This window comes from Nonomuraea sp. NPDC048892, from assembly GCF_040649735.1.
GTDB classification, from domain to species: domain Bacteria; phylum Actinomycetota; class Actinomycetes; order Streptosporangiales; family Streptosporangiaceae; genus Nonomuraea; species Nonomuraea maheshkhaliensis.
The window spans coordinates 1,039,909-1,094,425 of sequence record NZ_JBEZFZ010000001.1 but is presented as its reverse complement, the minus strand read 5'-3'; the positions used below and the strand labels follow the sequence as shown (position 1 = coordinate 1,094,425).

The 54,517-nt window shown below is 70.4% G+C and carries 59 protein-coding genes (2 of these 59 running past the window's edge); 33 read left to right on the top strand and 26 right to left on the bottom strand.

The window, feature by feature from the left end; genetic code table 11:
- Both AB0C28_RS05395 and AB0C28_RS05390 read right to left on the bottom strand, forming a co-directional pair.
- Window positions 1-1,131 carry the 5' portion of an FAD-dependent oxidoreductase gene (locus AB0C28_RS05395; protein WP_358073153.1) on the bottom strand. It extends 267 nt beyond the left edge of the window, so only the first 1,131 of its 1,398 coding nucleotides appear in the window; it begins with the start codon at window positions 1,129-1,131; its stop codon lies off the left edge, out of view.
- A 132-nt stretch (window positions 1,132-1,263) separates the two neighbouring features.
- Complete coding sequence (locus tag AB0C28_RS05390; protein ID WP_358073185.1) at window positions 1,264-1,974, bottom strand: NAD(P)-binding domain-containing protein; 711 nt, start codon at window positions 1,972-1,974, stop codon at window positions 1,264-1,266.
- Between the two features lie 194 nt (window positions 1,975-2,168).
- On the opposite strand from AB0C28_RS05390, the gene AB0C28_RS05385 reads away from it, so the two are divergent.
- Together AB0C28_RS05385 and AB0C28_RS05380 are read left to right on the top strand one after the other, a co-directional pair.
- Window positions 2,169-2,375, top strand: coding sequence for a hypothetical protein (locus AB0C28_RS05385; protein WP_358073152.1), 207 nt, complete (start codon window positions 2,169-2,171; stop codon window positions 2,373-2,375).
- Window positions 2,350-3,009: a hypothetical protein gene (locus AB0C28_RS05380; RefSeq protein ID WP_358073151.1), complete on the top strand. Its 660-nt coding sequence runs from the start codon at window positions 2,350-2,352 to the stop codon at window positions 3,007-3,009. Before AB0C28_RS05385 ends, AB0C28_RS05380 begins: the two co-directional genes overlap by 26 nt.
- Window positions 3,010-3,029: 20 nt before the next feature.
- On the opposite strand, the gene AB0C28_RS05375 is transcribed toward AB0C28_RS05380, so the two are convergent.
- Window positions 3,030-3,905 carry an alpha/beta hydrolase gene (locus AB0C28_RS05375; RefSeq protein WP_358073150.1) on the bottom strand — a complete coding sequence of 292 codons (876 nt, stop codon included), beginning with the start codon at window positions 3,903-3,905 and terminating at the stop codon, window positions 3,030-3,032.
- Between the two features lie 85 nt (window positions 3,906-3,990).
- Here AB0C28_RS05375 and AB0C28_RS05370 point away from each other — a divergent pair, with 85 nt between their 5' ends.
- Window positions 3,991-4,482, top strand: a complete 492-nt coding sequence (locus AB0C28_RS05370) for a MarR family transcriptional regulator (RefSeq protein ID WP_357838094.1) — start codon at window positions 3,991-3,993, stop codon at window positions 4,480-4,482.
- A 29-nt stretch (window positions 4,483-4,511) separates the two neighbouring features.
- On the opposite strand, the gene AB0C28_RS05365 is transcribed toward AB0C28_RS05370, so the two are convergent.
- Together AB0C28_RS05365 and AB0C28_RS05360 are read right to left on the bottom strand one after the other, a co-directional pair.
- On the bottom strand, window positions 4,512-5,135 hold the full coding sequence (locus AB0C28_RS05365) for an NAD(P)-binding domain-containing protein (protein WP_357838097.1): 624 nt from the start codon (window positions 5,133-5,135) through the stop codon (window positions 4,512-4,514).
- Window positions 5,136-5,151: 16 nt separating this feature from the next.
- Window positions 5,152-5,859, bottom strand: a complete 708-nt coding sequence (locus AB0C28_RS05360; RefSeq protein ID WP_358073149.1) for an SDR family oxidoreductase — start codon at window positions 5,857-5,859, stop codon at window positions 5,152-5,154.
- Between the two features lie 237 nt (window positions 5,860-6,096).
- Between AB0C28_RS05360 and AB0C28_RS05355 the strand changes: the two genes are divergently transcribed.
- Window positions 6,097-6,996, top strand: coding sequence for a LysR substrate-binding domain-containing protein (locus AB0C28_RS05355; RefSeq protein WP_358073148.1), 900 nt, complete (start codon window positions 6,097-6,099; stop codon window positions 6,994-6,996).
- A gap of 15 nt (window positions 6,997-7,011) precedes the next feature.
- Here the strand turns inward: AB0C28_RS05355 and AB0C28_RS05350 are convergent, their stop codons facing one another.
- Genes AB0C28_RS05350 through AB0C28_RS05340 form a run of 3 tightly spaced genes read right to left on the bottom strand, consistent with a single transcriptional unit; the run spans window position 7,012 to window position 9,433 of the window.
- Window positions 7,012-7,203 carry a ferredoxin gene (locus AB0C28_RS05350; protein ID WP_357838106.1) on the bottom strand — a complete coding sequence of 64 codons (192 nt, stop codon included), beginning with the start codon at window positions 7,201-7,203 and terminating at the stop codon, window positions 7,012-7,014.
- Between the two features lie 23 nt (window positions 7,204-7,226).
- Window positions 7,227-8,429: a cytochrome P450 gene (locus tag AB0C28_RS05345; RefSeq protein WP_358073147.1), complete on the bottom strand. Its 1,203-nt coding sequence runs from the start codon at window positions 8,427-8,429 to the stop codon at window positions 7,227-7,229.
- 38 nt (window positions 8,430-8,467) lie between these two features.
- Window positions 8,468-9,433, bottom strand: coding sequence for a 2-dehydropantoate 2-reductase N-terminal domain-containing protein (locus tag AB0C28_RS05340; protein WP_357838112.1), 966 nt, complete (start codon window positions 9,431-9,433; stop codon window positions 8,468-8,470).
- A 90-nt stretch (window positions 9,434-9,523) separates the two neighbouring features.
- Between AB0C28_RS05340 and AB0C28_RS05335 the strand changes: the two genes are divergently transcribed.
- The 5 genes from AB0C28_RS05335 (at window position 9,524) to AB0C28_RS05315 (ending at window position 13,146) form a co-directional block, all read left to right on the top strand.
- The gene (locus AB0C28_RS05335; RefSeq protein ID WP_357838115.1) at window positions 9,524-10,123 is read left to right on the top strand and encodes a TetR/AcrR family transcriptional regulator; all 600 of its coding nucleotides are present in this window, start codon (window positions 9,524-9,526) and stop codon (window positions 10,121-10,123) included.
- Window positions 10,124-10,340: 217 nt separating this feature from the next.
- Window positions 10,341-10,853, top strand: coding sequence for a hypothetical protein (locus AB0C28_RS05330; RefSeq protein ID WP_358073146.1), 513 nt, complete (start codon window positions 10,341-10,343; stop codon window positions 10,851-10,853).
- A 197-nt stretch (window positions 10,854-11,050) separates the two neighbouring features.
- Window positions 11,051-11,695, top strand: a complete 645-nt coding sequence (locus AB0C28_RS05325) for a hypothetical protein (RefSeq protein ID WP_358073145.1) — start codon at window positions 11,051-11,053, stop codon at window positions 11,693-11,695.
- Between the two features lie 42 nt (window positions 11,696-11,737).
- The gene (locus tag AB0C28_RS05320; RefSeq protein WP_358073144.1) at window positions 11,738-12,238 is read left to right on the top strand and encodes a hypothetical protein; all 501 of its coding nucleotides are present in this window, start codon (window positions 11,738-11,740) and stop codon (window positions 12,236-12,238) included.
- A complete protein-coding gene (locus tag AB0C28_RS05315) occupies window positions 12,235-13,146 on the top strand; it encodes a hypothetical protein (RefSeq protein ID WP_357838127.1) in 912 nt (303 codons plus the stop codon). Before AB0C28_RS05320 ends, AB0C28_RS05315 begins: the two co-directional genes overlap by 4 nt.
- Before the next feature lie 27 nt (window positions 13,147-13,173).
- Here the strand turns inward: AB0C28_RS05315 and AB0C28_RS05310 are convergent, their stop codons facing one another.
- The 6 genes from AB0C28_RS05310 to AB0C28_RS05285 all read right to left on the bottom strand — a co-directional run bounded on the left by AB0C28_RS05310 (window position 13,174) and on the right by AB0C28_RS05285 (window position 18,896).
- On the bottom strand, window positions 13,174-14,328 hold the full coding sequence (locus AB0C28_RS05310; protein WP_358073143.1) for an alpha/beta hydrolase: 1,155 nt from the start codon (window positions 14,326-14,328) through the stop codon (window positions 13,174-13,176).
- A gap of 11 nt (window positions 14,329-14,339) precedes the next feature.
- Window positions 14,340-15,743 (bottom strand): S41 family peptidase, encoded by a 1,404-nt coding sequence (locus tag AB0C28_RS05305; RefSeq protein WP_358073142.1) that lies wholly within the window; start codon window positions 15,741-15,743, stop codon window positions 14,340-14,342.
- Entirely contained in the window at window positions 15,740-16,792 is a 1,053-nt protein-coding gene (locus tag AB0C28_RS05300; protein ID WP_357838136.1) for an ABC transporter permease, read from the bottom strand. Before AB0C28_RS05300 ends, AB0C28_RS05305 begins: the two co-directional genes overlap by 4 nt.
- Window positions 16,792-17,679: an ABC transporter ATP-binding protein gene (locus AB0C28_RS05295; RefSeq protein WP_357838139.1), complete on the bottom strand. Its 888-nt coding sequence runs from the start codon at window positions 17,677-17,679 to the stop codon at window positions 16,792-16,794. The genes AB0C28_RS05300 and AB0C28_RS05295 overlap by 1 nt, the downstream gene beginning before the upstream one ends.
- A complete protein-coding gene (locus AB0C28_RS05290) occupies window positions 17,676-18,068 on the bottom strand; it encodes a GntR family transcriptional regulator (RefSeq protein ID WP_357838142.1) in 393 nt (130 codons plus the stop codon). The genes AB0C28_RS05295 and AB0C28_RS05290 overlap by 4 nt, the downstream gene beginning before the upstream one ends.
- A 180-nt stretch (window positions 18,069-18,248) precedes the next feature.
- The gene (locus AB0C28_RS05285) at window positions 18,249-18,896 is read right to left on the bottom strand and encodes a transcriptional regulator (RefSeq protein ID WP_358073141.1); all 648 of its coding nucleotides are present in this window, start codon (window positions 18,894-18,896) and stop codon (window positions 18,249-18,251) included.
- A 70-nt stretch (window positions 18,897-18,966) separates the two neighbouring features.
- Between AB0C28_RS05285 and AB0C28_RS05280 the strand changes: the two genes are divergently transcribed.
- Both AB0C28_RS05280 and AB0C28_RS05275 read left to right on the top strand, forming a co-directional pair.
- Window positions 18,967-19,197 (top strand): hypothetical protein, encoded by a 231-nt coding sequence (locus AB0C28_RS05280; protein WP_358073140.1) that lies wholly within the window; start codon window positions 18,967-18,969, stop codon window positions 19,195-19,197.
- 111 nt (window positions 19,198-19,308) lie between these two features.
- Window positions 19,309-20,043: a hypothetical protein gene (locus AB0C28_RS05275; RefSeq protein ID WP_357838151.1), complete on the top strand. Its 735-nt coding sequence runs from the start codon at window positions 19,309-19,311 to the stop codon at window positions 20,041-20,043.
- Window positions 20,044-20,130: 87 nt separating this feature from the next.
- Here AB0C28_RS05275 and AB0C28_RS05270 read toward each other — a convergent pair whose 3' ends face one another.
- Window positions 20,131-20,472, bottom strand: a complete 342-nt coding sequence (locus AB0C28_RS05270; protein ID WP_358073139.1) for a hypothetical protein — start codon at window positions 20,470-20,472, stop codon at window positions 20,131-20,133.
- Window positions 20,473-20,626: 154 nt separating this feature from the next.
- Here AB0C28_RS05270 and AB0C28_RS05265 point away from each other — a divergent pair, with 154 nt between their 5' ends.
- The 4 genes from AB0C28_RS05265 (at window position 20,627) to AB0C28_RS05250 (ending at window position 24,784) form a co-directional block, all read left to right on the top strand.
- Window positions 20,627-21,376 (top strand): class I SAM-dependent methyltransferase, encoded by a 750-nt coding sequence (locus AB0C28_RS05265; protein WP_358073138.1) that lies wholly within the window; start codon window positions 20,627-20,629, stop codon window positions 21,374-21,376.
- Between the two features lie 79 nt (window positions 21,377-21,455).
- Complete coding sequence (locus AB0C28_RS05260) at window positions 21,456-22,490, top strand: hypothetical protein (RefSeq protein ID WP_357838159.1); 1,035 nt, start codon at window positions 21,456-21,458, stop codon at window positions 22,488-22,490.
- A 130-nt stretch (window positions 22,491-22,620) separates the two neighbouring features.
- Window positions 22,621-23,787 (top strand): hypothetical protein, encoded by a 1,167-nt coding sequence (locus AB0C28_RS05255; RefSeq protein ID WP_358073137.1) that lies wholly within the window; start codon window positions 22,621-22,623, stop codon window positions 23,785-23,787.
- Window positions 23,788-23,854: 67 nt separating this feature from the next.
- The gene (locus AB0C28_RS05250) at window positions 23,855-24,784 is read left to right on the top strand and encodes a LysR substrate-binding domain-containing protein (RefSeq protein ID WP_358073136.1); all 930 of its coding nucleotides are present in this window, start codon (window positions 23,855-23,857) and stop codon (window positions 24,782-24,784) included.
- Between the two features lie 24 nt (window positions 24,785-24,808).
- On the opposite strand, the gene fdhD is transcribed toward AB0C28_RS05250, so the two are convergent.
- Complete coding sequence (gene fdhD, locus AB0C28_RS05245; protein ID WP_357838168.1) at window positions 24,809-25,648, bottom strand: formate dehydrogenase accessory sulfurtransferase FdhD; 840 nt, start codon at window positions 25,646-25,648, stop codon at window positions 24,809-24,811.
- A gap of 307 nt (window positions 25,649-25,955) precedes the next feature.
- Between fdhD and AB0C28_RS05240 the strand changes: the two genes are divergently transcribed.
- The 4 genes from AB0C28_RS05240 to AB0C28_RS05225 are packed head-to-tail and all read left to right on the top strand — an operon-like array spanning window position 25,956 to window position 30,998.
- A complete protein-coding gene (locus AB0C28_RS05240; protein WP_357838170.1) occupies window positions 25,956-26,450 on the top strand; it encodes a formate dehydrogenase subunit gamma in 495 nt (164 codons plus the stop codon).
- The gene (locus AB0C28_RS05235; RefSeq protein WP_358073135.1) at window positions 26,447-27,997 is read left to right on the top strand and encodes an NADH-quinone oxidoreductase subunit NuoF; all 1,551 of its coding nucleotides are present in this window, start codon (window positions 26,447-26,449) and stop codon (window positions 27,995-27,997) included. Before AB0C28_RS05240 ends, AB0C28_RS05235 begins: the two co-directional genes overlap by 4 nt.
- Entirely contained in the window at window positions 27,994-30,774 is a 2,781-nt protein-coding gene (gene fdhF / locus AB0C28_RS05230; RefSeq protein ID WP_358073134.1) for a formate dehydrogenase subunit alpha, read from the top strand. Before AB0C28_RS05235 ends, fdhF begins: the two co-directional genes overlap by 4 nt.
- Window positions 30,775-30,785: 11 nt before the next feature.
- Complete coding sequence (locus AB0C28_RS05225; protein ID WP_358073133.1) at window positions 30,786-30,998, top strand: formate dehydrogenase subunit delta; 213 nt, start codon at window positions 30,786-30,788, stop codon at window positions 30,996-30,998.
- Between the two features lie 21 nt (window positions 30,999-31,019).
- On the opposite strand, the gene AB0C28_RS05220 is transcribed toward AB0C28_RS05225, so the two are convergent.
- The 3 genes from AB0C28_RS05220 to AB0C28_RS05210 form a co-directional block, all read right to left on the bottom strand.
- Window positions 31,020-31,616, bottom strand: a complete 597-nt coding sequence (locus AB0C28_RS05220; protein WP_357838182.1) for a maleylpyruvate isomerase family mycothiol-dependent enzyme — start codon at window positions 31,614-31,616, stop codon at window positions 31,020-31,022.
- 79 nt (window positions 31,617-31,695) lie between these two features.
- Complete coding sequence (locus AB0C28_RS05215; protein WP_358073132.1) at window positions 31,696-32,661, bottom strand: RNA polymerase subunit sigma-70; 966 nt, start codon at window positions 32,659-32,661, stop codon at window positions 31,696-31,698.
- Window positions 32,662-32,704: 43 nt separating this feature from the next.
- Window positions 32,705-33,127 (bottom strand): MerR family transcriptional regulator, encoded by a 423-nt coding sequence (locus AB0C28_RS05210; RefSeq protein WP_358073131.1) that lies wholly within the window; start codon window positions 33,125-33,127, stop codon window positions 32,705-32,707.
- Here AB0C28_RS05210 and AB0C28_RS05205 point away from each other — a divergent pair.
- Entirely contained in the window at window positions 33,026-33,559 is a 534-nt protein-coding gene (locus tag AB0C28_RS05205; protein WP_358073184.1) for a serine hydrolase, read from the top strand. The genes AB0C28_RS05210 and AB0C28_RS05205 overlap by 102 nt on opposite strands.
- Window positions 33,560-33,724: 165 nt before the next feature.
- Here AB0C28_RS05205 and rmuC read toward each other — a convergent pair whose 3' ends face one another.
- From rmuC to AB0C28_RS05190, 3 genes are all read right to left on the bottom strand, one after another.
- Window positions 33,725-35,305: a DNA recombination protein RmuC gene (gene rmuC, locus AB0C28_RS05200; RefSeq protein WP_358073130.1), complete on the bottom strand. Its 1,581-nt coding sequence runs from the start codon at window positions 35,303-35,305 to the stop codon at window positions 33,725-33,727.
- A gap of 253 nt (window positions 35,306-35,558) precedes the next feature.
- Window positions 35,559-37,679, bottom strand: coding sequence for a tetratricopeptide repeat protein (locus AB0C28_RS05195; protein ID WP_358073129.1), 2,121 nt, complete (start codon window positions 37,677-37,679; stop codon window positions 35,559-35,561).
- Between the two features lie 116 nt (window positions 37,680-37,795).
- Window positions 37,796-39,196 carry a hypothetical protein gene (locus AB0C28_RS05190; RefSeq protein WP_358073128.1) on the bottom strand — a complete coding sequence of 467 codons (1,401 nt, stop codon included), beginning with the start codon at window positions 39,194-39,196 and terminating at the stop codon, window positions 37,796-37,798.
- Between the two features lie 156 nt (window positions 39,197-39,352).
- On the opposite strand from AB0C28_RS05190, the gene AB0C28_RS05185 reads away from it, so the two are divergent.
- Together AB0C28_RS05185 and AB0C28_RS05180 are read left to right on the top strand one after the other, a co-directional pair.
- Window positions 39,353-39,979, top strand: coding sequence for a TetR family transcriptional regulator (locus AB0C28_RS05185; protein WP_358073127.1), 627 nt, complete (start codon window positions 39,353-39,355; stop codon window positions 39,977-39,979).
- 82 nt (window positions 39,980-40,061) lie between these two features.
- Window positions 40,062-40,526 carry a DUF3592 domain-containing protein gene (locus tag AB0C28_RS05180; RefSeq protein WP_357838205.1) on the top strand — a complete coding sequence of 155 codons (465 nt, stop codon included), beginning with the start codon at window positions 40,062-40,064 and terminating at the stop codon, window positions 40,524-40,526.
- 48 nt (window positions 40,527-40,574) lie between these two features.
- On the opposite strand, the gene AB0C28_RS05175 is transcribed toward AB0C28_RS05180, so the two are convergent.
- Window positions 40,575-41,210 carry a TetR/AcrR family transcriptional regulator gene (locus AB0C28_RS05175; protein ID WP_357838207.1) on the bottom strand — a complete coding sequence of 212 codons (636 nt, stop codon included), beginning with the start codon at window positions 41,208-41,210 and terminating at the stop codon, window positions 40,575-40,577.
- Window positions 41,211-41,300: 90 nt separating this feature from the next.
- Between AB0C28_RS05175 and AB0C28_RS05170 the strand changes: the two genes are divergently transcribed.
- Window positions 41,301-42,005 carry an alpha/beta hydrolase gene (locus AB0C28_RS05170; RefSeq protein ID WP_358073126.1) on the top strand — a complete coding sequence of 235 codons (705 nt, stop codon included), beginning with the start codon at window positions 41,301-41,303 and terminating at the stop codon, window positions 42,003-42,005.
- Here AB0C28_RS05170 and AB0C28_RS05165 read toward each other — a convergent pair.
- Genes AB0C28_RS05165 through AB0C28_RS05155 form a run of 3 tightly spaced genes read right to left on the bottom strand, consistent with a single transcriptional unit; the run spans window position 41,992 to window position 44,434 of the window.
- On the bottom strand, window positions 41,992-43,089 hold the full coding sequence (locus tag AB0C28_RS05165; protein WP_358073125.1) for a LacI family DNA-binding transcriptional regulator: 1,098 nt from the start codon (window positions 43,087-43,089) through the stop codon (window positions 41,992-41,994). The genes AB0C28_RS05170 and AB0C28_RS05165 overlap by 14 nt on opposite strands.
- Before the next feature lie 41 nt (window positions 43,090-43,130).
- Complete coding sequence (locus AB0C28_RS05160; protein WP_357838215.1) at window positions 43,131-43,466, bottom strand: hypothetical protein; 336 nt, start codon at window positions 43,464-43,466, stop codon at window positions 43,131-43,133.
- Between the two features lie 5 nt (window positions 43,467-43,471).
- Window positions 43,472-44,434: a DUF6772 family protein gene (locus tag AB0C28_RS05155; protein WP_357838218.1), complete on the bottom strand. Its 963-nt coding sequence runs from the start codon at window positions 44,432-44,434 to the stop codon at window positions 43,472-43,474.
- Between the two features lie 515 nt (window positions 44,435-44,949).
- Here AB0C28_RS05155 and nikB point away from each other — a divergent pair.
- From nikB to AB0C28_RS05105, 10 genes are all read left to right on the top strand, one after another.
- Window positions 44,950-45,873, top strand: coding sequence for a nickel ABC transporter permease (gene nikB / locus AB0C28_RS05150; RefSeq protein WP_357838221.1), 924 nt, complete (start codon window positions 44,950-44,952; stop codon window positions 45,871-45,873).
- A 2-nt stretch (window positions 45,874-45,875) separates the two neighbouring features.
- On the top strand, window positions 45,876-46,805 hold the full coding sequence (locus tag AB0C28_RS05145; RefSeq protein ID WP_357838224.1) for an ABC transporter permease: 930 nt from the start codon (window positions 45,876-45,878) through the stop codon (window positions 46,803-46,805).
- Window positions 46,805-47,809 (top strand): ABC transporter ATP-binding protein, encoded by a 1,005-nt coding sequence (locus tag AB0C28_RS05140; RefSeq protein WP_357838227.1) that lies wholly within the window; start codon window positions 46,805-46,807, stop codon window positions 47,807-47,809. The genes AB0C28_RS05145 and AB0C28_RS05140 overlap by 1 nt, the downstream gene beginning before the upstream one ends.
- On the top strand, window positions 47,793-48,806 hold the full coding sequence (locus AB0C28_RS05135) for a dipeptide ABC transporter ATP-binding protein (RefSeq protein ID WP_358073124.1): 1,014 nt from the start codon (window positions 47,793-47,795) through the stop codon (window positions 48,804-48,806). The genes AB0C28_RS05140 and AB0C28_RS05135 overlap by 17 nt, the downstream gene beginning before the upstream one ends.
- An 8-nt stretch (window positions 48,807-48,814) precedes the next feature.
- A complete protein-coding gene (locus tag AB0C28_RS05130; RefSeq protein WP_357838233.1) occupies window positions 48,815-49,453 on the top strand; it encodes a histidine phosphatase family protein in 639 nt (212 codons plus the stop codon).
- Between the two features lie 16 nt (window positions 49,454-49,469).
- A complete protein-coding gene (locus AB0C28_RS05125; RefSeq protein WP_358073123.1) occupies window positions 49,470-50,264 on the top strand; it encodes an endonuclease/exonuclease/phosphatase family protein in 795 nt (264 codons plus the stop codon).
- A gap of 21 nt (window positions 50,265-50,285) precedes the next feature.
- Window positions 50,286-51,797, top strand: coding sequence for an ABC transporter substrate-binding protein (locus tag AB0C28_RS05120; protein WP_357838239.1), 1,512 nt, complete (start codon window positions 50,286-50,288; stop codon window positions 51,795-51,797).
- A gap of 59 nt (window positions 51,798-51,856) precedes the next feature.
- Window positions 51,857-53,062, top strand: a complete 1,206-nt coding sequence (locus tag AB0C28_RS05115) for a phospholipase D-like domain-containing protein (protein WP_358073122.1) — start codon at window positions 51,857-51,859, stop codon at window positions 53,060-53,062.
- Window positions 53,063-53,246: 184 nt separating this feature from the next.
- Complete coding sequence (locus AB0C28_RS05110; RefSeq protein ID WP_358073121.1) at window positions 53,247-54,092, top strand: MBL fold metallo-hydrolase; 846 nt, start codon at window positions 53,247-53,249, stop codon at window positions 54,090-54,092.
- 10 nt (window positions 54,093-54,102) lie between these two features.
- Window positions 54,103-54,517 carry the 5' end (the start) of an alpha/beta hydrolase gene (locus tag AB0C28_RS05105; protein ID WP_358073120.1) on the top strand. 422 nt of this gene lie beyond the right edge of the window, so 415 of the gene's 837 nt are visible here — the first part of the coding sequence; the start codon lies at window positions 54,103-54,105; its stop codon lies off the right edge, out of view.

Sequence of the window (54,517 nt, the reverse complement as noted above, 5' to 3'; positions counted from 1 at the left end):
GCCGATGGCGTAGTAGCCGGGCTCGGGGTGGGCGAGTTCGTCGGCGCCATGCGGCGGGACGGTGCCGCAGGAGTGTGCGTTCGGGTCGATCAGCGGGGCGAGGGCTCGGGTGGAGCCGAGGATGGGGTCGAGGTCGAGGCGCAGCTCGCTCGCGATGGCGTGGTCGGGGCGGTAGCCGGTGGCGGCCACGATGCGTTCGGCGGTGATGGTCTGCTCGTGGCCGGACGGGTCGCGGCTGATCACCCGTGCCTGTTCGCCGTCGCGTTCGATGTTGTGGGTGAAGAAGCCGGTCACCAGGCGGATGCGGCCGCTCGCGACGTGGGCGTGCAGGCGGGTGCCGAGCGCGCCGCGGGCGGGCAGTGCGTCCGCTTCGCCGCCGCCGTAGGCGCGGGCGGCGTCGCCGGCGCGGATCGCCCAGGTGATCGGAGTGTCCTCCAGTTGGGCGAGGGCGAGCAGGGTGGTGGCGGCCGAGTGGCCGGCGCCGACGACCAGGACGTGCTTGCCGGCGTAGCGGTCGCGGTCGGCGCCGAGGACGTCGGGCAGCGCGTGGTCGACCAGCTCCGCCACGTCCGTCTCGCCGTGGGCGGGCAGGCCGGAGGCACCGAGCACGTTCGGGGTGGCGTAGGTGCCGGAGGCGTCGATGACGGCGCGGGCGTGCAGCTCGCCGCCGTCGGCCAGGCGGATCAGGAACGGCGCCTGCTCACGGCCCGCGGTGCGCACCCGGTCGTAGCCGAGCCTGCTGATCGCGCTCACCTTCACTCCGGTACGGACCCGGTCGCCGAACAGCTTGGCCAGCGGAGCCAGGTAGTCGTCGATCAGTTCGGCGCCGGTGGGCAGCCACTCGGGGTCCGGCGCGCTCCAGCCGCCGGCTTCCAGCAGGCGGCGGGCGGCGGAGTCGATGTCGTACTTCCACGGGCTGAACACCCGCACATGCCCCCACTGGGCCACCGACGCGCCTGCCTGCTCGCCTGCCTCCAGCACCACGAAGCCGAGGCCCCGTTCGGACAGGTGAGCCGCCGTGGCCAGGCCGACCGGGCCGGCGCCGATGACCACGACGGGCAGGTCGCCGGGGTGTGCGGCTTGGTGGCTGGGCTCCAGTTCGACGGCGGTGGGACCGCAGCATCCGCTCATGGTGCTTCTCCTCATCGTTGCGCGAGCTAGCGCGTTGTTTTGATGGCTGTCTAAACAGCTTCGATCGAAGAATGCCCGACAATTTAGAGGAATGTCAAATTAGAAGTACATCTAATCAGGAAGGTGAACTGCTTACGCGCAGGTGGCGGACGAGTGCGGCGACGACGTGGCGGGCGGCGGCGCCGACCCCGCGCAGGGTGTTGGAGGAGGGCGTACGCTGCCACTCCAGGCCCAGGTAGCCGAGGCCGGGATGGGTGAGCGACAGGCCACGGCGCTGGCGCGGGCGCCCGTCCGCGCCAGCGCACCCGTCTCGGCGAGATAGGGCAGATCCGGCCGGTACCCGGTGGCCAGCAGCACCGCGTCGACGCGCTCGCGCCGACCGTCGGACCAGACGACCTGATCGCCGTCCAGCCGGGTGAACATCGCCCGCCGCACGTAGCGCCGCTCGCGCAACGCCCGGCGGTAGCGGCCGTCGTCGAGCACCGGCGCGGCGGGCGGAGCGTCGGCACGGGCCAGCGGGAGCCGGTCGAAGCCGGTCACCCGGAACCAGAAATGCAGGTCCCGGCCCAGCGGACGCTGCTCGACGAACCGGATCGGCGCCCGGCCGGCCAAGGTCACCCGGCGCTCGGCGGCCAGCTCGTACGCGACCTGGACCGCCGAGTTGCCCGCCCCGACCACGACGACGTGCTCACCGGGCAGCGAGGCCGGCGAGCGGTAGTCGGCGACGTGCAGCACCGGGCGCGCGAAGGCGTCCAGGCCGGGCAGGGCGGGCCGGTGCGGGCGGCCGAAGGAGCCGCTGGCCGCGACCACGGCGAAGGCGGTCAGCTCCTGTCCGCCGGCCAGTCGTACGAGGAAGCCGCTCGCGCCGGGCTGGACGACTTCGACGCGAGCGCCGGTGCCCCCGCATCGATCCCGGCCCCGATCCCGACCCCGTCCGCGGAACGCGCCGCTGATGGCGTGCTGGGGGTGCGTACGCTGCCGGAGGGGCAGGGCGTCGTGGTCGAGCTGACGGCGCTGGACCGCGTCTCCCCCAGCTGGTGGTCGCGCGCTGGCGGGTGCGCAACGACACCGACCAGGAGTACGAGTTCGGCGCGAAGCTGGCCGTGCCGTGGCACAGCTCCCGGCTGCACAGCAACTCCATCGACGGCCATGCCGACAACTCCGGCACCGACGCCATCAACGACCCACTGTCCGCCAAGCGGGCGCGCCGTCGAGGCGATGCTGCGCGAGCTGGTCACCCGTGACGGCCTGACGTACAGGGCGCGTGGGTATGGCTCCCGCCGCCCCATCGCCAAGAACGACCGCGAGTCGGGACGTCGCCTCAACCGTCGTGTCACCGTCAGCTTCGACCGTCCCGCCGCCGAGCCCGGTCCCTCCGCCTCCGCCTCCGAGACCGTTGGGACGGCCGCGCCGCGGCCCGCCACGACGAGCACGGAGCTGCCGGTCGTCGCGACGGCGCGGGCAGGCACCCCGCCGGACATCGAGCGGACGCAGTGGCCCCGGCAGGCCGAGATGGACATCAACGAGCTGCGGCGCGACGCGGGCGGCAACGTCCTGCTCACCTGGACCGTGCATAACCAGGACGAGACCCCGCTCAACGTCTGGAGCTCCTCGCACGACTACGGCAGCGTCTACGAGGAGGCCAGCACCAGCGCGATCACGCTGGTCTCCGGCGAGCAGCGGTGCCGGGTGTTGCGCGACGTGGAGACCCGCGTCGCCATCGGCCCCGACCTGATTCGCACCGGGCTGGACGAGTACACGGTGGAGAAGGGCGAGCGGTACACGCTGTGGGCGATGTTCAAGCCGCCCGCCGATCTTGCCCGCGTCACCGTGCGGATTCCCGGGTTCGAGCCCGTCCCTGACGTGCCGATCTCCTGAGGCCGTACCGACCTCCGCCCTCAGGCAGCCCCGACGCTCGCGATGAACTCGAGGAGCGCCTGGGACAACTCCTTCGGGGCCTCCATCGCCGCGTAGTGGCCCACGCCGTCGAGCTGCACGGACCGGATCTCCGTCGACGCGGCTCGCGACATGGTGCCGGCCGTGAAGGGGCCGCCGCCGGCGCCGACCGCGAGCACCGGCGCCTTCAGCCCGGGTTGTCGCGCGAGGGCCTGGATCTCGGCGCCCTCGCGCAGCATCGACCGGTAGAGGCCGATCGCGCCGCGCCAGCCGTCGGGGCGTGCGTAGGTGCGGGCGAACTCCTCGATGTCGGGCTCGGTGAACGCGTCCGGGGTCGCGGTCATGGACGGGAACGCGTGCCGTCCGAGGAACTCGCGTTCGCGGCCGGTGAGCAACAGCTCCGGGATGCCGGGCGCGGCGAGGACTCCGATGTGCCAGGCGCCGCCACGGGTGACGTCGGCCAGCGCTTCCAGGCCGAACCCGGGCAGGCCCATCTCGATGGCGGTGAGGCTGAGCACGTCCTCGGGATGGGCGGTGGCCAGGCGGAACACGGTCGCGCCGCTGATGTCCTGCCCGGTGAGGTGGACGGGGCCGGCGCCGAAGTGGGCGATCAGCTGGTGGAGGTCCTCGGCCGCGGTCGCGCTGTCGTACGCGCCCGGTCCGTTGCCGGAGTCGCCGAATCCGCGCAGATCGACGGCGAAGACGCGATGGTGGACGGCGAGCAGCGGGATGAGTCTGTGGAACGTCCACCAGGTCTCCGGGAATCCGTGCACCAGCAGGATCGGGGGCCCGCCTGTGCCCGCGGCGACGTAGTGCAGGGTCGTGCCGTTGACCTCGGCTCGGTGGTGGGTGACCCCCGGAAGTGTGGCTCCGGCCATGGGCTCTCCTCAATTCGACAGTCAGGGTGTCGAAATATAGACACCCAGACTGTCTTTTGTCCAGGCGGTGCCGTAGTCTTCGTCCATGTCTCGTTCTGGCGCCGATCTCGCCCTGCTGCTGCTCGGAGGCTTCCGTACGCTCGTGGACGCCGCGATCGAGGAGCTGGAGCGGCGGGGTTTCGAGGATGTGCGTCCCGTTCACGATTTCGCGATGCGGGCCATCGCCGCGGGCGCCGACAACGCCTCAGAGCTGGGACGCCGCCTGTCGATCTCCAAACAGTCGGCCGCCAGGACCATCGCGGTGCTGCAGGAGCGCGGCTACGTGGCCCGCGACACCGACCCCGAGGACGCCCGCCGCAAGCGCCTCCAGGTCACCCCGCTCGGCTTCGAGGTGATGCGCCAGGGCGAGGCCATCTTCGACGAACTGCGCGAGCAATGGGGCAGGAAGATCGGCGCCACCGAGCTCAAAACCCTGGAAGCCCATCTGTCAGCGCTGGTGGGCACCCTGCCCGTGCGCTTCGACACCCCCGGCTGGATCACCCGCGACCTCGGCGAACCGGCATCAGCGAGCGGGTGATCCATCAACCATCGTCCCGCCTCGGGGGCTCAGCCGGTGAATTCGTTGACACCGAGGGCGAAGTCCCAGTGGCCGATCCCGTTGCCGGCGAGGCTCACCGTGACCAGGCCCATTCCTTCCAGCCAGTGCGCCATTTTCAGGCCGCCGACGTCCACCGGGCGTAGCCCGAGGCTCTCGATGAATGCCGCCACGCCCGCCTTGGCCTGCGCATCGTCGCCGGCGATGAAGACGTCGGGCCGGCCGTTCTCCAGGACATTACGGAATATGGTGTTGAACGCCTTCACCACGCCGGCGCCGGCCGGGGCCACCTTGGCGACCTCCTGCGCGATCGAGGTCTCCTCGCCGTGAATCAGTCCGTCGAACGTGGCGTTGAAGGGGTTGCTGATATCGACGATGACCTTGCCCGCGAGGGCGTCTCCGTACTCGGTGACGACCGGAACGACTCCGTCGTGCAGCAGGGCCGTGATGACGATGTCCCCGGCCGGGACGGCGCCCCACTTGCCCGCCGTCGCGCCGCCGCCCAGAGCCCTGGCCAGGTCATCGGCCTTGGACTGATCGCGTCCCATGACCTCGACGAGGTTGCCGCCCGCCACCGCGAGCGTGCCGATGGTACGGGCCATGTTCCCCGTGCCGATGAGGGTGATGCTGCTCATAGATGTGCTCTTTTCTTCAGATGGCGGTGGTGCCGCCGTCTGCGATCAGTTCCAGGCCGTTGACGTAACTGGAGTCGTCGGAGGCGAGGAACAGGGCGACAGTGGCGATTTCTTCGGGACGGCCCATCGTTCCCCGGGGGATGAGGGATTCGAATGCGGCCTTGGTCGCCTCGTCGAACAGTTCTTCCTGTTTGGCGGTGGCGACCTGGCCGGGGGTCAGGACGTTGACCCGGATCTTGCGGTCACGCAGTTCGTTGAGCCAGACGCGGGCCCAGGCCTGCTGGACGGCTTTGCTGCCCGCGTAAAGGCTCCAGCCGGGGAAGGCGCCGAGGGAGGCGTTGGATCCGGTCATGAAGATCGAGCCGTTGTCGTTGATCAGCGGCAGCGCCTTCTGCACGGTGAACAGGGTGCCGCGCGCGTTGAGTGAGAAGGCGCGGTGGAACTGTTCCTCGGTGATCTCGCCGAGAACGGCGGGTTCGCCCATCCCGGCGCTGGCCCACAGCACGTCGATCGAACCCTTTTCCCGCTTGACGGTGTCGTACAAGCGGTCCAGGTCGTCCAGTTCGGCGGCGTCACCCTGGACGGCGGTGACGTTGCGGCCGATCTGCTTGACGGCGTCGTCCAATGCTTCCTGACGCCGGGCCTGGATGAAGACGTACGCTCCTTCCTCGACGAACAGTTTGGCGCCGGCCAGTGCCATGCCGGTGGATCCACCGGTGATCACCGCTACTTTTCCATCAAGTTTTCCCACAATAACTCCGTTGAAATAATGGGTATCTTCACGAGATCAGGGAATCACGCCGTGCGACAAACCCGAATCGCCGACGTGCTCATCCTGATTCCGAATTCTCGAACCGAAATCGCCCGGACCCGATTAACGATGCCATCGGCCGCATTGGGTGTCCAAGACCTCTTTCAGCTGTGGCGATACCCTGGAGACATCGCCGGACCGGGAGGCTCCATGGATCTGGACCTGCGCAAGTTGCGCTATTTCGTCGCCGTCGCCGACAGGCTGCATTTCGGCCGCGCCGCCGATGAGCTGCACATCGCGCAGCCGGTGCTCAGCCGGCAGATCCGCGCACTGGAAAAGGATCTCGGCGCCTCACTGTTCACCAGGGACAGCCACGGCGTGGCGCTGACCGACGCGGGCCGGCAACTGCTGGACGACGCCGGTCCGCTGCTCGCCTCCGCGCACGCGGTCCGGCGCCGGGTGTCCGTGGCCGCCCGCGGCAGCCGGCGGCTGGTGGTCGGCTTTCGAGCCGGCATCCCGGTCATCCCGGCAGCGCGGGTGTTCGAGGCCCGGCAGCCGGACGTGGTCGTGGACGTGCAGCGGATGGAGTGGGACGACCAAGCCCTGATGCTGCTGGACGGTCGCGTCGACGTCGGCTACGTACGGCTGCCCATCGACGAGACCGGCCTGCGCCTGACTCCGCTCTACACCGAGCCGCTCATGGTGGCGCTGCCCGCCGGTCACCGGCTGGCCGGCAAGGAGCAGGTCACCGAGGCCGACCTGGCCGGTGAGCGGCTGGTCTGGCATGCCGACCCGAGCACGCAGCCCACCAGGCGCCCGCTCCCCGACTCCGGGCTCCGGGTGCGCGGAGTGGAGGAGAAGCTCGAACACGTCGCGGCCGGCCGGGGCATCTCGTTCGTGGGGCGTTCTGAGACCGTGTTCTACTCACGTCCGGACATCAGCTACGTGCCCATCCCGGAGCTGGCGCCCGAACAGGTGTGTCTCGCGGTGGCGGCATCGCGCACGTCGCCGGTGGTCGACGACTTCTTCGCCGCGGCTCAGACGACGGCCGAGATCACCGCGGAATGTGGGAACTACGACATGTGGCCGCTTGGAAGCGGTGCCGTTTGAGGCCCACGGCATGCCCTACCGCAGGGAGAGTGCCTGGCCAGGGCACACGTGCACCGCTTCGCGGGCCTTCTCGGCCAGCTCGCCCTCCGGTTTCTCGTTCAGCACGATGACCGTGCCGTCGTCCTCGCTCTGGTCGAACAGCTCAGGCTCTGTGAGCACGCACTGTCCGGCACCGACGCACCTGCCGGTGTCCGCGATGATCTTCATGTGCCCTCCAGATGGCAGTTCGTCTACCAGGTCACCGGGAGCCGGTGCAGGCCGTAGATGTTCGCGTCGTCCTTGAACGGCAGCTCGTCGACCTCCATGGCCGGCCGCAGTGTGGGGACGCGGCGAAACAGCGTGTCGAACACGATCTGCAGCTCCATCCGCGCCAGGTTCTGGCCCAGACACTGGTGCGGCCCGAACCCGAACGCGACGTGGTGGCGCGCGCCGCGCTCGATGTCGAGCTCGTCCGGGTTCTGGAACGCCCGCGGGTCCCGGTTGGCCGAGTAGCCGAGCGCCAGCACGCCTTCGCCGGCCTTGATGAGCTGCCCGCCGACCTCGATGTCCTCGACGCACAGCCGGGCCGTCGCCGCGTCGATGATGGTGAAGTACCGCAGCATCTCCTCGACCGCGTTGAGCGTTCTGCCCGGGTCGGCCGTGATCATCGCGAGTTGCTCCGGGTTGCGCAGGAACGCCAGGGTCGACAGCGAGATCATGTTCGCCGTCGTCTCGTGGCCGGCCACGAGCAGCAGGAAGCCCATGCCGGCCAGCGCCGTCCGGCGGTAGGAGCCGTTCGCGCGCAGCTTGACGATCTGCCGCCCGAGCAGGTCGTCCGGCGGGTTCTGCTCCTTCTCCGCGACGAGGTCGGTCATGTAGCCCTGGACGGCCCCCATGGCCGCCAACCGGTCCTCTGGCGGTGTCGACTGGCTGATCATCTTCACCGTGTGCTGCTGAAAGAACTCGTGGTCGGCGTAGGGCACACCCAGCAGCTCGCAGATCACCAGGGACGGGACCGGCAGCGACAGCGACTCCACCAGGTCGCCGGGGCGCGGCCCGGCCAGCAGCTCGTCGATCTGCCCGTCGACGATCTCCTGGATCCGCGGCCGCAGCGCCTCCAACCGGCGCACCGTGAACTCGCCGAGCACGGCCCTGCGCGCCGGCCCGTGCTCGGGCGCGTCCATCTCGATCAGGAAGCGCTCCGCGTCCGGCCGCCGGGACGCCGCCTCGCCCTTGACCAGCTGCGGGAAGTCCGGATGTTGCCGGTGGGCGCTGAAGCGCCGGTCGTTCAGCACGGTTCGTACGTCTTCGTGGCGGGTGACCGCCCAGGCCCACCCGCCGTCGGGCAGGCGTACCCGCGAGACCGGATCTTCTTCGCGGATCTCCTCGTAGGCAGGCGGCGGCGCGAACGGGCACGTACGGGCCATGGGGAACTCGTACTTCTCGGTGGTCATGACTTTTCCTTCCGATAGAGGGAGCCTGGACAGCGCATTCACCTGCGGCCCGTCGCCTCCCGGGCGAAGTGCGGTTCCGCCGCTTCCAGTCGCGGTGCCGAGATGCCCAGCCGTCGTGCTTCCGCCAGGGTGTCCCGGCAGACCTCGCGCGGCTCCGCGGCCTCGGGGTCGGAGTGCGCCCCGAAGCTCATGCGTACGGGCGCGAAATGAGCGGTCAGCCAGGCCAACACGGGGGCCGTCAGCCAGGTGGGCGCCCGGAACAGCAGCACACCGCCCCGGTGACGGCGCAGGTCGACGCCGCGTGCCTCAAGGAGCGGCAGCAGCTCGCGGCCGGCCAGCAGCGCCTCGCGCAGGTCGCCCGTCGCCCCGGCCAGCTTGGACAGGGACCCCAGCCGCACGCCCTGCGAGAACAGGCCGGCATCCGACACGAAATGGACCCACAGCCAGCCGCGGAAGTCGGGCCGCTCCTTGATCCTGAGCCCGGCCTGGCGAAACGCCTGGCGGACGGCACGCTCCCGGTCGGTCGGGGGCCGGCCGAGGGTGCCGAAGACGACCGACGGCAGCAGCATCGCGCGGAGCACGCCGTCCGCGCCGAACCCGCCACCGGCCTGGGGAAAGCCCCAGGCGATCCGGTCGACGGGGAGTGCGCCGATCGCGGCCGACGGTTCGGTCCAGAGGTTGCCGAAGACCAGCACCGTGGCCTGGCCGACACGCGGAGACAGGAAGGCCGTCGCCTCCGGGAGGCGGTGGTGCGGCACGCTGAGCACGATCAGGTCGAAGTCGTGCTCCGGTTCCAGCTCCTCGCGGTAGCGCACCGGCCACTTCTCGACGACGCGCCGTCCCCACACCCGGCGCCGCATGTCGGTCAGGTCGAGGTCCACCGCGTCTCCGTACGTCGCCGCGCGGCCAGGCCGGACGTAGAACTCGACCTCATGTCCCGCCTGCTGCAAGACCCAGCCGTAGACGGTGGCGATCACGCCTCGGCCGAACATCAGGATCTTCACGCTGCACCTCGTGAGGTACGATCGATCTGGAGACTATCTCCACTTTCGAAAATATGGAGACCATCTCCATTTGTCAACGCGAGGGAGCGCATGACCGCCGACAAACCGCTGCGGGCCGACACCCGCGCCGACAAACCGCTGCGGGCCGACGCCCGGCGCAACCGCGATCTCCTGATCGCCAAGGCACGGGAGCTCTTCGACGCCGGCGACTTCTTCGACATCCGCTTCGACGACGTCGCCCGCCTGGCCGGGGTGGGCACCGGCACGCTGTACCGCCACTTCCCCACCCGGGAGTCACTGGCCGAAGCGGTCTACCACGGGGAGGTCACCGCGCTGTGCGACCGCGCCCGCCGGCTCCAGGCCACGCTGCCCGCGGCGGAGGCGCTGGCGACCTTCCTGCGCGACATGGTCGACCACATCGATGCCCACCAGGGCCTGGCCAGGACGCTGGCCACGCTCATGGCCGATCACTCGGGCGCCCTCGCCGAGGGCAGCCGGGTGCTGGAGCAGGCCGTCACCGACCTGGTGGCCGCCGCCGTACGGGACGGCGCCGTTCGCGACGACGTGGGCGCCGGCGCCGTGATGATGGCGCTGCACGGCATCGGCGCGGCCCACGACCGGCCCGGCTGGCGGGCCGAGGCCGACGATGTCATCACCCTGGTGCTGGACGGGCTGCGCCGCCCGCTGTGACGAGGTGTGACACGACGTCGCAGCGCGCCGCGACCGCGGAGGTCAGGGAAGCAGGAGTCCCCGGTACAGGGCCCACAGGATGAACAGGACGCCCGCGGCCGTGACCACGCGCACCCGGGCCGAGGTCGTACGCCCCTCGCGTGAAGTCGCGCAAACCTGACAAGATCCCGCTATCGTGCGGCAGATCATTGCAACCGTCACAGGAGCCGCTCTCCTCATGCCGAAGGTAGAAACCCCGCGCACAGAAGCTGCCCCGGCCGCCCGCCCCCGCCGGAAGCCACGGATCCCGCTCATCTCCACCGCGGTCGCCGCGTCCGTGACAGCCGGTGTCCTCGTCGGCAACGCTCCCGCGCCGGCGCACCTCGCCCCGCAGCCGGTGGCCGTCCAGGCGCCGAACAAGACCAAGACGGCCGGCTCGTTCTCCCTCGCCTACGTACGGGTCGCCGGCGCGTCCAGGATCAACCAGGCCGGGGTCACGTGCTACTACGGCCCGGTGAGCTTCGGCATCGGCCTGGACGGACCCAAGCCGGGAGCCAAGTTCTCCTACCGGTGGATCGTGGACGGCAAGGTCTTCAAGAAGGGCACCAGACGCCTCCCCTCCTACGGCCGCAGCGACTACTTCGGCTCCAAGAAGCAGGTCAAAATGGACCTGGGCACCGCACACAAGGTCGTCTTCCAGCTCACCTCACCGCAGCGGCGGTCGAAGTCTGCCAAATGGGTCATGTGCTGAGATAGGCCCCGCCCTGAGCTTCGCTACGACTGGCGATCATTGAGTTCGGCCCGGAGACCGTTGAGAATCGTTCGCAGGCCGAACTCAAGATCCTGGCCATGCGATCGACGAACAGCCTCTGCATCACAATCAATGGCGGCCGAACGCCTTCATCAGGCAGGGCAGCACGCCGCCGATCCTGGGGAACCCTCTTTTGCATGAGGAAAGGCCGGCGAACCGTGGTGAACGAAATTGTCGCTCGTTACACTGACGCGCTCGATCAGTTCGGTGAGGACATGACGTACACGGTGACGATCCCCGACTCGGGCGTCCTCACCGTCGAAGCTGCCGTGCGGCGCATGGGATACACCGCCGCCGACCTGCAAGGCCCGGACGAGCTACCGCACACCGGCGGCAGCATTTCCCTTCGTCAGGTCGGCGCCGGGATTGTCACCCTGGACGGGAATTTTCCTACGCCCGAGCGCCGGCAGGTGACCGACCGACTGGGCGGCGAAGGCTTCCGGCACTGGCATGTGGCCTTCGACATCAACGGCTGTACGAGCATGTACGTCCGCTACGGAGCAGCCGAGGGCGATCTGGAAGGCCCCGAACCGGCCTCCAGGCCTTTCACACCCTGGACCGAACTCCTCGGTCCATTAAGTACGTACGTCGACCTCTTCACCAGGTGCTACGACAGCGAGGAGGCAGACGCATCGGTGGACATCGTCGCAGCCTGCCTGGCCGTAGTCGAAGCAGAGAGCGGCATTCGCCTGGACCAGGAGCTCATGCGCGGTCCCGCCCCTGCGCTTTCACTCCCGAATCCAGACTGCGTCGAGAAGCGTGTCGATACAGTTACATGCTGAAATACCCCCTGCTCATCGGCCTCCTGTCGTAACGTCTGCACCGTGAGCGAAGACGACCCGGCAGGCGAGGAAGCGCGCGTGGGGCTGTCGCGGGCGGGCATCGTCGTGACGGCAGGCGTGTTAGCGATACTCGCCGGAGCCGGCGGATGCGGCGACACCGCATCCCCGTCCATCACGGACACGGTGACCGCCTCCTCATCCCCCAGCGACGAGACCGCTCCGGCACGTCCCGAGCGGTCCAAGCAGGTCCGCACCCCCGATCACACTCCGGGTCGCACGCCGCCCCCGTGCCTGAGCGGCGGCGGGGACCCGGTCAGCGTCCCGTGCCCATCGGTCAAGCGATCGCGCGTTCCCGAGCCCACCATCACGGTGCCGCTGCCGTCGACGTCACCGCCGGTCAACTCGCCGTCCCCCTCGGTGCGCGAGCCCGAGCCGGCACCAGAGGTGACCATGTCCGATCCGGCACCGCGGGTGATCACGTCCGAGCCGGCACCGGAGGTGACCGTGTCCGAGCCGGTAGCGCAGGCGACCACGTCGCCATGACGACCGAGGCGTCCGCGCACGACCCCGGTCCCGGCGAACGGTCCAAGCCGGAGCCGACCCGGCCGCTCGACGTGGTAGGGCTGATCGCCCTGCTGCTCACCACCTCCGGGGCCGCCCTGATCTACATGGGCTGGGCCTACCTGGACGGTTATCTGCGGCCGTTCTTCCTCAAGCCGACGGACCTGAACTACCGTCCGGACGAGTACGCGCTGTACGGGCTCAACCTGTTCTCCCCGGCGTTCCTGCCCTGGATGGCGGCCCTGCCGCTGCTGCTGGCCGCGGCCGGCCGGCGTGCCGTCCTGCTGCCGCGGCTTCCCGCCCGGCTGCGCGCCTTCGCCACCGCGGCCCGTGCGCACCGCCTCGCGCGCCTGCTGGGCGACCCTGCTCGCGTGGGCGCCGCCCTGACGGCGGTCGCCCTGGTCCTGGTCCTCATCTCGCTGCACCTGCTGACCGTCAACACCTATCTGCTGCTGGCTCTGGTCATCGTCGGGCCGTTGCTGCTCACCTGGCCCGCACGCGGCACCCCGCTGGGCCACATCGCCTTCGCCGTGGCCGCCACCATCGCCGTCTTCTGCCTGCTGTGGACGGCGGCCTTGTACGCCGCCGACCGGGGCACCAGCTCGGCCCGCGCCCTCATAGAAGGCCTCGACGACCGCCCCCAGGTCGCCCTCTACACCGCGGACACCCTGGCCCTCAGGGTCCCCAACGTCGACCGCGAGCCCTTCGCCGAAGGCGGATACAAGTACCGCTACATGGGCCTGCGCCTGCTGCTCGCGCGCGGCGACACCTACTACCTGATCCCCGCCGTCACCCTCGCCGAATGGTCCGCCGGCAACGGCCGCACCGTCGTCGTCAAGGAAGAAGACGACATCCGTGTGGAAATCCTGCCGGGCACCCGCCCGGGCTGACTTCGCGAACGCGTCGGGGGCCTGGGCTCAGGGTCGATCGCAGGCCGCGGGGCAGAGTTTGGCCTCGGGGTGGCGTGGTGACGGCATGTCCAGGAGCGGCTGGGGCTTCGACTTCAGGTGCTGGTCGAGGAAGGCGGCCACATAGGTGCGGGTGAGCTCGGCGGCGCGGGCCGCGGGCAGTACGCCGTACGCGGGCTTGATCCCGAGGACGTCCGCCAGCAGCGGGGCGTCGGTGAAGGACTGGTGTTCCGCGCCCGTCAGCACGATCCAGCGCTTCCACCCGGTCAGCAGCTTCCAGTCGCGCTCCCACGAGGTGTCGGGGCCTCCGGGTACGTGCTTCTCCGAGCCCAGGAACATGAACGGCCGGGAGAGCCCGCTCTTGGGGATCCGGGCGTAGGTGGTGCCGTCCATGTCGATCCCGGCCCGTACCCGGGAGTCCTTCACCATGGCCGCCAAGGCGCTCGCCCCGCCCAGCGACTGGCCCACCATGGCGATCCTGGACCGGTCGATCCGGGAGGAACCGTCCCACTTCGCGGGCAGTTGATCGAGGACGAAGGAGACGTCGGCCGCCCGGCCCGCGACCGCCCCCGTACCGAAGCCAGGGTCGCTGTCGCTGTCGCAGGCGAGGCACTCGGCGACCCGCCCGCCGGTCAGGGTCGTGGCGTGGCTCTCGTAGGTGTGGTCGATCCCGGCCACCACGTATCCCCGGCCGGCCAGGTCCTCGGCCAGGGAGGTGAGCGTGCTCATGGGGTTGGTGAAGCCGGGAGAGAGCACCACCAGCGGAAGTTTGCGCCCCGTGGGTTCGGCGTCCGTGACGGCGTTCGTCCGGGTCCTGCTCAGGGTGTCGGCGGGCACGCCCGGGATCCGCTTGCCGCGCAGCAGGAGCTCCGACTCCAGCTGGGTCATGTACGGCGCCCGCGGCCCGTCCTTCCGCTCGGCCGGGTACCACAGGGTGACCTTGAGCTCTCTGGCGTCGGCGTCGAGGTTCCAGGGGTCGGGGCGGGAGGTGTCCTTCAGCTGGAGGACGGTGGTGCCGACCGGGTGGGGGCCGGTGGGGGCGGGCAGGGTGGCGGGGCCGGTCGGGGCGGCCGGCGAAGCGGCGGCGCGGGGCGGCGCGGGAGCGGAGCACGCGGACGTGGTGAGGACGGCCAGTCCCGCGGCGACGGCCAGGAGGTGTCTCATCCGGAGTCCCTTCACCGGTGCAGCAGGGTCAGGGCCTTGGCCAGGGCGGGGTCGCGACCGGTGGCCGCGTCTTCCTGGGACAGGACGACGTGGTGGTCGGGGGCCACGCCGATCCGGTCGATCACCTCGCGGCCTGGCCCCAGGTGGTGCTTGGTGGGGAAGCTCAGCGTGGTGTAGTTACTGAGGGGGTACGGCCGCGCCGGGCCGGAGATCACGCCGGCGGTCCTGGTGCCGATCAGCAGGCCGGCCCGCAGGTCCTTGATCGCGGAGCTGAAGTGCTCGCATGCCGAGGCGCAGCCGCGGTCGGTGAGCACGGCCAGCGGCAGGTCGACCAGCTCGACGGTGTCGTCGGTCCGCAGGGCCTCGCACGTGTCGTCCGCCTTGCACAGGTAGGCGGTGACCTTGCCATGGGTGAACGCGCTCACCAGCCTGGTCGCCTCCGTGGGGCTGCCGCCGCCGTTGCCGCGCAGGTCCAGCACGACGCCGGACAGCGTACGGCCCTTGCGCAGCCGGGCGATCGCCCGCAGGACCCGGTCCGCGGAGTCGGGGGCGAATCCGCGCAGCCGTACGTAGGCGATGTCGTCGTCCAGCAGCTCGGACCGCACCACTTGCAGAGAGGCCAGGTCCCGCTGGAACAGGCCGGGCTTGAGCGTCACGCTCCAGCGGCGGCCGGTGCTCGGCCGCAGCAGCCGCAGCCGCACCGGCCGTGCCCGCGGATACTCCGGATACAGGCCGGCGATCACGGGGCCGGCCTTCCCGTCGACGAAGGGCGCCGATCCGTCGATCGATTCGATGACGTCGCCCGGGCGCAGCCCGGCGGCCCCCGCCGCGCCGCCCTGTACGGCGGTGACGAACAGCGGGGGCACGGCGACGCCCGAGTCGCCGGGGGTGACGTTCGCTTCGAGTCCCAGGCCGTAGCCGTCGCCGTCGTAGGAGCCGGGCGGCCGCCGGTTGCCGTGCGTCCAGCGGGCATGGTTGTCGTCGAGGGCGGCCACGATGGCCTCAAGGGTGACGACCGTCAGCTTGTCGCGCAGGCCGGGCACCTGGTCGGTGACGTTGCGGAAGGCGGTCTCGAAGGCGGTCCAGTCGGCTTCGCGGTCACCGGTGAGCGCCGGCATGGTGGCTCCCGGCAGGTCGCGCCCGCTGCGGTTGAGTTCCTGGACCAGGGCGGTGAAGCCGGCGTTCAGCAGCGCGCGGGCGTCCAGAGTGGCGCCGCTGTAGTAGGCGCCGAGGATGCAGAAGTACGCCTGCTGGACGACGTCGATCGTGGTGGGCGTCTCCGGCCCGGGGGATCCCTGCGGCGCGGGGCAGGCCGTACTGGCCGCCGCGCTCGCCTGGCCGCGCGGCGGCGTGGGCGCCGAGCAGCCCGCCGCCAGCAGCAGGGCCAGCCCGGCCGTCACGGCTCTCCTGATCATGACAGGCGCCTGCGGATCCACCAGAAGGACAACCAGGTCAGGCCGAGGGTGAGCAGGGCGTAGATCCCGGTCTCGATCCACTGGAACGGCCAGAAGCGCTCCAAGGGCTGGTAGGTCGCCTGCTGCCGGTAGCCGAGCCGGTTGACCTCGGCCAGGCACGTGCCCATGGCCGGTGATCCCGACGGTGCGCAGGGTCCCGACGTCGTCGAGATCCGGACGACCCCGGCTCCGGGCTCGGGGCCGGCCATCGTACGTCCGGACTGATCGACGAGCCGGCTGGACAGGACCCAGGCGCCCGCGTGCCCGGGAACAGCCGCATTCAGACGAATCTCCATTTGTCCACCTTGATCACGATTTATGCCGATGCCGTCAACGTTCGCCTGGTTGAGCTCGAACGTGGAGGTCACCGGGGTCATCAGGTGGGGCCGGACCAGCAGCGGCATGGCGAGCTGGATCGCGGCGAAGACCGCCAGGGTGAGGGCCATGGCGGGCAGTGTGCGGCGCACCAGCATGCCCACGGTCACGCCGAGGACGAACGCGAAGGCCGCGTACCCCATCGGGGCGATCCCGCGCGCGCCGAACACCAGCGGAGCCATCAGGGCCAGGTCGTCAGGGGCCGACCTGTCCAGCGGATCGGACCACCAGGTCACCGCGAGGCCGGCCAGCCCGGCGGCGGCCATGGCCACCAGGCCGATGAACCCGAGCTTGACCGCCAGCCAGCGGGTGCGGGTGATGCTCTGGTTCCACACCAGCAGGTGCGTGCCGGCCTCCAGCTCGCGGGCGATCAGCGGAGCTCCCCAGAACAGCCCGACCACGGCGGGCAGGAGCAGCACGACGAGGCTGACCGCCATGAAGGGCGTGTCGTGCGCGCCGAAGAAGCGGTCGTAGAAACGCAGGCAGGTGTCGTCCTGGGTGCAGGCGGCGAGTCCGGAGGAGTAGTCGGCGACCAGGCCCGGGCCGGTCAGAGCCAGGACGGCGGCGAGGACGACGAGCAGCGCGGCCAGCATCGCGGCCGAACCGCGCAGCTGGCGCCAGGTCAGCCAGACCATCACCGCACCTCCAGGGCGACGCGCGGGCTGCCGGCGGTGCGCTGGTCCATGTAGGCCAGGACCAGGTCCTCCAGGCTGAGCCGGCTGACCGTCCAGGCGGGGTCGTGGATCGGGGCGTCGGTACGGATCACGTACGTGCTCTGCCGCTCGGTGTGGCTTGCCGAGATCACCTGCTGGTCGGCGGGCAGGCGGTCGGGGTCGCGGCGGGGGCCGACGAGCCGGTGGTGGGTGGCCAGCAGCTCGTCGACCTCCCCGGCGACCTGAACGCGCGAGTCCACCAGCACGATGAGGTAGTCGCAGATGCGTTCCAGGTCGGAGACCAGGTGCGAGGAGAGCACGACGCTGAACTCATGCTCGACGGTGGCCTCCATCAGGTGCTGCAGGAACTCCCGGCGGGCCAGCGGGTCGAGCGAGGCGACCGGTTCGTCCAGGATCAGTAACTCGGGCCGCTTGGCCAGGCCCAGGGTCAGGGCGAGCTGGGCGCGCTCGCCGCCCGACAGCCTGCCCGCCTTGTGGGCGGGGACGAGACCGAGCCGCGCGATGCGATCGCGTGCCATGGCCTCGTCCCAGCGGGGGTTGAGCCGCGTCCCCAGCCGCAGATGGTCGGCGATGCTCAGCCCGGCGTAGACGGGGGTGTCCTGGGCGACGAACCCGACCCTGGCCAGCTGCGCGGGCGTGCCCGCCGGCCGGCCGCCGAGCACCGTGATGCCGCCCGCCGTCGGTTCGAGCTGGCCGCAGGCCAGTTTCAGCAGCGTGGACTTGCCGGCCCCGTTCGGGCCCACCAGCCCGACGACGTGTCCGGCGGGGATGTCGAGGGTGCACTCGCGCAGCGCCCAGCGTTTGCCGTATCTCCTGCCCAGACCCTGGGCTTGCAGGACGGAAGTCACGCTATGTCCTCCTGTGAGGCGGTCCGGAAGGTGGTCATGAACAGGGCCTCGATGCTCTCCTCGTCGAGACCGGCCCGGCGGGCCTTGGCCAGCCAGCGCCGCAACTCCAGCCGCAGCGGGCCGTGCTGGGCCAGCGAGGTGCCGGTGAGCGTCGCCGTCACGAACGTCCCCACCCCTGGCCGCGCCGCGACCAGGCCCTCGTGCTCAAGCTCCCGGTAGGCCTTCAGAACGGTGTTGGCGTTGATCGCCAGGTGCGCGACCACCTCCTTGACGGTCGGCAACTGGTCGCCCTCGCGGAGCAGGCCGAGCCGGAGCGCGTGGCGTACCTGCCGGACCAGCTGCTGGTACGGCGAAACTCCCGATCTGTCGTCCAGGTAGAACTCGATCACCGGCTCATCTCCATTTACCTAGCTTCCTAGCACTATAGGTTTATGGATGTTAGCGGATCATAAGATCGCCGCCGGACGGGCGCGGAAATGTTCGGGGTGGGAGGCTCAGAGCGGTCCCGGGCGGCGTGTCGCGCGTGGGCGTACGAGCGGGTGGACGCCGTGGAGGCTCGCCGCCCGGAATCAGAGCTGGAGCGACTGGGTGCCCAGGACGATGGCGAGGGCCAGCCGGTCGGCGTCCTCGGTGCCGGGCTCGGCGGTGTAGACGGTGATGCGCAGGTCGTCCAGGGCGACGAACAGCGTGTCGCAGTCGAGGGTGATCGGGCTGACCGCCGGGTGGTCGATCGTCTTCTTCCGGGACGGGTCGGCCAGGGGTGGCGGTGCCTCGGCGTCCCAGAGTTCGGTGAAGCGAGGGCTGCCGGCGGCCAGGTCGGTGATCAGGCGGCGCAGGGCGCGGTCGGCGGGGTAGCGCGAGACCGTCAGGCGCAGGTCGGCCACGAGCCGGGCTTCGTGCTCGGCCTGCTCCTGCGGGGTGTGCACGACCCGCGAGGGCAGGCCGGCGACGTTGCGCCAGACGGCGTTGCGTTCCAGGCCGCGCCAGGTGGCCGTCTCGCCCATGAGCGCGTCGTAGGGGGCGTTGGCCAGCACGAGTGTCCAGCCGGCGTCGTACACGACGACCGGGGTGTGTGACAGGCGGTCGAGCAGGCGTTGCACGCTCGGGGCGACCCGCGACGGCACGATGTCCGGGCCGGGCGGGGTCTGCCCGGCCAGCCGGTAGAGCAGGTCGCGTTCGGTGTCGGACAAGCGCAGCGCCCGGGCCAGCGCCTCCACGACCTGCGCCGACGGCGCGGACGCGCGCCCCTGTTCGAGGGGCCGTGGCGCCCCCGAGGTGGTTCAGGCGATGAGCCGCGCCTTGGGCCGCGTACCGGGCGTCTCGACGCCGCGACGCTCGGGGCCACTACTGGCCGCGATGGCCCTCGACGACAGGTGGGCGCACTTGCGCGATGGCGCGTTCGTGGTGAAGACCAGGCCGACCGAGGTGCGGCCGGTCGCCCACGACCGCGACCGGGAGCAACGCCTGTGGGAGGCCACCCTTGAACTGCTGGAACGCGCGAGCGCGTCGCGTCAGTAAGTACGGAAGCCGCCCGCTCTCCTCAACAGATGCTCAACACGTTCTCGACACCGCCCGGCGCAGGATGTGGCTCGCCAGTCGGTCCGGGCGTACGGCGCGAAGGAGTAGCCGGTGCACGAGCTGTTCGAGGTCGTCGCCGCCTGGCTCGACGGCCGTCCGACCACGGGCATGGTGGTGTGGGGGTGGCCCATGCTGGTGTGGGGCCGCCTAGGGAAGGCCATGTTGTACTTCGCCGCGCTGTCCGTCGTCCTGGACCTCCTCGACCCGGACAAGCTGCGGGAGCGGGGCGGCGGGCTGAAGGACCGCGCCGCGGACGCCCTCTCCCAGGCCCGGCTCAGGTGGTCGCAAGCCGGCGTGGCCGGCCTTTCCGCGAGCATGCGGGGGCACCTCACGTCCGTCTCCCCGGGCGTCTCCTACGACCAGTGGGGGATGACCGGCCGGCGCGGCGACCGTCACACGGCTGTGCACAGCCCTCCGGAGCACGTCCCGCGCGCGCTGGGCTGCTCGCTCGAGGAGTACCGGGCCTTCCATCGCGGCGTCATCGCGGAGTTGTCCCGCGTCCACGCATGCGACGGCGAACACGACGATCTCTGCTCAGCGCAGAGCGATCACATCCAGGCGCGGATCGAGGCGTTCCTGACGGAGCACGTGCCCGGCGATCGGCGCGGGTACGTGAAGGCGTTCCGGAGCGCGCTGCTCGCCAAGGCGGCGTGGTGGGCGCTGATGGGCGCGGCCGAGACACTCCTCGGCATGCTCCTGCATCGCACCCGGCCGCTGCACGTGTTCCGCTGGGCGGCGTTCGCCCTGGTGCTGGTCGGCGGGCCGCTCGACCTGCTCGCCGCATGACCGCTGATCAGGCGGTACGAGAAGGACGCGCCGCCCGGCGGCGAACCGGTCACCGGCCGGTTGGAGCCCGGTGACCGGCGGAGCGGTCTAGCGGACCATCTTGAGGCCGGTGTGCCAGACCCAGCCGTGTCCGCCGCCGTTCAGGTTCCAGACCTCGGTCCACTTCCAGACGGGCTTGTTGCCCCAGCAGTAGCCGTGGAACCTGGTGCCCTTCTTGGCGACCCGGTAGCCGGAGCTGAGGCTCTTGCGCTTGTGCACCTTCACCGCCCACTTCGCCTTGACGATGCAGGGCCACAGAGCGGCCGAGGACGTGGTGGCGGCGCTGACGGTGCTCTCGGTGGTGTTGGTGGCGTGCGCCGGTGAGACCAGCACGCCGGAGGCGAACGCGGCTGCCACGGCCAGGGTGGCGATCTTTCCTACGGATCTCATGTCCGGAAATGTAGGCCTACGGCTGTTGAGGATCCGTTGAGCCTCCGCCGAGCCTCCTGGACGGTAAACCTGTTGGCGGGGCCGTGGCGCACCCGTTTGAATCGACGGGCCGCAGCGACAGGCCGCGGATCCGTCGAAGAGGGGGAGGCGCTTGATGAGTGAAGCGTTCTACTCGCACGCGAGGCTGTACGACCTGATGTTCCCGGGCGGCGGCCCCGCGGTCGGCTTCTACCGGGCCGAGGCCGATCGGCAGGGCGGGCGCGTGCTGGAGGTCGGGTGCGGCACCGGGAACAAGCTGATCCCCATCGCGTCCGACGGGCATCCGTGCGTCGGCCTGGACCTCTCGCCGGACATGCTGGCCGAGGCGCGGCGCAAGGCGGACGAGCGCGGTGTGGCGGTGGAATGGACGCGGGGCGACATGCGGGCCTTCGATCTGGGCCGCACCTTCGACTTCGTCTTCATCGCCGCCAATTCCCTACTGCATCTGCATGAGGCCGACGATCTGGTGAGCTGCTTCCGGTCGATTCGGAGGCATCTGGCGCCGGGTGCACGGTTCGTCTTCGACGTGTTCAACCCGAATGTACGCCTGCTCGCCGCGGCCGATGGCGTACGGCGTGCCCGGGAGTCGTTCGTGGATCCCGAGCGGGGCGCCGTCACCGTCGACGTCGCCGATACCTACGACGCGTCCGCGCAGGTCACCCGCGGGACCTGGCACCTGTCGACCGACGCCGAGCCCGACTTCGTCGTCACACCGCTCGAAATCAGGAGCATCTTCCCGCAGGAGCTGCCCCTGCTCCTGTCACTCGGCGGCCTGCGGCTCGTCGAGCGCTTCGGCGACTGGTCCGGGCGGCCGTTCGCCGGGGACGCGCCGCCGATTCAGCTCTGCGTCTGCGAGCCCGCGTGATCAACGTACGGACGGAAACTGTCTGATCTTGGTGGGAGAGTGTGGGGCAGTGCTCCCGTGAGAAAGGAAACGCCCCAGGATGGACGCGAACGACCGGCCGCGGACCCTGTACCCGCTGAAGCCTCTGGAGCTTCCCTCGCTGCTCCCCCTCGATCCGGTCGAGCCGGTCGAGCCGGTGGCGGCGGAGGTCGAGGCGGGCCTGGAGGCGTACCGGAATGGAGACCCGAACGACGCGATGACCGCGTTGCGGCAGGTCGCCGGGGCGGCGCGGACGGCGGGAGCGGGGCAGGCGGCGGCCGCGCTGGCAGGGATCGAGCTCGGCGCGGGCGAGCCGTGCTGGGAGTCGTTGGAGCAGGTGGCGGCGGGTGAGGACCCGTGGATGGGCCCTCTGGCCGGCGTGCTGATCGCGGAGCTGGAGCCGGAGGAGCACGATCGCGCGCTGCTCCGTGGCATCACCGCGCAGCTCACCGGGGACGTGGAGGCGGCACGGGCGCTGTACGCGGAATCGGACGACCCACTCGCGACCGTGCTGACCGGAAACCTGCTGATCGTCACCGGCGATCCGGTGGCGGCGGAGGAGCCGCTGATGCGGGCGCTGCGGTCGGACAGCGCCATTATCTCGGCATATGCCGGACATCTGCTGGGCCACCTCCTCATCGCGCGGAACGAGCTGGAGGAGGCCGGGCAGGTGCTGAACAACGCGTTCTGGCGGTCGCACCCGAAGGGAACGGGTCCGGAAGGGCTCGTGCCGTGGGTCGGCGTCCGGATCGGTGAGCTGCTGGCCGGGACGTTCGAGCTCGACGTGGTCGCGACGCTGATGGAGGAGAGCCGCATGGACGAGCTCTACTTCACGCGCGACTTCTTCGAGAACGCGGCCTTCTTCACCCTGTACAGCGAGCCGTCGCTCACCAAGATCGGGTTGCACCTGTTCACCGGCGACTTCGACGTCGTTCACGACGCGCTCGAACGGCTGCGCCTGTGGAGCGATGAGCGGTACGAGCGGGGCCGCGCGCTGGCCGTGCTGCTGGGCAGGCGGCTGCTCGAAGACACCGACTCCTGGTCCGACCGCTACCGGCCGCTGCGCGAATTCATCGCGGACGTCGGCGGCGTCTAAGACGGGACAGCCGTGACGGTCCGGCGTTCCCGCTGCCGGAAAGTGATCACCGGGGGTAGGGTGCTGCTGTGACTCGCCGGCCCCCTGACGATCACCCGGATGAGCTGATCGGGCACGAACGTACGAAACCATGAGCCAATACCAGTACTACGAGTTCCTGGCGATCGACCGGCCGCTCAGCAGCCGGCAGCAGGCCGAGGTGCGCGCTCTGTCCACCCGGGCCCACATCACCACCACCTCCTTCACCAACGAGTACCACTGGGGCGACTTCGGCGGCGACCCGTCGGCCATGATGGAGCGCTACTACGACGCCCACCTCTACCTGGCCAACTGGGGCACCCACCGGGTCATGCTGCGGCTGCCCAAGGCCGTGCTCACCCTCAAGCAGGCCGAGCGGTACTGCGTGGGCGAGCAGGTGAACGCCTGGACCAGTGGCGATCACCTCATCCTCGACCTCACCAGCGAGGCGGAGGAGGAGTACTGGGAGGACGACGCCGAACGCTCGCTCGCGGCGATCGCCGGCATCCGCGCCGAACTGGCCGCCGGTGACCTGCGGCCGCTCTATCTGGCCTGGTTGTCGGCGTACGGGAGCTGGGAACGCGACGAGGACGCCTTCGACTACGAGGACGAGGACGTCCTGGAGCCGCCCGTCCCGCCGGGGCTGGGCTCGCTCAGCGCACCGCAACGGGCCCTGGCCAGCTTCCTGCGCCTGGACGACGACCTGCTCGCGGCGGCCGCCGAGGCCAGCCGGGCGGTGCGGCCCGTACCGCGTGATCGCAAGGCGCTGGCCGCCTGGATCGCCGCTCTGCCCGGCAAGCGCAAGAACGCGCTGCTGTTACGGGTGGTCGAGGAGGACAGCGCGAAGGTCCGGTGGGAGCTGCTGCGCGAGTTCGACGGCGGACTCACCGACCAGGAGCCGGAGACGGCGCGGACGGTCGCCGAACTGCTGGACAACGCCGCCGCCCGCCGCCACGCCCGTGAGCGGCAGGAGACGGCCCGGCGTACCGAGGAGCAGGAGCGGCGGGAAGAGGAACGGCGCAAAGCCCAGGAACTCCACCTGAACCGGCTCGCCCAGGACCTCGAAGCGGCATGGGATCGGGTGGAGACCTCCATAGGCACGAAGAAGCCCCGCGAATACGACCAGGCCGTGCAACTCCTGCGCGACCTGCGCATCCTGGCCATCCGCGACGAGCACGCCGGCGTCTTCGCCCAGCGCCTCGCCCACCTGCGCGAACGGCACCAGGGCAAGCCCAGCCTGATGAAGCGGCTCAACGACGCGGGCCTCACCACCGAGTGATCGGCCTCGGCTCATCCCGTTCTGCCCGGGGATGGACGCGGCGTGGGCGCGTGGGCGATCCTTTAGCGTGCTGTTGCGCCAGTTGGAGTACCTGGCGGTTTTGGCGAGGGAGCGGCATTTCGCCCGGGCCGCCGCGGCCTGCCATGTCTCCCAGCCGTCGTTGTCGGCGGCCATCCGTAAGCTGGAACGCGAACTGGGCGTGCCGCTGGTCCGGCGAGGGCAGCGGTTCGCGGGGCTCACCCCTGAGGGCGAGCGGGTGCTGCTGTGGGCGCACCGCATGCTCGCCGACGCCGACGGCCTGCGCCAGGACCTGTCGGAGATGCGCGACAGCTTGTCCGGCACGCTGCGCATGGGCGCGATCCCGACCGCGCTGACCGCCGCCTCGCTGCTGACCACGCCGTTCTGCGAGCGTCATCCGCACGTACGGGTGCTGCTGACCTCGCTGTCGTCACGGGAGATCGCCCGCCGGCTGGCCGAGTTCGAGATCGACATGGCGATGACGTACCTCGACGACGACGAGGAGGACTTCGGCGAGGTGCACGTCAGCCCGCTCTACCAGGAGCGTTACCTGCTGCTCACCCCGGCCGACGGCGAGCTGGCCGACCGGCAGGTGGCCCGCTGGGCCGAGGTGGCCGCACTGCCGCTGTGCCTGCTGGCCCCCGAGATGCGCAACCGCCGGATCCTGGACGCCAACTTCCGGCACGCCGGCGCGGTGGCGGTGCCGGCGATCGAGACCGACACCGTCTCGGCGCTGTTCGCGCACGTGGCCACCCATCGCTGGTCGAGCGTCATCTCGTACGCGTGGCTGCACATGTTCGGCGTGCCCGAGGGGATGCGGGTCGTCCGGCTGGAGCGGCCCCTCCGCGAGCCGCGCGTCGGGCTCGTGCTGGCCCGTACGGGCCCGGAGTCGGTGATCGCCAGGGCCGTGCTGGACGTCGCCCGCGACCTCGACCTGCGTGAGGTGTTCGACCGGCTCGCGGCCCAGCACCTGACATAGCCTGACATAGCCGTCACGGGGCCCCTATCCGGCGACCCGCTCCCCGCCCGCGTAGACGTTGCAGCGCTCACCGCGCAGGAAGCCCACCAGCGTGATGCCGAACTCCCTGGCCAGGTCGACCGCCAGCGACGACGGCGCCGACACCGCGCACACCGCCGGGATGCCCGCCGACAGGGCCTTCTGCATGATCTCGTAGCTGGCCCGGCCACTGACCATGAGCACGTGGTCCCTCAGCGGCAGCCGGCCGCTCATCGCCGCCCAGCCGACCAGCTTGTCCACGGCGTTGTGCCGGCCGACGTCCTCGCGCGCCGCCACGAGCGTCCCCGAGGCCGAGAACAGCCCGGCCGCGTGCAGGCCGCCCGTCTTGCCGAACCCGCTCTGCACGCCGCGCAACGCCTCGGGCAGCCCGTACAGCAGCTCGGCGGTGAGCGTCAGCTCTCCCCTGGGGAGGGGGCGGCAGCGGTCGTGCAGCGACTCCAGGCTGGCCGAGCCGCAGACGCCGCACGCGCTGGAGGTGAGGAAGTGGCGGTCGAGCGCGGGCAGGTCGGGGATGGGGCCCCTCAGGTGCACGGTCACCGTGTTGTAGCGGGCCTCGGGCGGGAGGTCGTCGTCGGTGCAGTACGCGATCGCGGCGACGTCCCCCGGCCCCGCCAGGCCCTCCCCGCTCATGAACCCGGCTGCCAGCTCGAAGTCGTGCCCCGGTGTCCGCATGGTGATGGCCGCCGTACGGCGCGAGCCGTCGGCGGCGGACATGCGGATCTCCAGCGGCTCCTCCGTGGCCAGGTCGTCGCGGCGGTCCCTGGCCGTCGCACCGGACAACTGCCTGATGCGGATCGGGGTCGTCGGACCAGGGCGCACCTTCACAGCGCTGTCCCGGCGGAGCGGGCCGGTCGGCGGCCGGCCGTGTCGCGAGAGATCCGCGGCTTCCTCATCTGACCATCGTCCCTCCTGCTCGCGACATGCGAACACCCGGCCATGAGATACCGCCTTCCTGCGGCCGATCAAGCACCGCACCGCCGCCGTTGTGGACCGGCGCCGACCGGCCGCGAACAGCAAGCCGCCGACCTGCGCTGATAGAAGCCGTCTATCGGCCGAGAGAAAGAAACGATTGGACGCCCGAGATGCGGATGCATGACCGTGCAGAGAGATCCCCCCGACCGAAAGGCTGGTCATGACGTCGTCGTCGGCGCAGTCTGTTGAAGATTCGGCGCAGTCTCTTGAAGATCACGTGCGCTCGGTCGTCGCGCGGCACCGTGACGACCGGGGCGCTCTGCTGCCCATCCTGCACAGCCTCATGGAAGAGCTGGGCCACATCGATCCGGCGGCGATCCCGTTCCTGGCTGACGAGTTGAATCTGTCAAGAGCCGACGTACACGGCGTGGTCACCTTTTATCACGACTTCCGGCAGACGCCGCCCGGCCGGACGAAGGTCCGGATCTGCCGGGCGGAGGCGTGCCAGGCGGTGGGCGGCGACGAGCTGGTCGAGCGGGCGAAGAGCCGGACCGGCGTCGGCCTCGGGGAGACCACACGGGACGGCGCGATCACGCTGGAGCAGGTCTTCTGCCTCGGCAACTGCGCGCTCGGCCCGTCCGTCCAGGTCGGCGACCGGCTGTACGGCCGGGTAGGGGCGCAGCAGCTCGATCGCCTCCTGGAGGGCGCCGCGTGACGAGCGAGCCGATGACCGTGTACGTCCCGCGCGACTCGGCCGCCCGTTCCGTCGGCGCCGACGAGGTCGCCGAGCGCATCGCCGAGGCGGCAGGGCCCGGGGTCCGGGTCGTGCGCAACGGCTCCCGTGGCATGTTGTGGCTCGAACCGCTGGTCGAGGTGGCGACGCAGGCCGGGCGGGTGGCGTACGGGCCGGTGCGCCCCGACGACGTGGACGACCTGCTCGCGGCGGGACTGCTGGACGGCGCTGAGCACCGGCTGCGCCTCGGTCCGACCGAGGAGATCCCGTGGCTGCGCGAGCAGACGCGCGTGACGTTCGCCCGGGTCGGCGTGGTGGACCCGCTCTCCCCCGACGACTACGTGGCCCACGGCGGGCTCGCCGGGCTGACCCGCGCGCTGTCCCTCACCCCTGAGCAGGTGGTGGCCGAGGTCACCGACTCGGGGCTGCGCGGGCGCGGCGGCGCCGGCTTCCCGGCCGGCATCAAGTGGAAGACCGTGCTCGGCGCCGCGTCGGAGCTCAAGTTCGTCTGCTGCAACGCCGACGAGGGCGACAGTGGCACCTTCGCCGACCGGATGCTGATGGAGGGCGACCCGTTCACCCTGATTGAGGGGATGGCCATCGCCGCCTGGGCGGTCGGGGCGAGCGAGGGGTACGTCTACATCCGCTCGGAGTACCCCGACGCGGTGGCGACGCTGCGTACGGCGATCGACGCCGCCTACGAGCGGGGCTGGCTCGGCAAGCGGGTCCTCGACCGCGACTTCAGTTTCGACCTGTTCGTCCGGGTGGGCGGCGGGGCGTACATCTGCGGCGAGGAGACCTCCATGCTGGAGAGCCTGGAGGGCAAGCGCGGCATGGTCCGCGCCAAGCCGCCGATCCCGGCCCTGGAGGGCCTGTTCGGCAAGCCCACCGTGGTCAACAACGTGCTCACCCTGGGCTCGGTGCCGATGATCATGGCCGCCGGCGCGGAGGCCTTCGCCGGGCTCGGGGTGGGCCGCTCGCGCGGCACCCAGGTCTTCCAGCTCGGCGGGAACGTCGCCCGCGGCGGCATCGTGGAGACCGCCTTCGGCATCACCCTCGGCGAGTTGGTGGAGGGGTACGGCGGCGGCACCCGGTCGGGCCGGCCGGTACGGGCCGTGCAGGTCGGCGGGCCGCTCGGCGCGTACCTGCCGACGTCCAGATTCGACCTGCCCATGGACTACGAGGCGTTCGCGGCGGCGGACGCCATGGTCGGCCACGGCGGCGTGGTGGTGTTCGACGACACCGTGGACATGGCGGCGCAGGCCAGGTTCGCCATGGAGTTCTGCGCCGCCGAGTCGTGCGGCAAGTGCACCCCGTGCCGGATCGGCGCGGTGCGCGGCGTCGAGGTCATCGACCGCATCGTCGCGGGCCAGGAGCGAGGCCGCAACCTGAAGCTGCTCGACGACCTGTGCCACCTGATGGCCGAGGGTTCCCTCTGCGCGATGGGCGGCCTGACACCGATGCCGGTGCAGAGTGCGCTCAACCACTTCCCCGGCGACTTCGGAGCGACGACGGAGGAACGGCGATGAGCCTGATCAAGGAGCAGGACTACGGCACTCCGGCGCGCTCGGGCGAGGCGACGGTGTCCGTGGAGATCGACGGCAAGCAGGTACTGGTCCCGGAGGGGACCTCGGTGATGCGCGCCGCGGCCGAGTGCGGCATCGACATCCCGAAACTGTGCGCGACCGACAGCCTGGAGCCCTTCGGCTCGTGCCGCATGTGCCTGGTCGACATCGACGGCCGCAAGGGCTCGCCGGCGTCGTGCACCACCCCGGTGGCCGACGGGATGAAGGTGCGCACCCAGACGCCGGAGCTGGCCGACCTGCGCCGCGGCGTCATGGAGCTGTACATCTCCGACCATCCGCTCGACTGCCTGACCTGTCCCGCGAACGGCGACTGCGAGCTGCAGGACGTGGCCGGGCAGGTCGGCCTGCGGGAGGTCCGCTACGGCTTCGACGGCGAGAACCACCTCGACCTGCCGACCGACAGCACCAACCCCTACTTCGACTTCGACGCGAGCAAGTGCATCGCCTGCTCGCGCTGCGTGCGTGCCTGCGGCGAGGTGCAGGGCACGTTCGCCCTGACCATCGAGGGGCGCGGGTTCGAGTCGAAGGTCGCGGCCGGGGCCGGCGGCACGTTCATGGAGTCCGACTGCGTCTCCTGCGGCGCCTGCGTACAGGCGTGCCCGACCTCCACGCTGCAGGAGCGGTCGGTGGTCGAGCTCGGCATGCCGAACCGCACCGTGCTCACCACCTGTGCCTACTGCGGCGTGGGCTGCTCGTTCAAGGCCGAGTTGCGTGGTGACGAGGTCGTGCGCATGGTGCCGTACAAGGACGGCAAGGCCAACGAGGGACACTCCTGCGTCAAGGGCCGCTTCGCCTTCGGCTACGCCTCTCACCCCGACCGGCAGCTCAAGCCGATGGTGCGCGAGCGGATCACCGACCCCTGGCGCGAGGTGGAGTGGGAGGAGGCCATCGGCCACGTCGCCGCCCGCATGCTGGAGATCCAGGCCAGGCACGGCGCCGGCGCGATCGGCGGCATCAGCTCCTCCCGGTGCACCAACGAGGAGGTGTACGTCGTCCAGAAGATGGTCCGCGCCGCCTTCGGCAACAACAACGTCGACACCTGCGCCCGCGTCTGCCACTCGCCGACCGGCTACGGACTCAAGCAGACGTACGGCACGTCGGCCGGCACCCAGGACTTCAAGTCCGTGGAGCAGGCCGACGTCATCCTGATCATCGGGGCGAACCCGACCGACGCCCACCCGGTGTTCGCCTCGCGGATCAAGCGCCGGCTGCGCCAGGGCGCCAAGCTCATCGTCGCCGACCCGCGCCGGATCGACCTGGTCCGCTCCCCGCACATCCAGGCCGAGCACCACCTCCAGGTGCGGCCGGGCACCAACGTGGCGCTGATCAACGCCATGAGCCACGTGGTGGTGACCGAGGGCCTGGTGGACCGGGAGTTCGTCGCGGAGCGCTGCGAGGACTTCGCCGCATGGGAGCGCTTCATCTCCGCCCCCGAGCACAGCCCCGAGGCGGTCGAGCCGATCACCGGCATCCCCGCCGCCGAGGTGCGGGCCGCGACCCGCCTGTACGCGAGCGCCCGCAACGCCACCATCATGTACGGCCTCGGCGTCACCGAGCACAGCCAGGGCTCCACCATGGTGATGGGCATGGCCAACCTGGCCATGGCCACCGGCAACATCGGCCGCGAGGGCGTCGGGGTCAACCCGCTACGCGGGCAGAACAACGTGCAGGGCTCGTGCGACATGGGCTCGTTCCCGCACGAACTGCCCGGCTACCGGCACGTCTCCGACGACGTGGTACGCGGCACGTTCGAGACGCTGTGGGGCCGGGTGCTGGACCCCGAGCCGGGCCTGCGCATCCCCAACATGTTCGACGCCGCGATCGACGGCACGTTCATGGGCCTGTTCGTGCAGGGCGAGGACATCGCCCAGTCCGACCCGAACACCAAGCACGTCACCGCCGCCCTGTCGGCGATGGAGCTGGTGGTCGTGCAGGACCTGTTCCTCAACGAGACCTCGAAGTTCGCGCACGTCTTCCTGCCGGGCACCTCGTTCCTGGAGAAGAACGGCACGTTCACCAACGCCGAGCGCCGGATCAACCGGGTCCGCCCGGTGATGGCGCCGAAGACCGGCAAGCACGAGTGGGAGATCGTCTGCGAGATCGCGCAGGCGATGGGCTACCCGATGAAGTACGACGACTCCGCGCAGATCATGGACGAGATCGCGATGACCACGCCCACCTTCTCAGGGGTGTCGTTCGCCAAGCTCGACGAGGTCGGCAGCGTCCAGTGGCCGTGCAACGACGCGGCGCCCGAGGGCACCCCGATCATGCACATCGACGGGTTCGTCCGCGGCAGGGGCCGGTTCGTGCTGACCGACTACGTGGCGACCCAGGAACGCAGCACCCGCAAGTTCCCGTTGATCCTGACGACCGGGCGCATCCTGTCGCAGTACAACGTGGGCGCCCAGACCCGGCGTACCGGCAACACCGCCTGGCATCCCGAGGACGTGCTGGAGATGCACCCGCACGACGCCGAGGTGCGCGGCATCCGCGACGGCGACACCGTCGCGCTGACCAGCCGGGTCGGGGAGACCGGCCTCCGGGTGAAGATCGACGACCGGATGCCGGTCGGGGTCGTCTACACGACCTTCCACCACCCGGTGACCGGCGCGAACGTCGTCACCACGGAGAACTCCGACTGGGCGACCAACTGTCCCGAGTACAAGGTGACCGCGGTGCAGGTGACGCTGAAGCACCCGGCCCCGGCGGGGATGGTGTGATCATCATGGCCATGACGCAGACGCCACCGCACATCCGGATGGCGAACGAGATCGCCGTGCAGTTCAGGAACCGCGACCCGGCCTGGGCGGCCGAGCGGATCGCCGAGCACATCCGCGCCTTCTGGGATCCCCGGATGCGGTCCAGGCTGGTCACCGACGCCACCGACGACCGCCTGGACCCGCTCATCACGGCCGCCGCCGCCCTGCTGCCCCCGGTCTCCTGAGCCGGTCGTGAGCCGGGCTGGTCAGGGCCGCGGCGGCATCGGCCGTCGTCCTGAGACGGTCAGCAGGATCTCCTTGACCGGCAGGTCGACGGGCTCGCCCGTGCCCAGCCCGATGTCGGCGTCGGTGCCCCGCAGCTGCACCCCTGTCAGATCGATCCCGAAATAGGACAGGCTCCGGTCGTTCGCGCTCGCCAGCACGAGGGCGACGCGCTCGGCCGGAGGCGCCGGCAGCCCCAGCGGCTCGGTCATGTCGAGGCCGTGGATGACGTCGTGACTCAGCGCCCCGGCGAGCCCGCCGCCCGGCGGCCGCCACTCGTTGCTGAGGTTGGCGCGCAGGCAGGCGAGGAGGTCGGCGTCGGACATGCGGGTGGTGTCCTTGCGGGCGGTCCGGTCGGCGTACCGGTCGAAGGAGAAGCGCGCCGCCGCGAATCCGGCCACGAACCGGGGCAGACTCGTACGGAACGGCGCGGTCATGTGGGCGACGACTTCACGTACGCGCCACCCCTCACACAGGGACAGGCTCTCCCACCCCTTCGCGGGGAGCCCGGCGAGCAGCTGGGCCAGTCGTTCTCTCTCGGCGTGGATGTGCTGCTTGAGCTCTGCGTCGGTCGGTGCCATGAGGATCACCTTCAGGTCGTAGTGGAAATATCCCCCCTTGTACGACCGAAGGCGGCCGAACTCATCGCTTCCCTCCGCATCAAAGATTGTCAGGCAGGCCGAACTCCGCGAAACGGTCACCCCAGCCCAGGAACGTGACGATCTCGCCGATGCGCCCGTTCCGGAGTTCCAGCACCAGCAGGGCGAACGGCCGCAGCACCCCGTCCTCGTCCGGCCGATACTGACCGAGCGTCCAGCACCCGTTGGCCGGCTCGCCGGGAACCAGACGATCGCCGGCACAGGCATCCGATGCCGCCAGCACCGCGCCGATCTGAGCCGCCCCGTCCAGCCACCACAGGAACGGCGGCATCCCCGACCGAGCATCGTGGGCCAGCACGGCAACGAGCTCGTGCACGTCATGCGTCTGGAACGCGGTGACGTACCGATGCAGAAGATCAAGCTGGCCCGCGTCGTCCAGCCGCGGACTGTCAGTGGGACGCGGCCGATGCTTCTCCAGCGTCGCCCGCGCCCGCTGCAGCGCGCTGTTCCCCGCCGCCACCGACGTCCCCATGACCTCGGCGGCCTCCACGGCGCTGAACCCGAGCACGTCCCGCAGCACCAGCGCGACCCGCTGACGCGGCGGCAGCCGCTGCAGAGCGGCGACGAAGGCCAGCCGCAGCGTCTCCCTCTGCGTCGCCAGGGCGGCCGGGTCGGCGCTCCCCATCAGCCGGGAATCCGCCATCGGCTCCACCCACCGCGCCGCCGGCAGCGGAACCCCGAGGCCGCCGCCGCTCGACGCGGGCCCCATGTCCCACGGCAGCGCCCGCCGCCGCGCGCTTCTGAGCAGGTCGAGGCAGACATTCGTGGCGATCTTGTGCACCCAGGTCGAGAGCGCCGCCCGCTCGGGGTCGTAGCCGTCGATGGCCCGCAGAGCACGCACCATCGTCTCCTGCACGGCGTCGTCGACCTCGCTCGCGGAACCGAGGACGCGGTAGCAGTATCCGGTCAACGGCCCCCGCAACGACTCCAGCATCGGCAGAACGTCGGATTCATCCCTGACAGCCACCCGCCCATCATGACCGTTTCCGGCAGCCGATGTGCCGGCCGGCTCAGTGGGCCCGCTGCTGGAGTTCGTCGAGGTAGTCGGTCATCGCGTCGCGGTTGCGGGTCAGGATGTCGATGCGTTCGGTGAGCCGGTCACGCTCCCGCTCCAGTACGGCCACCGTCTCCGGCAGGACGCCCTCGAAGACGATGGGGTCGCGGGGCGAGTCGAGGCAGGGCACGATCGCGAGGATGAGCCGGGTGGACAGGCCGGCCTTGAGCAGTTCGCGGATCTGCTGGACCCGGGCCAGGGTCGTCTCGCTGTAGTCGCGGTAGTTGTTCGGCCCCCGGGTCGAGGTGATCAGGCCCTTGGCCTCGTAGAAGCGTACCTGCCGGGTGGAGGCCCGGCCCGTGCGGCCAGTTCGCCGATCCTCATCCCGCCGACGGCCGACCTCGACCTCTCCGCGCTCGACCCCGGCAGCGTCGCCCACCGGACCTTCACCGGGCCCGCGGCCGATGCGGCGGCGGCCAACACGCCGGCTTGGCGGGCCGCTGAGCTCGGCGCGGCCAACGGCCACGGCAACGCCCGGTCGGTGGCCCGGATCCTCGACTCGCACACACGACTCCTCAAACCGGCCACCCTCGACCTGATCTTCGCCGAGCAGTCGAACGGGCCCGACCTGGTCAACGGGCTGCACCTGCGGTGGGGCATCGGCTTCGCACTGCCGGACCGGCGGACTCTGCCGTGGCTGCCGGACGGCCGCATCGCGTTCTGGGGCGGGTGGGGCGGATCGATGGCGATCATGGACTTCGACCGGGGCGTGACGATCGCGTACGTGATGAACAACATGGGCGCCGACATCCTCGGCTCCGCCCGCTCCGCCGCCTACGTCCAGGCCGTCTACCAAGCGCTCGGCCGCTGAGCCGTACGGTCAGTGAAACCAGGCGTCCTCGCCGGTTGATCGTTCGCCGCGTTGCGGAGAGCCGTTAACAGCTTGCCGTCCACTGGCTCACCTCTCGGTCGCGCTCCCGGCCCATTTTCACACGAGCATCGCCACGAGGGCGTCCTCGTGGCGATGCTCCTTCGTTCAACCGGCGATCTGGTCTTCCGTGCCGAGTGGTGGCGGGATCGCCCGGACGCCGGTCGTGGCGTCGGCCGATTCGAGGAGTTCCGGGCTGCCGAGCGGTCGCGTGCTCTGCTCGGCCGCCTTGAGCTCGACCAGCCGGCTCTCCACGACCTTGAGCGTGTGGAACTTGCGTGCCGTCACCATGACCCGGCCCTCCATCGACCCGACCGTGTCGTTGTACGCCTTGACCGACCGGTCGAGCGACCTGCCCAGGGTGTTCAGGTGCCCGCCCATGACGGAAAGGCGCTCGTACAGTTCGCGGCCGAGTTCGTAGACCTGCTTGAGGTTGTCCTGGAGCGCCGCCTGGGTCCAGGCGAAGGCCACGGTGCGGAGCAGGGCGATGAGCGAGGTCGGCGTGGTGATCAGGACGCCCTTGGCGGAGGCGTATTCGAGCAGGGTCGGTTCCTGCTCCAGCGCCGGCTGCAGGAAGGCGTCGCTGGGCACGAAGAGCACGACGAACTCCGGTGAAGCGGCGATCTTCCGGAAGTACTCCTTGCTCCCGAGCGCGTCCACGTGGTGGCGCAGTTGCCGGGCGTGGTCGGCCCAGTGCCGGTCCGCGTCGGCCTCGTCGGTGGCCTCGATCGCGGACATGAACGCCGCCATCGGCACCTTGGCGTCCACGACGACGTGTTTGCCGCCCGACAGGTGGACCACCATGTCAGGCCGGAGCGAGCTCTCGCTGTCGGCGACGTGCACCTGCGTGTCGAAGTCGCACCGTTCGACCAGGCCGGCCTGTTCCACGGCCCTCTTGAGGTGCATCTCGCCCCAGGACCCGCGCACCTGCGGCTTCTTGAGCGCCTCGACGAGCGCCCTGGTCTCCTTCCTGGTCCGCTGTCCCTCCTCGGTCAGGGTGGTCAGCTGCTGGCTCAGCGTGGCCTCGGCCGCGACACGGGTGGTGGAGAACTCCTTGAGCTGCCGGTCCATCTCGGCCAGCTGGGCGTGGACCGGCTTGCTGGCCGCGCTCAGGGTCGCCTCGGCCTTGGTCACCAGCTCGACCTGGGACTTCTGCAGCAGCTCGGTGGTCGCCGCGCGCAGCGTCTCCTCCAGGAGCCGGTTGTTGTCCGCGCGGGTCTGATCGAGCTCCTGCCGTACGGCCTGCACCGTCGCGGCCTGCTCCAGCAGCGCCTGCTTCTGCATGACCAGCTCGGCCAGGTGCGTCTTCAGCTCGTGGATCTCCGTGCGGAGCACCGACTCCCTCGCCTTCAGTTCGGCGATCGAGAGCTCGGTGTCGCGGAGGCGACGACCGGTTTCCGCTCCCCGTGTCTGCTCCGTCTGAAGCTGCATGCGCAGCCGCTGCGCCTCGGCGCATTCCTGCTGGAGGCTTCTTCGCGTCGCCTCCAGCTCGGCGCCGAGCCGGCCGAGTCGCTCGTCCAGGGTCCTGCGTTCGGTCAGGGCGGTGGTGTGGGCCCGGCTCAGCTCGGCCAACTGCTTCTGCGCCCTTGCCCGTTCGGCCGCCGCGCGGCTGCGGGCAATCAGATAGGCGATCGTGGCGCTGATCAGGACGAGGGCGACCGTCAGGATGACGAAAGAGAAGGTCGTCATTTCAGCTCACCCGCTTTCCGTCGGTCCCCTGGTGCGGCGGGTTTTCATGGGCGTTGTGGCTGGTCATGCCGGGTCCTCTCGCGGGTGGACGTCGCGTCCGACGGGATTGCTGAGAGAACTGTGGCCAAGGGAACTTGATGAGCGCTGAATTCGCGCCGATAACCGTTCTTACCAACAGAAAGCGCCTGTGCCTCGATCTTCCCGGGGCGGCTCAGTCGGTGACGGCGCGGACCTCGTCCAGGAGGCCCGCGGCTCAGTCGGTGATGGCGCGGACCTCGTCCAGGAGGCCCGCGGCTCGTTCCTCGATGGGTCTGGTGCCGATGGTCCTGGCGATCTCCACGGCGGCCTCCAGCTGGGCGGCGGCCTCCGCGGTCCGGCCGGCCGCGTGGTAGAGCTCGCCGAGCAACGTCCGTACGCGGGCCTGGATGAGCCGGCTCTTCAGGCTCCGGGCGATGTCCACCGCCTGGGTCAGCACGACCTCGGCCTCCTCCAGCAGGCCCTGCCGCATGCTCGACTCCCCCAGGCCGTGCAGGGCCAGCGACTCGCCCACGCGGTCGCCGATCGTGCGGGCGCCGGCCAGGGTTCTGGTGAAGGCGTCGCGGGCCTCGCCGTACCGCTTCTCGCGCAGGTCGAGGCTGCCCAGCCAGTAGAGGGTCTGGGCGAGGCCGCGCGGGGTGTCCAGCGGCTCGTAGATCGCCAGGGCGGCCTCGAAGTTGGTCCTGGCGAGCTGGAGCCGGTCCTGGTCGAGGTGGATCTGCGCGATGTTGCGCAGGACGAACGCCTCCGTGCCGAGGTCGCCCGCCGCCCTCAGCTCCTCCAGGGCCTGCTTGTAGCGGCTCATGGCCTGGTCGAAGTGGCCCACGAAACGGTCGACCATGGCCAGGTACGTACGGGCGATGCCCTGCCCGTGCACGTCACCCGCTTCCTCGAACAGCTCCAAGGAGCGGTCGTAGTCGGCCCGCCCCAGGTCGTAGAGGGCCTTGTCCACGTGCAGCATCCCCCGCCGCTGGAGCACCGCCGCCATGCCGCGCACGTCGCCCGCCCGTTCGGCCGCCGCGTAGCCGGTCTCCAGCATCGTGTGCTGGTCGTCGAGATACTTCCTCAGTGAGAAGAAGATCGCGGTCGTACAGGCCAGATCCCAGCAGAGGTCCTCGTGGCCGGCTCTCGCGGCCAGGTGGACCGCGTTGACGATGGTCAGCCGCTCGGTCTCGAACCACTCCACCGGATCGGCGACCAGCTCCCGCAGGTAATCGGCGGGCAGGCGCCGGCGTTTGGGGGAACCGCGGACGATCTGGTGCTCGCCGCCGTACAGGACGCTGTACGCCTGTCTGCTGACCGACAGCAGGCAGCTCAGCAGGCGTTCAACGGCGTCCCTGCGCACCTGGGCCGAGTCCTCGGCCTCGCCCATCTCCCGGGAGAACAGCCGGACCAGGTCGTGGAAGAGGTAGCGGGTCCGTCCGGCCGAGTCGGTCGCGGCGACCTGCAGCAACTGGGCGTCGACCAGCGTTTCGAGCAGCTTGTCCGCTTCCGGTACGTCCACGTCGAGCAGCGCGGCGGCCGCCCATGAGGCGAAGCCGGTGGCCTCGATCAGCCCCAGCCGCCGGAAGGCGCGCCGCTCGTCCGGCTCCAGGCCCTGGTAGCTGAGCGCGAACACGGCACGCACATGCAGCGGCCCGTAGGCGAACTCGTCCAGTCTGCGCCGCTCGTCGCTGAGCAGCGACACCAGCGTGGTGGCGGTCCAGTGCCGCTTGACCGCGAGGCGGGCGCCGGCGATGCACAGGGCCAGCGGAAGGTAGCCGCACAGCGACGGCAACTCCTGGGTCGCGGCGGGATCGCGGGCCAGCCGCTCCTCGCCCACGATCCGTTCCAGCAGGGTCGCGGCCTGCGCCGGGCTCAGCACGTCGAGATCGACCTGCCGGGCGCCGGCCAGCGACCCCAGCGGCCTGCGGCTGGTGACGACGACGGCGCAGGACGGGCTGCCTGGGAGCACCGGCATGACGTGGGCCGTGTCGGCCGCGTTGTCCAGGATGATCAGGGCCCGGCGGTCGGCCATCTGCGTACGGAACAGCTCGGCCCGCTCGTCGAGCGTCGGCGGGATCGAGTCGCCGCCCACGCCCAGGATCCGCAGGAACCGGCTGAGCACTTCGCTCGGATCGACCGGCTCGGTCTGGGTCCCCGTGCCGTGCAGGTCCATGTAGAGCTGCCCGTCGGGGAACTCCGCCCGCAGCTCGTACGCCAGATGCAGGGCGAGCGCGGTCTTCCCGACGCCGCCCATGCCGGCGATGGCCACGATCGCCACGGTGTTCCTGCTCGTGTCGCACAAGTGGCGCCGCAGCTCCCGCCGGATCTCCTCGCGCCCGGTGTAGGCCGTCACGTCCGGCCTCCAGCACGATCGTCAGCGAGCCGGTCACCATGGAGGTCGCCGAGCCGGGGTGTGGTCAGCGGGGCGAGCACCCATAGGGCGCGGCGCCGGCTTTCTGAGCCGGGCATCTACCGCACCTCGTGCGCGTACAGGAGTTGTTCGAGCCGGGTGTTCTGTTCCTTGAGCATGGCCAGGGCTTGGCGTTCGAAGACGGCCCGTTCCGCCGGGTCCTCCGGCATCGGCGGGGCGATGTTGGGGTGCAGCCGGGACGTGCGCAGCCAGGTGTCGAGATCGTCGTTGCCGGCCCAGCGCAGCGCTTCGGCGTTCGCGGACAGGGCGAAGCGCAGCCAGTCCGCGTCCGTTCGTGGGTTCGGCGTGACGGGGCACAGGTCGTTCTTCACGGTGTCGTCCGGGTAGGTCGCCTCCATGTGCGCGATGAGGGCGGCGCTGAACACCGGCTGACACACCCGGACCGACTGCAGGGTGATGAGCCCGTCCTGGAAGATCGGGACGACGGGGAGTTGTCTGGTGGCGTCGGCGGTGCAGTCCACGTGCAGCACCCCAGGGCCGGTCGGAACGGCGCCGCCGTCGAGTTCGATCTCCGTTTCGGTGATGCGTTTCACCCGGCCGAGGCGGACGACGTTCCTGATCCGGCGTAGCTGCTCCAGCTCGGCCCGCGAGACGGTGGCGCAGCGGAACGCCGTCGGCCGGTCGTCCGGGGAGATGCGCAGCAGGGTGCCGGCGGCGTTGAGCCGCTCGAAGAGGTCGGACAGGGACTCGGCGCTCATGATGGCCTCGTGTTTGGCCATGTAGTCCCGCCCGATGTCCTCGGCACGGCGGAGGGGGATCGGCTGCACGGTGGCCCGGTCGATGAGCCAGGGCGCGCGAGGCATGATCCAGGTCAGGCGCTCGGGGTCGAGGCCCTGTTCCAGCAGCCAGAGGCAGGCGTCGATCCCGGTCTTGCCCGCGCCGACGACGACGTACCGCTCGCGGGGTTCGCGGACTGCGGGCAGCTCGTTCGGCGGCACCACCTGGATGGCGGCGGCGGTCGGGAACTCGGGCGGTCGCATGGCCGGGACGGTGACGCCCTGGTAGGTGGTGTCCACGATCTTCCTGCGTACGGTCACCTCGTACGCGTCGCCCGAGGTCGTCAGGTGGAACCGGCCGGCGCCGTCGTACTCGGCCATGGGGAAGTACGACACCCGGCCTGACGGCAGGAACGTCTGCCGCATGACCTGGTCGAAATAGCTGCACACCTCGCCGGCGCCGGCCAGTTCGTACAGCCCGGCGTTCAAGCCGGTCTGGTCGATCGTGTCGTCGCCGAGGGGACGAGAGTTCACGCCGTACATGGCCGACGGCTGGTGCAGCCGGACGTAGGGGTAGGCGACGGTCCAGTGGCCGCCCGGCTGGTGGTAGCGGTCGACCATCACCACGGTCGCGTCGGATTCGGTCAGCAGCGTGTCCACGAAGGCCATGGCCGTCGCGCCCGCACCGATCACGAGGTAGTCGGCCTCGATCGTGGTCGTCATCTCAGGCTCCCGCCCAATCTTTAGAGTGTTATTTTAGTTTGGGAGCCAACTCCCATAGTAGGAGATTACACCAAGATTTTGACGGGGGTCGTCGTGGACGCGGGGCGTACGATGACCGCTGCAGCTGTGGTCGTGCGTTGAGGAGTGAAACGCGACGTGGTGACGAGTGAACTGCCCGGAGGCGGGTCGCCCGAAGGGCCCTGGGAGCGCAAGCGGGCTCGGACCAAGCAGGCGATCCAGCGGCACGCACTGCGGCTGTTCGGCGAGCAGGGCTATCACGCGACCACGGTGGAGCAGGTCGCGGCGGCCGCGGATCTCGCGCCGAGCACGGTCTTCCGCTATTTCCCCACCAAGCACGATCTGGTGGTGCTCGACGACGACCTGCTCATGATCAGGCCGTTCATCGAGGCTTTCCGCGCGCAGCCGCCGGAGCTGGGGGTGCTCGCCGCGCTGCACAACGCCGTACGCACCGCGTTCGACGAGACCGGCGCCTCTCGCCCTGAACACATGGAGATCCAGGACCGGGCCCGGCTGGTGGTGACCATTCCCGAGGTGTGGGCGGCGAACATGGGCAGCCTGGCCTCCAGCATGAGCGGGATGGCCGAGCTGTTCGCCGAACGGGCCGGACGCGACGCCGGCGACCCGGAGATTCTCAGCCTCACCAGGATGCTGTGCGGAGCCATGACGATGGCGTGGCTCGCCGCCGGCAGCGGCGCCGCGCTCGATCTGCCCGCCGTGCTGGAGGACACGGTCGCCCGCCTGCGGACCGGCTTCAGCCTATGACCGCGCGTGCGTGCCCGCCGCGTCCGGCACGCATCCTGTAGGACAGACTCGTCCCATGCATCCTGAAGGACAGACTCGTCCCATGCATAACGAACGGCTCATCACACGCGTCGGCGGATTGTTCGCTCTGATCGGCCTGGTTCTGCTGTGCGTCACCATCGCGCTGGCCGCCTCCACGGCGAGTTTCCTGGCCTCGGCGCAGCGAACGGACGGGACCGTGGTCGAGCTGACCGCACGCACCAGCACGACCCGGGATTCCGACGGTCGTCATCGCCGCAGCACCACGTGGCACCCGACCGTCACGTTCACCGCCGCGGGCAGGCAGTACTCGTTCGAGAGCTCCACGGGCAGCAACCCGCCGGCCTACGCGGAAGGCGAAGCCGTACCCGTCGCCTACGACCCGGCTGATCCGCGCGACGCCCGGATCTCCTCGTTCTGGTCGGCCTTCCTCGGCCCGCTGATCACCGGCGGCCTGGGCGTGGTGTTCACGCCGCTCGGTCTGCTCCTTTTCGTGCGCGGACGGCGGATCGCCCGGCAGCGAGCCTGACCGTAGCCGCGGCACGACGAGTCGTCGGCTCGTCGCGGCAGCGGGGGGCTAGGTGTCCGAGCCGTTCAGCAGGGCGTGGTGGAGTGAGTCGCGCAGCCATCGCTCGGCCTTCTCCAGCGACCAGCCGTTGTCGTCGGTCAAGGTGAAGTAGGCGTTGTTGTTCAGGTAGAACCAGAGCGTCTCCGCGGCTTCTTCCGCGTCGGTGCCCGGTCGCAGGGCGCCCAGTTCGGCCAGGCGCCGGGCGGTGCGGGTGAGGCCGTCGCGGAGGCTGGCCTGCGCGGTCCGCAGCGCCTGGGCGGCGCCGGCGTCGTGCGGAGCGGTGTCGGCGACCACCCGCATCAGGTCGCGGGAGCGTTCGAAGCGGACCCGGGTGGCGTTGACGATGAAGCCCAGCAGCTCGCCCGCGTCCGTCGCGGCGGCGATGTGGGCGTGGACCTCCGCCACGTCCGGCGCGGTCGTCCTGGCCTCGATGATCGCCTTGAGCAGGCCCTGCTTGCCGCCGCCCACCGCGTACACCGTGGCCGGCGCGACCCGGGCGGCGGCGGCGATGTCGTCCACGGTGGTCGCGAAGTAGCCCTTGGCGCCGAACAACTCGCGCGCGGCGTCGTGGATCGCCCGGCGGGTCGCCGCGGCGTACTCGGCCCGCCTGCTCTCTCCCGCGTTCTTCGATGACCTGGTCGGCACGGGAGGCATGCTACTCGCTCTGTTGATCAGAGTTAGACTCTGATGAACAGAGCATCTCCCTATTCAGCGGATACGGGCTTGGAGTCGCAGGTGAACTACGTTTTCGTTCCGGGGGCCTGGCACGGCGGTTGGTCGTGGCATCCGGTGGCCCAGCGGGTGGCCGAGGCCGGTCACCAGGGCATCGCGCTGACCATGCCCGGCCTCTCGGCGGGTGACGGCGCGGGCGAGCCGCGGCTGGCCGACGCGGTGACGTACCTGGTCGAGGAGGTCGAGCGCCGCGACCTCACCGACGTCGTGCTGGTCGGCCACAGCTGGGGCGGCATCCCGATCGCCGGCGCCGTGCCGCGGCTGCGCGGCCGCCTGCGCGGGATCGTCTTCGTCAGCGCGTTCGTCCCGCGCGCCGGTGAGTCGATGGCCGACGCGATGGGCCCGGAGGTGGGCGCTTTCCTCCGCGCGACGATCGAAGCGTCACCTGACCACACCGTCTCCGTGGACTTCGAGTCGTTCCGCCGGTCCCTCATGCCGGACGAGCCGGAGAACGTGCAGCGGCTCGTGTACGACCTGCTGGTCCCGCAGCCCGGGAACTACATGCTCGACGCCCTCGACACCGTGGACTTCACGGGCCTGCCGATCGCCTACCTCCTCGCCGAGAGGGACCAGGCGCTGGCCGCGCCCGGCGCCGAACTCGCCGCCCGCGTCGGCGTCGAGCCGGTGCTCCTGCCCGGCACCCACGAGACGATCCTCACCCACCCGGACGAGGTGGCGAAGGCGCTGCTCGCGTTCACGCTGGACTAGCGTCACCGGCCTGCCCGCGGCGCTCCGCGCGAGAGGCCCCGGCGGTCGAGTCGCGTTCCACCAGCGTGGGGGCGATCAGCTGCTTCAGCGGACGGGCGCTCCGCCCGCCCGCGATCTCCTCAAGCAGCAGGTCGGCCGCGATCTCGCCGACCTCCTCCGCGGGCAGCCGGACCGTGGTCAGCGACGGCGACAGGAACGCCGAGAACGGGTGGTCGCCGAAGCCGATCACCATCAGGTCGTCCGGCACCTTGAGCCCGTGCTCCGCCAGCGCGCGATACAGGCCGAGGGCGAAGTAGTCGTTGCCGACCACGACCGCGTCCGGCAGCCTGGCCCGGCGCAACATGCGGCGGGCCACCTGGTACGCCTGCTGCGGCTGCCACGGCAGGGCGGCCTGGTCGTGGCGGCGGGTGGGCACCCGTATGATGCTGCCGCGCGGCATGGCGAGACCGGCCTCGGTCATGGCGCGGCGGTAACCGGCGATCCGGTCGGCGATGGTGGTGATCGGCAGGTCCTCCTCCAGCACCACGATCGAGCGGGCGCCGCGTGAGATCGCGTGCGCGGTGGCGCGATAGCCGCCGAGCTCGTTGTCGGTGCCGACGAAGCGGTAACCCAGGTCGGGCAGGTCCCGGTTGAGCAGCACGGTGGGCACGCCGACCGCGCCGAGCCGCCGCCACGGATCGGCGCTCGCCTGCACCGGTACGACGATCGCCCCGCTCACCGACGACCGCAGCAGCGACTCCGCGGCCCGCGCCTCGTTCTCCGCCGATTCGTCGGTCACCGTCAGCAGCAGCGAATAGTCGTGCGCCCTGGCGCGTAATTCGATGCTGGAGATCAGCTGCGCGTAGAACGGGTTCGACGGATTGGTGATGACCAGCCCGAAGGTCATCGCCGAGCCCGTCACGAGCGACCTGGCCATGGAGTTCGGCACGTAACCGACCCGCTCCGCCTCCGCCCGTACCAGCGCCCTGGTCTTCTCCCCGATGCCGTCCTTTCCCGAGAGGGCACGCGAAACGGTGTTGACCGACAGGTTCAACGCCGCGGCGATGTCCCGCAGTGTGTGACGCCGGCCCCCGGCCCTGCGCATGCCCTTCTCCCGCTCGCTCCCGTGCCTTTTCCCGGTCGCGCTCAGCTCTTGGCGGTGAGATAGATGCGCAGTTTCGCCGACGGATTTCCGCCCGTCACCGTGCCGCGCAGCCGCAGCCATTGGCCGAAATGCTCGACCGGCCAGGTCACCAGGCCGGGGCCGGTGACGACGTGCTCGTGGCCGTCGAGGTCGCACCAGGTCAATCCGTCGGGCGAGATCTGGGTGACCAGCCGCACCGCGACGTCGTCACCGGACGCGGAAAGGGTGTGCACGAACCAGCGCGCCTCACCGGCCCACGCCACCTCGTACGGTTCCGTCGCGAAATCGGAGTCGAACGTCGTGTCCCGTTCGAGAACCGCCGTCTGCACCTGCCGCATGAACGTCACCACTCCGTGGAAATGAGTACCGAATCGAGGAACAGGAAATTGCGCACCGACGAATGGGTGCGCACCGAGAAGTAGAAGTTCAGCAGGTTCTCCAGCGAGTCGTAGCGCTCCTTGTACGGCGGCACCGGAATCGCGGACATGTCCATCACCCGGTCGTTGATCTGCAATTCGACGTTGCGCCGGGCGCCGGTGTCGATGACCCAGCGCAGGTAGTGCCAGTTGACCTTCGTCGGCACCTCGTTGTAGCAGAGCTCCTGCGGCTCGCCGAACGGCTGCCAGTCCTCGGGGTTGGGCGCGGTGAAGTCGGCCCCGTAGGCCAGTTTGACCTTGCCCTCAAGGTGCTCGCGCGGCGTCGGCTCCGGCACGGTCGGGTAGACCCACTGCCGCGACAGCGTGTTGTCCAGCGTGGTGTTCAGGTAGCGAGCCACCGTGTGATAGCGCAGGCCGCCGTCGCCGCACAGGTCGGTCGCCACGGTGAAGCAGCCGAACTGCGCCTCCGACGGGTGCAGGTTGCCGTCCCAGGTGACATCGCCGAACTGGTCGCCCGCGCTGCCGTCGATGGTCGCCTCGGCCTTGAAGGTGAAGTACGCCTCGATCTGCAGCAGGCCGCGCCCGCTCATGGTGAGCCGCCTGATGGCGGTGGCGGTGTGGCCCTCGTAGGGCCGGGTGGCCAGTTTGAGCGCGTACGAGCCGGTCATCGCGCCGTGGCTGCCGATGTCGAAGAACGAGCAGTTGGACAGCTGCGGCGGCCGGAAGTCGCGCATGTGGTCGTCGACCGTGGACAGGTCGCCGTTGCCGTTGTAGTTGCCCAGCAGCTCGGTCCAGCCATGGGCGCCGGAGTTGAAGTCGTCGTAGGTCAGAATGCGCCGAAGCGGGGAGAACTTCGACAGCCTCGGGTCCGCCGACAAAATCGCGGCGCGAAGTTCTGCGGCCAGGTCTGGCCGCTCCGTCATGGTCATGCCGGAGGCTCCTGGGAGATGTTGAGGCCATTCGGAATGGCGAAGGTCCACGCCCGGCCGATCGACCGGAGCGGATCACACGGTTGCTCGGACATTAACGTTCATGCTGGACGGACGTCAACCGTGCCGACGACCGCCGCCGATCCTCCTCACGTCCCGCCAGACTCCATCGTGATTCTCATTTATGCAGGTCACAGGCATAGCAGAGAGCTCATCGAGCCCGCCGACAGGCAGAAGAGACGAGCCGGACCCTTGACGATCAGAGTCCTCGGTCCTAGCATCAGCCACCAATCGCATTAACGTTAATGTTTGCGAGCCGGTCATCCTGCCGCTCCCCTGCGGCCGACGGCTCGCCGCCTCTGTGGACCACCCTCCAGAAGTCCGGCCGGCTCTGCGGGCCGGGCCATCCCCCACCCTCAAGCCGTCACCGCCAGACGCCTGCCGCGTCATGGCTCACCCAGGAGTTGCCTGGCGATGCTGAAACGGGACGCCGACCGACCGCGATCGGACCGGCCATGACCGCGTACTTCATCCGGCGCGCGCTGTTCGCCGTCTTCGTGCTGTGGGGCGCCGTGACCATTGTGTTCCTGGTGCTCCGGCTGGTTCCCGGCGATCCGGCCCAGCTCATCCTCGGCTCCGACGCCACCCAGGCCGAGATCGCCCAGTTACGCGAGCAGATGGGGCTGAACCGGCCCTTGGCGGTGCAGTACGGGATCTATCTCGGCGACGTGGCCCGCTTCGACTTCGGCGACTCCTACCGCTACCACAGTGACGCCATGGGCCTGGTGACGGAGAAGTTCCCGCTCACCCTGCAACTGGCGGTCGTGGCGATGCTGATCGGCCTGGTGCTCGGCATCGCGCTCGGCGTGGTCGGCGCGCTGCGGGTGAACCGCCTGGCCGACCGGGTGGTCTCGGTGTTCGCGCTGCTCTCCCAGTCCATGCCGTCGTTCTGGATCGGGATCATGTTCATCCTGGTCTTCGCCAGACAGCTGCACGTGCTGGCCAGCGGCGGGTACGGCGGCCTCGACCGGCTGATCCTGCCGGGCGTCACGCTCGCGCTGCCACTGGTCGCGGTGCTGATCCGGCTGACCCGCAGCGGCCTGCTCGACGTCGTGCACGAGAACTACGTCCAGACCGCGCGGGCCAAGGGCCTGCCGGAGCGGCTGGTCATCTCCCAGCACGCCATCCGCAACGCGCTGATCCCGATCGTCACGGTGGCCGGGCTCGAATTCGGCAAGCTGCTCGGCGGCGCGGTCATCGTGGAGACGGTCTTCTCCTGGCCCGGCGTCGGACGGCTGCTTATCGACTCCATCTCGGCCCGCGACTACAACGTGGTGCAGGCCGCGATCCTGCTGATCGCCGGCGGCTTCGTCCTGATCAACCTGGTCGTGGACGTCCTGTACGGCTACCTCGATCCGCGCATTCGGCTGGGACGGTGACCATGGACAGGTCGACCGGGCAGGTTCTGCCCCAGAACGCCCCGCTCCCCGGCGAGAACCCCGCCGGCGACGCCCGCCCGGCGGCGGGCCGAAGCCGGGTCAGGATCGGGCGGCTGCGCATCATCGTCTCGCTGGCGGTGGTCGCCCTCTACGTGGTCGCCGCGGTGGTCGGCCCGATGGTGCTGGAGTTCAACGCGGTCGCCACCGACCTCGGCTCCCGGCTGAAACCGCCCGGCTTCGTCCTGCCGGACGGGCACACCGCGATCTTCGGCACCGACCAGGTCGGGCAGGACGTGTTCGCCCAGATGTTGCAGGGCGCCCGGGTGTCGATCACCGTCGGCGTGGCGACCCTGGTCCTGGCCGGCGTCATCGGCGTCGCGGCCGGCGTCGCCGCCGGGTACTTCGGCGGCTGGCTCGACATGGTGCTGATGCGGCTGGCCGACATCCAGCTCACCTTCCCGTCGATCCTGCTGGCCATCTTCATCGCCTCGATCCTCGGGCCCAGCGTGGTGAACGTCGTCATCGTCCTGTCCATCTCCAACTGGGTGACGTTCGCCCGGGTCACCCGCAGCCAGGTGCTCGGGCTCAAGAGCCGCGACTTCGTCGACGCCACCCGCACTCTCGGCGCGCGGACCTGGCACCTGGTGACGCGCAGCATCCTGCCGTCGGTGACGGCGCCGATCCTGGTGGTCGCGACGGTGGAGCTGGGCCACGTGATCCTGGCCGAGGCGTCGCTGAGCTTTCTCGGCCTCGGCACCCCGGCCAGCACGCCGAGCTGGGGGCTGACCATCGCCAACGGCCGCGACTACCTGTCCAACGCGTGGTGGATCTCCACGATCCCCGGCATCGGCCTGGCCGTCCTGGTGATCAGTTTCGGCGTGCTGGGCGACGCGCTGCGCGACCGCTTCGACCCGCGGCTGAGGAGCATGTGATGGACGACCCACTGCTGTCGGTGCAGGACCTGACGGTACGCTTCCGCACCCGGGCGGGCACCGTCACCGCCGTCGACCGGGTGAGCTTCGACCTGGCCGAAGGGGAGACCCTGGCCATCCTGGGTGAGACCGGCAGCGGCAAGAGCGTCACCGCCCAGGCCCTGATGGGGCTGGTCCCGCGCCCGGCGGGCGAGGTGACCGGCGGCCGGATCGTCTACGCCGGCACCGATCTGCTGACCCGCCCGCGCGCCGACCGCCGCCGGCTCAACGGGACCGACCTGGCGATGGTCTTCCAGGACCCGCTCAGCTCGCTCAACCCGGTGTTCCGGGTCGGCGCGCAGATCGGCGAGCTGTTCCGGCGCCGGCGCGGCGCCTCCCGTGCCGAGGCGCGGCGCCGGGCGATCGAGCTGATGGACCGGGTCGGCATCCCGGCGGCGGAGCGCAGGGTGGACGACTATCCGCACCAGTTCTCCGGCGGCATGCGGCAGCGCGTGATGATCGCGATGGCCATCGCCCTGCAGCCGCGCGTGCTCATCGCGGACGAGCCCACGACCGCGCTGGACGTCACGGTCCAGGCGCAGGTCATGGCGCTGCTCGCCGAGCTCAAGGCGGAGCACCGCATGGCGATGATCCTCATCAGCCACGACCTGGGCGTGGTGGCCGGCGTCGCCGACCGGGTCATGCTCATGTACGCGGGCCGCGTGGTGGAGACCGGCGGGCTGCGCGAGGTCTACGAGACGACCGGGCATCCGTACACACGCGGGCTGATGGCCTCGATCCCGGCGCTGGACGGGCCGCGCGAACGGCTGACGCCCATCAAGGGCTCGCCGCCTGACCTCACCCGGCTGTCCGCGAGCTGCCCGTTCCAGCCCCGGTGCGACTTCGCCACCGACGTCTGTGACGCCGAGCGGCCGGAGCTCGTCCGGGTGCCCGGCCGGCCCGAGTCGCACCGCGCCGCCTGTCACCACGCGAAGGAGGTCGCCGCCGATGTCGTCCCCGGCTGACCCGCTCCTGTCCGTACGAGATCTGCACACCAGCTTCCCGATCCGCTCCAGCGTGCTGCGGCGCAGGACGGGAGCCGTGCAGGCCGTCTCGGGCGTCTCGTTCGACCTGCCCGCGGGCCGCACGCTGGGCCTGGTCGGCGAGTCCGGCTCGGGCAAGACCACGCTCGCCCGGACCGTCATCGGCCTGGAGCCGCCGGAGTCAGGCCAGGTGCTCTTCGAGGGCCGGGACCTGCTCACCCTGCCCCCTGCCGAGCTGCGGCAGGCGCGCCGGCAGATCCAGATGATCTTCCAGGACCCGTACGCGTCGCTCAACCCCCGGCTCACCGTCGAACAGATCATCAGCGAGCCGTGGCTGATCAACCCCGGGGTGGTGCCCCGCGACCGGTGGGCCGCCGAGGTGAAGGACCTGCTGGACCGGGTCGGGCTGAACCCGGACCACGCCGACCGGTACCCGCACCAGTTCTCCGGCGGACAGCGCCAGCGGGTCGGCGTCGCCAGGGCCCTGGCGCTGCGGCCCCGGCTGGTGATCTGCGACGAGGCGGTGTCGGCGCTGGACGTCTCGGTGCAGGCGCAGGTGCTGAACCTGCTCGTCGATCTGCAGCGGGAGCTCGGGCTCGGCTTCCTGTTCATCGCCCACGATCTGTCCGTGGTGCGGCACATCAGTGACGAGGTGGCGGTGATGTACCTCGGCAAGGTCGTGGAGAGGGGGACGACGGCGCAGATCTTCGCCGCTCCTGTGCATCCGTACACGCAGGCGTTGTTGTCGGCGGTGCCGGTGCCCCGCCCCTGGGCCGCGCCGCCGCGGCGGCAGATCCTCCTCAAAGGTGACATTCCATCGCCGGTGTCGCCGCCGTCCGGGTGCCGGTTCCGTACCCGGTGCTGGAAGGCGCAGGAACGGTGCGCCACGGAGGAGCCGGCGCTGGTCGATCGGCTGGGCGATCATCCTGCCGCCTGTCACTTCCCCGAACTGCCGGTCGCCTCGGCGGGTGCGCGATGAGCGGCCGGGTGCGTCTCGTCCTCGTCCGGCACGGCGAGTCGGTGTGGAACGTCGAGGAGCGTTACCAGGGGCAGTCCGACTCGGGGCTCACCGCCACCGGTCGCGAACAGGCCGACGTGGCCGCGGCGGCGCTGCTGGCCCGCTTCGGTACGCCCGACCTGGTCGTCTCCAGCGATCTGCCCAGGGCCATGGACACGGCGCAGGCGTACGTTCGTCACTTCGGCATCGAGGCCAGGCTGGACGCCCGGCTGCGCGAGGCGGACATCGGCTCGTGGGCCGGGCGGCCGTTCACCGAGATCGCCGCGGAGTACCCGGACGTGCTCGCGGCCGTCGGGCGCGGGGAGGACGTGCGGCGCGGCGGCGGCGAGACGTTCGCCGAACTGCGCCGGCGGGTGTGGCAGGCGCTCACCGAGGCGGCGGACACAGCGGTCGGGGGCGCGACCGTCGTGGTGTTCACCCACGGCGGCCCGATCCGGGTGGCCGCCGCAGCCGCGCTGCGCCTGCCGGTGCCCGGCCATCTCAGCTTCGCCCCGCCGGTGAACACCTCGCTGACCGTCATCGGCTACGCGGGCGAGCGGCAGGACCACGCGGTGGTCGAGTACAACGCGCCGACCACCTGGGCCGCGCAGGCCGCGCGGGCCGACTGAATCGGAAGGGATCAGCATGCTGACCGGATCGTTCACCTTCGTCGCCATGACCTACAACCTGTGGGGCGACTGGCACCTGGAGCAGCGCGAACCGGCGATCCGCGACCTGTTCACCACCCGGCCGCCCGACCTCCTCGCCACCCAGGAGCTCCGCCCGCGCTCACGTGCGGTGGTGGACGAGGCCATGCCGGGACACGCCCGGGTGCACGACGACTTCCCCGGCTGGGGCACGCAGAGCAACCTGTGGTGGCGGCGGGAGCTGTTCGACCTGGTGGAGTACGGGACGCGGGACGTCGGCATCCTCGCCGCCGACGCCAGGCTGTTCTGGGTACGGCTGCGCCCCCGGGCCGAGGGAGCCAGGCCGCTGGTGTTCGCCACCGCGCACCTGACCTGGCCGGGCCACGAGCGGGAGCGGGAGGACCGCCGCAACCTGCGCACCGGGCAGGCGGAGCAGGTAGCGGCCGCCCTGGACGAGATCGCCGGCGACGAGGTCTGCCTGTTCACCGTGGACATCAACGACATCGGCCAGCCGCTGTGGGTGCTCGGCAACAGCGGCTTCCTCGACTCGTTCACCGCCCTGGGACGCACGTCGCCGGTCACCCACCCGGTGTCGCCGCTGCCGTTCGTCACCGAGCGCGGAACGCGCCTGTCACCTCTGGGGTCCCCGTCCAAGGCCATCGACTGGATCTTCGCGAGGGGCCCGATCGCCACCCGGGCCAGCGAGGTCGTCGACTTCTTCTCAGCGGGCACCGCCCCGTCGGACCACAAGCCCGTCGCCGCGACCTTCACCCTGCCGTCCGTGACGGCGTAGAACCAAGCAAGGAGACAGGCAATGATCGCACGTTCCCGGGCCAAGGGCGGCCTCGTCGCGATGGCCCTCGTGCTCGGCCTCGCGGCCTGCGGCGGCTCCGGTGGCGCCGGCGACGCCGCAGGCGGCGGGCAGGTGCTGCGGTACGCGCCGCAGCTGTTCCCCGTGTCGCTCGACGTCCAGCAGTTCCCCGCGGAAGAGGCCGTTCAGACCACCGTCCAGCAGGGGCTGGAGACGCTCACGGTGATGAAGGACGGTCAGCCGGCGCCGAAGCTGGCCACGTCGTGGGAGAGCCCCGACGACAAGACGTGGGTGTTCCACCTGCGCGACGGGGTGACCTTCAGCGACGGGACCCCGTTCACCGCCAAGGACGTCAAGGCGTCCGTGGAGCGGCTGATCAGCCTCAAGGGCTCGCTGGCCCCGCTGCTCGCCTCCATCACCGGCGTGGAGGCCACCGACGACCGCACGGTGACGTTCCGCACCTCGGCACCGCTGGGCACGCTGCCCAGCACCCTGTCCCTGGTCTTCATCGGCCAGGGCGACAAGGTCGCGAGCGACGCGTACTGGCAGCGGCCGATCGGCACCGGGCCGTTCACATTCGACGCGTTCAGCCCCGACGACAAGGTGGAGCTCAGCCGCAACGACACCTACTGGGGCGCCAAGGCCAAGGTGGCCAAGCTGGAGATCCTCAACATGCCGGAGGTCTCGGCCCGGATCACCGCGCTGAACAACGACGAGGTGGACGTGCTCGCCTCGATCCCGCCGGACCAGGTGGCCGAGGTGTCCGACGTGGACGGCATCACGTACGGGACCGGGCCGAGCTTCAACTACTACTTCATCTGGTTCAACCAGAACAACAAGCCGTTCGACGACGTCAAGGTCCGCCGGGCCATGTTGCACGCGATCGACGTCAAGGGCGTCGTCGCCAGCCTGTTCGGCGACCTCGGCACGGTGGCCCAGTCGCCGATCACGCAGGCGGTCTTCGGATCGACCAAGCTGGAGCCGTACGCCTACGACCCGGAACTGGCCAAGAAGCTGCTCGCCGAGGCCGGGCATCCCGACGGGATCAGCACCACGATCCAGTGGCCGCTGGCGGGCGGGCCGAACATCCGGGCCATGGCGCAGGCGTTCATCTCGTCCTGGGAGAAGGTCGGCATCAAGGTGCAGCCGCTGGAGAAGGAGCGGGCGACCTGGCTCAAGGACTTCGGCGCGCTCAACTGGGACATGAACCTGCAGACCAACACCACCGGCACCGGCGACGCCGACTTCACCCTGAACCGGCTCTACACCTGCGACGCCAAGCGGATGGGTTACTGCAACAAGGAGCTGGACTCGATCCTGGCCAAGGCGCGCGCGTCCCTGGACCAGGACGAGCGCAAGACTCTGTACGCCCAGGCCAGCAAGACCATCTGGGATGAGGCGGTCGGCATCTTCCCGGTGGACCTGAAGAACAACTACGCCGTCCGCGACAACGTCAAGGGGCTGGAGATGCCGGTCAGCGGGCGGCCGGACTTCTCGCTGGTGTCCGTCGAATAGCGCCTCCGCCCACCCTCGCCCTCGACACAGCACCCTCAGCACAGCGCAAGGAAACACCCATGCCTCGAATCCGCCCCGCCGTCCTGGCCGGGCTCGCCGCCCTGACCGCCTTCGCCACTCTGTCCGTACAGACGATCGACGTTCCCGCCGCGCAGGCCGCCCTGCCCGAGCCCGCCCGCAGCGCCTGCCGTAACGCCGCCGAGGTGCCGGTCACGACCGGCGCCGCCTTCAACGACCCCGTCGCCGGCACCCCGACCGCCGTCGTGGAACGGATCTGCTCGCTGATCAAGCAGGCCCCGGCCGGGTCGTCGATCGAGATCGCCGAGTTCGTCATCTCGGGCGACGCCGGCGCCGACTACGTGGCGGTGCTGCTCGACGCGTACCGGCGCGGCGTCCAGGTGCGCATGGTCATCGACGGCTACCAGATCGACAACCCCGCCGCCGAGCAGTTGATCGCCACCCTCGGCACCGACAGGTCGGCCGCCTCGTGGGTGCACGTCTGCGGCCACATGAGCCCGGAGGGCAACACCACCTCCTGCCAGGGCACGAAGGGCATGCACAACAAGTTCTCGCTCTTCTCGCGGACCGGCGGCCGGCGCGACGTGGTCGTCCAGGCCTCGAACAACCTCACCGACGTCAACTCCACCAGCTACTGGAACAACCTGGTCGTGCTGCCCGGCAACCGCAAGCTCTTCCAGGGGTACGGGAAGTACTTCGACGACCTCGCCGCCGAGGTGCAGAACCCCGACTACGACACCACCGTCAGCGCCGCCGGGCCTGGCGGCCGGATCACCGCCCAGTTCTACCCGGTCGCGGACCGCGACCCGATCGAGCAGCGGCTCGGCCAGGTCCGCTGCGCGCCAGGGAACGGCACCCGGGTCGAGATCGGCCAGTCCGAGTGGGACGACACCCGGCTCGCGATCGTCGACCGGCTCGCGGCGCTGGTGAGCGCCGGCTGCCAGGTGCGCGTGGTGCACGGCCTGGCCGACGACGCCGTCACCGCAGCGCTGGACGCGGCCGGCGTGGGGCGGCGGGTGCTCGACGGCTCGACCTCCGCCGGGCGCATCCACTCCAAGTACATCGTGGTCACCGACCGGGCGCCGGGGCGGAGCTGGGTGATGACCGGCAGCCACAACTTCAACGCCACCTCGCTGCGACGCAACGACGAGGCGATGGTCGAACTGTCCGAACACTCCGTCGTCCGGGCGTACGCCGCCAACTTCGCCCGGGTGTGGGAGGCCGGCGCGGCGCCCCAGACCGGGTGACACACGCCGGGTGACACACCGATCAGGAACGGCGCCGGGCACCCGCCCGGCGCCGTTTTCTTGTTCCGCCACCCCTGGCTTGCTCACACCGTAGCCAGCAAGCTAGCTTGTGTTGAGACAAGTCAGGAGGCCCGCCCCCGATGTCCCGAGGGCACGGCGCCTGAGACAGTTCGGGAGGTCAGTCATGTCCCTCGGTTACGACGTGTTCATCGCCGAGCCCATAGCCCTCAACGTCCAGGAACGGGTGCCCAACGGCGACCGGCGGAGGTTCTCTCCCCTGTCGGTCACGCTGATCCACGGCGACGCCGACGCCGTGCTCGTCGATCCGCCCCTGACGCGGGACCAGGCGGAAGACGTCGCGCGATGGGTCGAGGCGAGCGGCAGGAACCTCACCCACATCTTCGCCACCCACGGCCACGGCGATCACTGGTTCACGGCGGATCTGCTCGCCGAGCGCTTCGGCGCCCAGGTGGTCGCCTCGGCCGGCACGATCGAGCAGATGCGGCGCAATGTCGCCATCCGCCCGCAGTTCTGGGACGCGTTGCTGCCCGGCCAGATCCCCGACTCGCCCGTCACCGCGACCGTCCCGGACGGGAACCGCTTCGACCTCGAAGGCCACGAACTGCGCATCGTCGAGGTCGGCCACAGCGACACCGACGAGACGAGCGTGCTGCACGTGCCCGATCTCGACCTGGTCGTGGCGGGGGACGTCGTCTACAACGGCGTGCACCAGTTCCTCGTCGAGTCCAAGGACGGCGGCATCGACGCCTGGCGCAAGGCCATCGACGTCGTCGAGAGCCTGCGGCCCCGCTTCGTCGTGGCCGGCCACAAGAACAAGGACCTCGACGACGACGCGCAGCGGGCCATCGCCCAGACTCGCCTTTATCTCGACACGGTGGACGAACTACTCGCCGAGCACGACACCGCCCGCGGGTTCTTCGACGCCATGCTCGAACGGTTCCCCGCGCTGCTCAACCCCGGCGCCCTCTGGAACGGCGCGCTCGCCCTCCGCCCGGTCTCGCACGGTTAAGGAGTCGATCATGACCACTTCGTACGCGGCCGACCAGGCCGAGACGCGTCACCTCACCACCGCCACCGCCACCTACGGCTACCGCCGCCTTGGCCCCACCGGAGGCGTGCCGCTGGTCATGGTGCTGCGCTTCCGCGGCACCATCGACTACTGGGACCCGGCGCTGCTGGACGTCCTGGCCGCCGAGCGCGACGTCATCGTCTTCGACAACCGCGGCCTCGGTCACTCCACGGGTGAGCCGGCCGACTCCGTCGAAGGTCTGGCCGAAGGCGTCATCGACTTCCTCGACGGGCTCGGTCTGAGCGAGGTCGATCTGCTGGGCTGGTCCCTGGGCGGGTACGTCTCCCAAGGCGTCACCCTTCGCCGGCCCCACCTCGTCCGGCGCCTCGTCATCGCCGGCAGCGGGCCGGGCGGCGCGATTCCGG

Coding starts and splice junctions, on each gene's coding strand:
- AB0C28_RS05160 (WP_357838215.1), bottom strand. CDS start 43,466: ATGCGGCAGGTGCAGACGGCGGTTCTCGAACGGGACACGACGTTCGAC.
- AB0C28_RS05190 (WP_358073128.1), bottom strand. CDS start 39,196: ATGACGACCACGATCGAGGCCGACTACCTCGTGATCGGTGCGGGCGCG.
- AB0C28_RS05225 (WP_358073133.1), top strand. CDS start 30,786: ATGACGCAGACGCCACCGCACATCCGGATGGCGAACGAGATCGCCGTG.
- AB0C28_RS05140 (WP_357838227.1), top strand. CDS start 46,805: ATGGACGACCCACTGCTGTCGGTGCAGGACCTGACGGTACGCTTCCGC.
- AB0C28_RS05280 (WP_358073140.1), top strand. CDS start 18,967: ATGAGCCGCGCCTTGGGCCGCGTACCGGGCGTCTCGACGCCGCGACGC.
- AB0C28_RS05260 (WP_357838159.1), top strand. CDS start 21,456: ATGGACGCGAACGACCGGCCGCGGACCCTGTACCCGCTGAAGCCTCTG.
- AB0C28_RS05265 (WP_358073138.1), top strand. CDS start 20,627: ATGAGTGAAGCGTTCTACTCGCACGCGAGGCTGTACGACCTGATGTTC.
- AB0C28_RS05220 (WP_357838182.1), bottom strand. CDS start 31,616: ATGGCACCGACCGACGCAGAGCTCAAGCAGCACATCCACGCCGAGAGA.
- AB0C28_RS05135 (WP_358073124.1), top strand. CDS start 47,793: ATGTCGTCCCCGGCTGACCCGCTCCTGTCCGTACGAGATCTGCACACC.
- AB0C28_RS05370 (WP_357838094.1), top strand. CDS start 3,991: ATGTCTCGTTCTGGCGCCGATCTCGCCCTGCTGCTGCTCGGAGGCTTC.
- AB0C28_RS05255 (WP_358073137.1), top strand. CDS start 22,621: ATGAGCCAATACCAGTACTACGAGTTCCTGGCGATCGACCGGCCGCTC.
- AB0C28_RS05270 (WP_358073139.1), bottom strand. CDS start 20,472: ATGAGATCCGTAGGAAAGATCGCCACCCTGGCCGTGGCAGCCGCGTTC.
- AB0C28_RS05315 (WP_357838127.1), top strand. CDS start 12,235: ATGACGACCGAGGCGTCCGCGCACGACCCCGGTCCCGGCGAACGGTCC.
- AB0C28_RS05180 (WP_357838205.1), top strand. CDS start 40,062: ATGCATAACGAACGGCTCATCACACGCGTCGGCGGATTGTTCGCTCTG.
- nikB (WP_357838221.1), top strand. CDS start 44,950: ATGACCGCGTACTTCATCCGGCGCGCGCTGTTCGCCGTCTTCGTGCTG.
- AB0C28_RS05115 (WP_358073122.1), top strand. CDS start 51,857: ATGCCTCGAATCCGCCCCGCCGTCCTGGCCGGGCTCGCCGCCCTGACC.
- AB0C28_RS05380 (WP_358073151.1), top strand. CDS start 2,350: ATGCTGCGCGAGCTGGTCACCCGTGACGGCCTGACGTACAGGGCGCGT.
- AB0C28_RS05165 (WP_358073125.1), bottom strand. CDS start 43,089: ATGCGCAGGGCCGGGGGCCGGCGTCACACACTGCGGGACATCGCCGCG.
- AB0C28_RS05300 (WP_357838136.1), bottom strand. CDS start 16,792: ATGGTCTGGCTGACCTGGCGCCAGCTGCGCGGTTCGGCCGCGATGCTG.
- AB0C28_RS05120 (WP_357838239.1), top strand. CDS start 50,286: ATGATCGCACGTTCCCGGGCCAAGGGCGGCCTCGTCGCGATGGCCCTC.
- AB0C28_RS05240 (WP_357838170.1), top strand. CDS start 25,956: ATGACGTCGTCGTCGGCGCAGTCTGTTGAAGATTCGGCGCAGTCTCTT.
- AB0C28_RS05325 (WP_358073145.1), top strand. CDS start 11,051: ATGAGGAAAGGCCGGCGAACCGTGGTGAACGAAATTGTCGCTCGTTAC.
- rmuC (WP_358073130.1), bottom strand. CDS start 35,305: ATGACGACCTTCTCTTTCGTCATCCTGACGGTCGCCCTCGTCCTGATC.
- AB0C28_RS05330 (WP_358073146.1), top strand. CDS start 10,341: ATGCCGAAGGTAGAAACCCCGCGCACAGAAGCTGCCCCGGCCGCCCGC.
- AB0C28_RS05145 (WP_357838224.1), top strand. CDS start 45,876: ATGGACAGGTCGACCGGGCAGGTTCTGCCCCAGAACGCCCCGCTCCCC.
- AB0C28_RS05310 (WP_358073143.1), bottom strand. CDS start 14,328: ATGAGACACCTCCTGGCCGTCGCCGCGGGACTGGCCGTCCTCACCACG.
- AB0C28_RS05110 (WP_358073121.1), top strand. CDS start 53,247: ATGTCCCTCGGTTACGACGTGTTCATCGCCGAGCCCATAGCCCTCAAC.
- AB0C28_RS05365 (WP_357838097.1), bottom strand. CDS start 5,135: ATGAGCAGCATCACCCTCATCGGCACGGGGAACATGGCCCGTACCATC.
- AB0C28_RS05335 (WP_357838115.1), top strand. CDS start 9,524: ATGACCGCCGACAAACCGCTGCGGGCCGACACCCGCGCCGACAAACCG.
- AB0C28_RS05155 (WP_357838218.1), bottom strand. CDS start 44,434: ATGACCATGACGGAGCGGCCAGACCTGGCCGCAGAACTTCGCGCCGCG.
- AB0C28_RS05350 (WP_357838106.1), bottom strand. CDS start 7,203: ATGAAGATCATCGCGGACACCGGCAGGTGCGTCGGTGCCGGACAGTGC.
- AB0C28_RS05125 (WP_358073123.1), top strand. CDS start 49,470: ATGCTGACCGGATCGTTCACCTTCGTCGCCATGACCTACAACCTGTGG.
- AB0C28_RS05305 (WP_358073142.1), bottom strand. CDS start 15,743: ATGATCAGGAGAGCCGTGACGGCCGGGCTGGCCCTGCTGCTGGCGGCG.
- AB0C28_RS05355 (WP_358073148.1), top strand. CDS start 6,097: ATGGATCTGGACCTGCGCAAGTTGCGCTATTTCGTCGCCGTCGCCGAC.
- AB0C28_RS05345 (WP_358073147.1), bottom strand. CDS start 8,429: ATGACCACCGAGAAGTACGAGTTCCCCATGGCCCGTACGTGCCCGTTC.
- fdhF (WP_358073134.1), top strand. CDS start 27,994: ATGAGCCTGATCAAGGAGCAGGACTACGGCACTCCGGCGCGCTCGGGC.
- AB0C28_RS05375 (WP_358073150.1), bottom strand. CDS start 3,905: ATGGCCGGAGCCACACTTCCGGGGGTCACCCACCACCGAGCCGAGGTC.